Raw genomic sequence first — 54,569 nt, 5'->3', positions numbered from 1 at the left:
TGCGCTACGCATGGCTCCGCGCGCCGCCCTCCTACCGCAAGTCCCTTACCCGGACAGATCGAACAGGCTTGACTTACAAATCCCCATATGAGGGTGGGCGAAGCGAAAGCGTGCCCACGCGTCGGTTGCCGTATCGGGCAGGTGGTGGGCACGGCGCAAGGGCGCCTTTGCCCACCCTACGAAACCGGATACGCGGAGAGAACTCCTCACCCGTCTCGCACAAGGGGAGAGGGGAAGATCACACCGGCTGCGACATCCAACCGAACAAGCGCCGCATCAATCCCGGCCGCCGCGGCAGCTCCGGCGGTTCGTCCGCGGCCAGCACGCGTTTGAAGAAGTAATCCAGGAACACCATGTCGTTCGGCTCGGTGACGGTGAATTGCTCCTCGCCGAAGAACACGCTGTAACTGTAGAAGAAGGGACCCATGAGCGGGATCGTCGCCGTGCCTGCATAGTCCTTGGAGATCACGAACTCCGACGGCTCCAGCCCGTGCTCACGCATCGCCTGCTCGACCAGCGGCAGCTTGCGCATGAACTGGGCTTCAAAGCCGCCGACGGTGGATTGCAGGATGATCGACACGGTGGGTGTCCGTTTGCTTGATGCTGTCGCTCTCATTTGGGTCGGTTGACCCTTGAGGCGGGTTCAAGATGCCTGGCCCGCGTCTTTCGCGAACATGCTGGACCTCACACGCAAAAAAGCCGGCGTTGCCGCCGGCTTTTTCGTCTTTTTCGATCCGCCAATTCTCTTCGCGGCGAAGCCCCGCTTAATGCGCGGCTTCCAGCGCGGCCTGTTCGGCTCTTGCGATCGTGCCCTTGACCGCGGACTGCACCTTCTCGAAGGCCCGGACCTCGATCTGGCGGACGCGCTCGCGCGACACGCCGAACTCGGCAGCGAGGTCTTCCAGCGTCATCGGCTCATCGGCGAGGCGGCGGGCCTCGAAGATGCGGCGTTCGCGCGGGTTGAGCACGCCCATGGCGCCGTTCAGCGCGTCTCGGCGGTGATCATATTCCTCGTGCTCCGCCATCAGGGCTTCCTGGTTGGGCGTATTGTCGACCAGCCAGTCCTGCCATTCGCCGGCTTCGCCGTCGTCGCGGATCGGCGCGTTGAGCGAGGCATCGCCGCCGAGGCGGCGGTTCATGTCGATCACGTCCTGATCGGTGACGCCGAGGCGCTTGGCAATGATCTTCACCTGGTCGGGGCGCAGATCGCCTTCGTCCAGCGCGTTGATCTTGCTCTTCGCCTTGCGCAGGTTGAAGAACAGCTTCTTCTGGTTCGCGGTGGTGCCCATCTTCACGAGCGACCAGGAACGCAGGATGTACTCTTGAATCGACGCCTTGATCCACCACATCGCGTAGGTGGCAAGACGGAAGCCCTTTTCGGGCTCGAAGCGCTTGACCGCCTGCATCAGGCCGACATTGCCTTCCGAGACGACCTCGGAGATCGGCAAGCCGTAGCCGCGATAGCCCATGGCGATCTTGGCCACGAGCCGGAGATGGCTGGTGACGAGTTGGTGCGCCGCGTCGCGATCGTCATGCTCGCGCCAACGCTTGGCGAGCATGTATTCCTGCTGGGGTTCCAGCATCGGGAACTTGCGGATCTCGGCGAGGTAACGGGAAAGGCCGGATTCTCCATTGAGGACCGGCAAAGCAGCGGTACGGGCCATACTGAAGCCCTCCAAAGGTTCAGGCCCCCGATAGCGGCGGGCCAGGCAGACGACCGCTGTGTTAAAGCCGGCCGTAGCTGCGATGTTCCGCGTTGGTCATTTCCAACGCAGGCGCAATATACCCCATGGGGGGTCAAAAAGGGAAGGATTGCTGACGTCACGTCCCCGTGTGGCAGCTATAATCTTTTGTAATGTAACGCTTTTCTTAAAATGGCTGCGTCATTGCGCCGCTTTCAGCGCACCCTGAAGGAGAAGCAAATCCTCCGGCAAGGGCGCCTCCCAGTGGAGTAATTCTCCGGTCCTTGGGTGCTCCAATACCAGCAAATAGGCATGCAAGGCCTGCCGCCCCAGCGCGGCCAATGCTGCCTGCGATTCCGGGCCAAGCTGGTTCGCCTTGGTCTTGAAATGCGGGCCATAGACCGCATCGCCCATCAGGGGATGACCGATATGGGCGAGGTGGACGCGGATCTGGTGGGTGCGCCCGGTCTCAAGCTCGCAGGCGAGCAGCGTCGCAATCGGCTTGCCGTCGCGCGCCGCGAAGCTCTCCAGGATCTCCCAATGCGTCACCGCCTCGCGGCCGCCCTGGCGCACCGCCATCTTCTCGCGCGCATGCGGATGGCGGTCGATCGGCGCATCGATTGTGCCGCGATGCCGGCCGGGCACGCCCCAGGCGAAGGCCATGTAGCCGCGCCGCATCTCGCCGGTGCGGCCGTGGTCGGCGAATTGCGCGGTCAGCGAGGCGTGGGCGAGGTCGTTCTTGGCGACCACCATCAGCCCCGTGGTATCCTTGTCGAGCCGGTGCACGATGCCGGGCCGGCGCACCCCGCCGATGCCGGAGAGCGAGGTGCCGCAATGGGCGATCAGCGCATTCACCAGCGTACCGGTCTCGTGGCCGGCGGCGGGATGCACCACCAGCCCCTTCGGCTTGTTGAGAACGACGATGTCGTCGTCCTCGAACACGATGTCGAGGGCGATATCCTCCCCCTTCGGCTCCGGCGGCGCCGCCTCCGGCACGTCGATTGTGATCGTATCGCCGGATGCGACGTGATAAGCGGGGTCGCGGACCGCGGAGGCCTTCAGGTGTACTGCGCCCGCCAGGATCAGGGCTTTCAGCCTCGATCGCGACAGCTCCGGCAGGCGCGCCGCCAGCACGCGGTCGAGCCGGGCCGAGCCCTCGTCACCGGCGACGACAACCTCCAACCTTTGCGCAGAGCCTGAGCTTTCCATGACGACGTCTGATACCGCTGTTCCCGAACCGACCCCCGAACAGGCCGCGCTGTTCGCGCGGGTGCGGCGGATGATGCTGATCGCGGGGTTGACCACGGCGCTGGCGATCTGCGCCGTGCTGATCGCGGTGGGCTACCGCCTTTTCAAGTCGGAGGGAAGGGCACCTGAGCCCGCCGGCGACGTCACCGCCACCCTGCCCAAGGGCGCCAAAATCGTCTCGACCGGCGTCGCGGGCGACCGCCTCGTGGTCACGCTGGATCTCGGCGGGGTCATCGAGATCCGCACCTTCGACGCGCACAGCCTGAAGCCGGCGGGAAAGCTGAAATTCGCCAATGAGCCGTAAAAGGCCCGCCTGGGTCCTTGCGGCGGACAAATTTCGAGGCTATTGGCTAGCCCTCACGCTCCCTTCGTCTAGCGGTTAGGACGCGGCCCTCTCAAGGCTGAAACAGGGGTTCGATTCCCCTAGGGAGCGCCATTCGCACGATATTCCGCGATATATTGCGATGGGAGTCACGATCGGGCGTGCCAGCCCGTCGATCGACTGATCTTGCCAGCTATGGCGGGTAAGAGTCTTGCCGCTGGCGGGGTGCCAGCCATTCGTCGCCGTACACGATCTGCTCATTCCCGCTCCATCATGTCGGCGATCGCCTTGATGCGGCTTCTGGCATATTTCGGCAGGCCGGCGCTCAGCGAATCGCCGCTGTTGAAGGAGCTCTTGCCCATGAGCAGTTGCGCGGGCACGAGGTTTCGCAGAATGGGAGTATTGCTGTATTCCCTTTGCTTGTTCAGCACGTCGGCCCTGACAACAATCAGGATGTAGACCGTTGCGATGGCGGCTTCCCGCTCGGTCGGATGCTGTTGCAGTACTGCAAGCAGCTTGCCGAACTGGATGACCTGGTTGACCCAAAAGATGTTCTGCTCGAGCCCGCTGGTGACTGTGGAGTCGAGTCCCGTCAGGCTCGGCAGCTCGGCAAGGTGCGGCTGCCTGATCAGCATGATCTCACTCTGGAACTCGATGAAATCCGGAATGGGCTTTTTTCTCTCCTCGCGCAGCTTGTTGGCGAGCTGAATGCCCGCCGGAATTTTCCCTTCGAACATGTAACGGGACTGCGCGCAGATCGCCTTCGCGTCCTCGCACCAGCGGCGCTCCGGCGTACGGTTGTGCGCGGCGTCGGCGTCCTTGTTGGGAACAGCATCGGCCGCCGTGATCGGCCGGTGCTTGACTGCCGGATCGATCTGCTCGAGGAACGCAATATTCGCATACCGCGACAGATCCAATGCCGCTGCCGGTCTTGGAAGTCGAAACCGCGCCTCCGCCTGGTAGACCGAGAGCTTCAGCTTCGTTTGTTGGTTGAGCGTGGGCTCAACGAAGCTCGGGAAGAGCGAGAGGAAGCGCCGCTGAACCGGACGTGAGCGGGCCCAATCTTCGAAGGGAATGAGCCCGGTCGAGGAATCGGCAAGCTTGTCGTTGCGTTGGTCGGCGAAGATGACGGTGCGGGTTTTGATCTGTGCGATCGGAACGCTGGCGACTGCGGGTACGTCCTCAAGCTGGAATTCCTGCGCCGCCGCGCCCGTGCAAGCGGCCACCCAGGCGGCGATGAGGACAGCGGCACGGTGGAGTCTCATGGGCGTGCTCAATTCAGCCGCCGCCAGAAATAATCGGGATCGACTCGGGACGGCGGTCGCGGGAGGCGGTCCTCATCATCGGGATATCCGCGCCAGGAGGGATGTTCGTGCGGACCAAGATGCCAGGTCGGGAATGGAAAGGGCGGCCGGTTGTCGCTGTAATGGTGGTTATCGTCGGACCACTGCTGGAATGGCCCGGCGTCTGCACGCGACACGATCCGAAATTGCGTATCATTGGTTCTGCCTGCCGGATCCCTCTTGAAGTACTCGGTGAATGCGCGCCCGGAGCCGGCCGGCGCAGGATTGCCGGTATAGGGATCGATCGACAGAGTAACGAGCCGATGCATGGCTTCGCGCGAAGGGCCGTTCAACGCCGTCCTGGGAGCGTGCAGCTCCCATGCTGCCTGCACGATCGGCTCGAACATCGGCAGCGCCACTTTTGCTCCGGTCTCGCCGCGCCCAAGGGTGCGACGTCCGCCGTCGCCGTTGTCGTAGCCGACCCAGATGGCGACGGTGACGTCATTTGTGAAACCGACGAACCAGGCATCGGCCCAATTATCGGTGGTACCGGTCTTGCCGCCGACATAGGGCGAAAGATGCTTGACCGCGTGCGCGGTTCCGCGCGCGAGCACGCCCTGCAGCATTGTTTTCAACTGGTAAAACGATGCGCGGTCGGCGGAGCCGATCCAGTCCACCGCACGCGGATCGTGCCGGTAGATGGCGCGGCCGTCCTGTTCGATCGTCTCGATCGCATGGGGCTGGGGCCGTGCGCCTTCGTTGGCGATCGCTGCATAAAACGCCGCAAGGTCGATGAGGCGCACAGTTTGGGCGCCGAGCACGAACGGGTAGTAGCGCATGCATTCCTTGTAGAGCTGCGCTTCCATCGCGAGCTCGCAGACCCGGTCGAGGCCCTGCTCGGCGCTGTCGTCGAGGCCGGTCGCGAGCAATTGCGCGGTGGCGAGATTCCGCGAGTTCTCCAGCGCACGCCGCAGCGTAATGGCGCCCGAAGCGCCGCCGTCGTAGTTCCTCGGCGACCAGAAACCGCGCTGGCGCGCGGAGCCCGTCGCACCGATCGGTGCCAGCGTAATGGGTTCGTCCATCACCAGCGTGTTGGGCTGCAATCCCTTCCGTAGGGCGGCGAGGTAAGTCAGCGGTTTCAAGGTGGAGCCGGGTTGCCGCAGACTCTGGACGACTCGGTTGAGCTGGCTTGCGGGATACGAAAAGCCGCCCGCCATCGCGAGAATGCGGCCGGTTTCGTTCCCGAGTACAAGCGCCGCACCCTGCACGGTCGGTCGAATGCGCAGATCGGCACGCGCCGCTTGCTTGCCCTTGGCTTCGCCCACCTGAACATAGACCACGTCGTACGGCTTGAGACCGCGCCGGATCGCGGCGCTCCAGGTGTTCAGTGGCAGGATTCTTCCGTCGGTCAGACCGACGTTGATCGCATCGCCGCGCTTGCCACGCGTATTCTCGAGGACGATCGCCGATTCCCAGTGAACGTCATAGAGAGGTAGCCGGGTCGCCTTCAACGCCACGAGCCAAGCCGGTTCCGTAGTTCTCGGGTCTGCCGCAACCAGACGAACCATATCGGAAATGTTCGCTTCGGGTCCCTCGAATTTGTACCGACCAGTGTTCAGCTCGTACCGCGCGAGGCCCTCCTGCAATGTCGCTTCGACTACGCGCTGCAAGGCCGAGTTGACGGTCGAGCGCACCGTGTAGGAGGAATTGGTGAGAGTATCGAGGCCCGCGGCCGCCTTTGCCTCGCGGGCAATGTGATCGACGAAGTGAAAACCGAAGTCCCGTCGCTTCGGCCGGTACTCGACGAGCCGCGGCAATGCTGCTTGCGCCGCGGCGGCGTCGATCATGGCGTCATCCTGCATGCGGCCCAGGACATAGGCAAGGCGCTCGCGCGCGCGCTCAGGATGTTGGTCGGGGTTGAAGTAGTTCGGTCCCTTGGCGAGCCCGGCGAGCAGCGCGCCCTCGACGGCAGAGAGCGCCTTGGCTGGTTTGCCGAAATAGCTGCGCGCCGCCATCTCGATGCCCCAGGCCCCACGACCGAGATAAATCGAGTTGAGATAGAGCTCGAGGATTTCCGCCTTGGTCAGGGCGCGTTCCATCCGCGAGGCAACGATCATTTCGCGCAGTTTTCTTTCGTAAGTGATGTCGTTTCCCACGAGCAGGTTCTTGGCGACCTGCTGGGTAATGGTCGAGCCGCCCTGCGGCCGGCCCGGGTGCGTGAAGTTGCCGATGAAGGCGCGGACCAGTCCGCGCTCGTCAATGCCGGTGTGTTGGAAGAAGCGCTTGTCCTCGGCGGCGACAAATGCGTTGCGCACCGCTTCCGGGATATCGGCAAGCTTGACCGAGATGCGGCGGTTGTTCGGCACGTAAATCTCAGCAAGGTGCTCGCTCTTGCTGTCGAGGACTACGCTGGTGCCAGGAAGCCTGAGGTGCTTAAGCTGCACGGCGTCGGGCAGATCCTTGACCGCGCTGTTGTAGAAAGCGATGACCTGACCAAGATCGACCGGAGATCCTTCCACTTTTTCGACCTTGCAGAACTGCCTATAGGCGACCTGGAGGTCGGCCAGATTTAGTCCTTTGAGTGCCTTGACCTCGCTGCTCAATGCCTCCTTGTCATCCATGGCAGTGGCAATCAGATCGTCCAGGTTGATGTCCTCGATGTCGAAGGCCTTGCGCATGTGGGCGCAGCCGGCACCCAAAAGCTGCGCCACCTCGGAGCGGTCGCGGACCGCATCGAACTCCGTCTTGACCCCATCCGGACGGGTAGCGACCTGGCTGAAGGCAAGCGCCGTGGCGAAGATCTTGATGAGAATCGAGTCCATGACCTGCCGCGGTCAAAACACCGCTCCGTAAGGTCCCTTCTTGTAGAACAATATCAAACAAGGCTGTTTCGAGGAAAAAGTTCCCGAGGCGCCCCGCGGCTTCCCCGGCCTTCGGCACCCCTCCGACCTGGCCGGGCCGAGGAACCAACGCTGCGGTCAGTGCGTTTTGGAAACACCGAATTGGCAGCGCGCCCATGAACGCCCCTCTTCCAATCGTGCTTGCCGCGGCGCTCCTGAGCGCCGTCATCGCCACGATGCCTGCGGACGCTGGTTCTCGAAAAAAGAACACCCGGGCGCTTGCCGCGGTGTCCCCCGCAGCTGGCGCGGCTCAACCCGCCACGGACAGATTTTTGGCCTGCGACGTCCGGGTGCGGGACTATCTTCGCGAAGGCGGAGCGGCGATACGGGTGACCAAGATCGACGTGGACGATGCGAGACTTCAGTTGAACATTCATCATGAGTACGGAGAGGCGGGAAAGTCGTCTCGAAAATACCTGCGCGGGGACACTGAAGAAGAAATGCGCAAAAATCTGCGTGGAATATTGGATGAGTTCGCTGCGGCTGCGAAGGCCGCAACGGCCGGTCGCGCTTGGTATGTGATCGCTGCTCGCAAGGTCATGCCGGAGCTCCGCGAGGGTTCGGGCGATATCACGAATCCGTGGACGGCCATCGTCCTCGCGGATTTCGAGGGAAAATGCAGGCCCATCACGTTCTATCAGTCCGTCGACCGGAACAAGCTCGATCCTGAACTGAGCAAGAAATTGGAGGAGTGAAGTTTTGCGCTTGAAGTGATTTGCAGTTGTAGCGCCTGCGCATGGACTCCCTGAGAGGGGCGCGGGTGAGGATGGTTCAGATAGCGGCCTTCGAAAACAAGGCGCCCTCTTGCGATGAGGACAAGCGGCGTACAGCTCTCGACGACACTTTCGATAGGCTCTGAACAATCGCAACCGTGCAGTCGAGCTAGCTCGCTCCTATGTATCTATCGACAGGCGCCGGCACGACGGTTGCCGCGACCTTGTTCGCCGCATAGGTGCTGGTGAAACCAACGACGAGGGAGTTGATCGATGAGGTCCCTTCTGCTGCTCACGGCCAGTGGTCCGTTGCTGGTCCTCACGTCCCACGGAACGCTGCACGATCCGAAGTTCATGGGCAGGCTCAAAGCCAAAGGAATCGGCAAGTTTGTCGCCTTCGATGTGCCGCTTGATCTCGCGAAGGAGCGCTATGGCGGGCATTTCCACGCGGTCGAGAGCGATCTGCACGAAACGGACGACTTGAGGGTCCTCGATTTCAATGGCCAGCGGATCTTTCAGCTGTTTCGTTTCGACGAACTCGGTGCCGCAGTATTGCAAGAGCAAGCCTGATGCACGCTTGATCGCCCGGAAGGGAGCGGCCGGTTGCCGTCAGAAATCCATTGGCGGCATGCCCGGCGCATGCGTCTCGTCCTTCTTCGGCTTTTCGGCGACCAGCGCTTCCGTCGTGATCAGGAGCGCGGCGATGGAGGAGGCATCCTGCAACGCGGTGCGCACGACCTTGGCGGGGTCGATCACGCCGGCTTTCACCATGTCCTGATATTCGCCGGTCGCAGCATTGAACCCCCAATTGTAGTTGTCGTTCTCAAGCACCTTGTTGACGACCAGCGAGCCCTCTTCGCCCGCGTTCTCGGCGATCTGGCATGCTGGCATCCGCAGCGCGCGGCGCACGATCTCGACGCCTGCCTTCTGATCGGCATTGGCCGTCCTCATGCCCTTGAGCACCTTCTGCGCTCGCAGCAGGGCGACGCCGCCGCCCGGAAGGATGCCTTCCTCGACCGCTGCGCGCGTTGCATGATGCGCGTCGTCGACGCGGTCCTTGCGCTCCTTGACCTCGACCTCGGTTGCGCCGCCGACGCGGATCACCGCGACCCCGCCGGCAAGCTTCGCCAAACGCTCCTGTAGTTTCTCGCGGTCGTAGTCAGAGGTGGTCTCCTCGATCTGCACCTTGATCTGCGTCACGCGCGCTTCAATGTCATTTTTCGCGCCGGCGCCGTCGACGACGGTCGTGCTCTCCTTATCGATCACGACCTTCTTGGCGCGCCCGAGCATGTCGAGCGTGACATTCTCGAGCTTGATGCCGATATCTTCGGAGATCGCGGTGCCGCCGGTCAGGATCGCAATGTCTTCCAGCATCGCCTTGCGGCGATCGCCAAAACCCGGCGCCTTCACTGCGGCGACCTTCAAGCCGCCACGCAGCTTGTTGACCAGGAGCGTTGCAAGCGCTTCGCCTTCGACATCCTCCGCGACGATCAGAAGCGGCTTGCCCGATTGCGCCACCGCCTCCAGGAGCGGAAGCAGGGACTGCAGTACAGACAGCTTCTTCTCGTGGATCAGCAGATAGACGTCCTCAAGCTCGACGCGCATCTTTTCGGCATTGGTGACGAAATAGGGCGAGATGTAGCCGCGGTCGAATTGCATGCCTTCGACGATTTCCAGTTCGGTGCTGAGGCTCTTTGCCTCTTCCACCGTAATGACGCCCTCATTGCCGACCTTCTTCATGGCGTCGGCGAGGAACTTGCCTATCTCGGCGTCGCCATTTGCCGAGATGGTGGCGACCTGAGCGATCTCCTCGTTAGCCGTCACCTTCCTGGCATGAGACTTCAGGTCATGCACGATCGCGTCCACCGCAAGATCGATGCCGCGTTTAAGGTCCATCGGATTCATGCCTGCGGCGACCGACTTGGCGCCTTCCTTGACAATGGCTTCTGCGAGCACGGTTGCAGTCGTGGTGCCGTCGCCCGCGATATCGCTGGTCCTGGACGCCACCTCGCGCACCATCTGGGCGCCCATGTTCTCGAACCTGTCCTCAAGCTCGATCTCCCTGGCGACGGTGATACCGTCCTTGGTGATACGCGGCGCGCCGAATGATCTTTCGATCACCACATTGCGCCCCTTGGGACCGAGCGTGACCTTGACGGCATTCGCCAGCGTATCAATGCCCCGCAGCATCCGTTCGCGCGCTTCGGTCGCGAATTTCAGGTCCTTGGCAACCATGATGCGAACCTCCCTTCATTCCTCCCCTTAAGTTGAGAAAGCGGTCTCAGGTCGCCTTCAATCAGGAGCCTGCGCCCTTGACCGTCCGTCGGTTACGCAAGTCGACGTGCGCCCACATCGCCTTGCGTTCAGGCCGGGGCGATCTGAAGCGCTTCGGGCCGCCGCTTTCGCGCCGCACGATGGTTGCATGTCGAACGCATGGCTCCGGCCCAGCTCAGCCCTGGTCGAGCGGAGTTCTGGCCGTATTTCAGTGGTGCGCCGCAACGCTCCTGACGGTCTCGGCCAGCACATCGCCTGACGCGCAATGGCTGACGTCACCCAGGCTGATGATGCCGACCATCCGCTTGCTCTTGTTGATCACCGGCAGCCTGCGGACCTGCAGCTTCTCCATGTGATGCATCGCCTTTGCGAGGTCATCGTCCTCCCGGCAGCAATGGATGCCCTCAGTCATCACGTCGCGGGCGGTGGCGCCGCCGGCGTCGAAGCCGTGGCTCGCAAGCCCTTTGCAGACGATATCGCGATCGGTCACCATCCCGACCAGCTTGTCGTCCTCGCCAATCGGAATGCAGCCGATGTCATGTGTCCGCATCAATTTGGCAAGTTCGGTGATAGGGGTGTTGGGGCTGACCCAGTCGACACCCTTGTGCATCACGTCTTTGACTTTCATGGCGAGCCTCCATTCGTGGTCTCAATTTTTGGGTTTCAAGTGCATTGATACAAATGCAGCGGCCCCCCCATTTTCTGAACTGCACAACCGATCGGACGCGAGATCGCAGCGGAAGCATCATTCCGAGCGCAAACGCTGTCGCCGCCACCTCCTGAACAAGTTAACGGCAACTTCGCCGCCGGGGTTCCCGCCCAAGATCGCAAAGGCCATGGGCGGTTCGCAAGATCCTCAGTCGTGCGCGCTAAAGCGCCCGTGCGGTGCGTTGGCCGTCAGGCGCGCAAACTGCGCGTGACCCATATGAAGCAGCGTCTCATGATCGCCGGCTTCCATGTAGATGTCCGGCTGTGCCTCGATGCTGTCGTCGACGATGATATCCAACCCGTAGCATTTGCCGACGGCAGGAACTGCACCGTGTGCACAGTCGCTGAACAGCCGATTGATCTCGGTTTCATCGGCCATGTGGACATTGTCGCCGAGATTTGTCCTCAGGTCCGACAGGCGGAGGTGATGCGATGCGGGCAAGATGGCCAGCATGTATGCGCCGTCGCGCCGCAACACGATACCCTTGGCGAGGCGGTCGCCCGAGATATGGCATGCCTCGGCCGTCCGAGCCGACGTCATGCTGAGTTCATGCGGGATCACCTCGTATTGGATGTTTTCAGCGGCGAGGTATTTCTGGAGCGTGGGAGAAATGGCCATGACATCACCTCCGATGCAGAATGCAAACCATCCACCGTGAGGTCTTCCCAGCAGACTCTCGCCATACGATGGGCGGCTGCCTGACTATAGACCCAACATAGGTCTTCCATCCGCAAGCTGCAATTCGTCGTCGTTGATCAATTCCACGGGGCGATAGCCGGGATACTCGTGCCGACGGCGGTAGAGAGCGCGCGAGCGCCGCAATGCGCTTCTTCTCCTGAATGAGGCTCTGGCTGCTCCTCGTCCGAGCACCTGCGAAGATCACACGAGATAGGAGGCTCACGTCGAGATTATATAGCAATTTCAATTAGTTCTTCATTCGCTGCATTGTTCTGAGTGCGCCAAGTCCACGATATTCCACGGCTTGGACGACGCTTTGAGGCGCAGTCCCGACTGCGAATCAAGCGGCGGGCGGCTCTCATTTCCACTATGATCAAGCCATGACGATCGGGATCACCGGACCCGAACGGAAGGTACCAAGGCAGAGTGCCGTGGTCGGGCTCACTATTGTGGCCGCTGTCATTGGGACTTGCCTGACCCTGCTCTGGCTCGCGAGCGACGTCCTGGTCGACTGGCTGTGGTTCTCCTCGATCGGTTATCTGCAGGTTTTTTGGACAACGATCGGCGCGAAAGCCATCGTCTTTCTTTCGGCCTGGACCGGAACCGCCGTCGTACTTTGGTTGAACGGATGGTTTGCACGGCGCTTTGCCCGACGGCGGTCGACACAACTTGTCGCCGCTTCGCTGTGGAACTTCGCGGGCAACGCGCCGCCAGATTTGCTTGCACTTGTACGCGATCGACTGCCGTGGCCCCCGTTGATCGCAGGCGTGGCAGCTTTGCTCGCTCTGCTCGTCGCCGTTGCGGAAGCAGGCAACTGGGGTGTCTTCCTGCGGTTTTTCTATCAGGTGCCGTATGGCGCCGACGATCCGCTCTACAACAAGGACATCGGCTTCTATCTGTTCTCGCTGCCCGCCTATATCGTCATCAAAAACTGGATGATGCTCGCGCTCGTTCTGAGCGCGCTTTTCGCCGCGGCGATCTACTGGGTGCACGGCGATATCGAATACGACGTTCGTCGCCGACCAATGTCGTCGGCGGTGATTGCCCACGGCTCGGCGCTGCTCGGTCTTCTCTTTGCGGTGCAGGCCTGGTCCTATGGTCTTGATCGCTATCTGCTGCTCTACGGCGATAACGGTGTCGTCGTCGGCGCAAGCTACACCGATGTCCACGTGAGGCTGCCGGCCTTGTGGTTGATGATCGGACTTTCGGTCATCGCGGCGTTCGCCGCGTGGGCAAACTTGCGGGTGCGCACCTACCGGCTTCCTGCCGCCGCGTTCCTGCTTGTCGTGATCGGGTCTTTCGTGCTGTCCGGCGTGATTCCCGTGCTGTTCCGGGAGTTCTTCGTCAAGCCAAGCGAATTGGAGTTGGAAAGGCCCTATATCGAACGCAACATCGCGCTCACCCGGCAGGCCTACAATCTCGATCAGATCGCAGCCAAGCCGTTTGCGGCGGAACAGAAGCTCAGCTTCAAGACGCTCGACGCCAACAAGGCGACAATCGACAATATCAGGCTGTGGGACTGGCTGCCCTTGTCGGACACCTACGCGCAGCTGCAAGAGATCCGCACTTACTACAAATTCCATGATCTTGACGTGGATCGCTACTGGCTCGATGGCTCCTACCAAAGCGTAATGCTCTCGGCTCGCGAATTGCGGCCCTCCTTGCTGCCGCCGAATGCCCAGACATGGGTCAACCGCCACGTGCTGTTTACTCACGGCAATGGCGCGGTGATGAGCCCGGTCACGCGGAAAAGCACCGAGGGGCTACCGCTGCTCTATTTGCGGGATATCCCTCCGGTTGCGGATGGAGGCCCCAAAATTGACGAGCCGCGCCTCTACTACGGCGAACGAAGCGACGACTACGTCATCGTCAAGGGGAGCACGCCGGAGTTCGACTATCCGAAGGGAAAGGACAATGTCTACGTCGCTTACGACGGTACGGGCGGCGTTCCGATAGGAGCGATGTGGTCGAGAGGCCTGTTCGCCTATTACTTCAACGACCCGAACCTGCTGCTCTCGAGCTACATCACGACCGACAGCCGGATCATGATCCGGCGCAATATCGGGGAAAGGGTACGAACGATCGCCCCGTTCCTCAGGCTCGATCACGATCCTTATCTTGTCATCAGCAATGGGCGGATGTTCTGGATGCAGGATGCCTACACGGTGAGTTCCTACTTCCCCTCTGCGCAGCCGGCGCAAGATCGGGATCTCAACTACATTCGCAATTCAGTGAAGGTGATCGTCGATGCCTATAACGGAAATGTCGACTTTTATCTCATGGACACCGGCGATCCGGTTGCCGCGACCTACCGGCGTATCTTTCCGAGCCTGTTCAAGCCATTCTCGACCATGCCGATGGATATGCAGAAGCACATTCGCTATCCGGAGGACCTGTTCCTGATTCAGGCGCAGCTCTATCAGAGCTATCACATGGAGGCCGCCGACGTTTTCTATAACCGCGAGGATCTCTGGCAGTTTCCGCGCCAGCCGGGCGGCGGCGGCGTTGCGACGATGGCCCCATACTACATCATCATGCGACTGCCCGGCGAGCCGCAGGCCGAGTTTTTCCTCATGCTTCCCATGGTGCCAAGCCGCCGCGACAATATGATCGCCTGGCTCGCCGCGCGTTGCGACGCGCCCGACTACGGCAAGCTGATTGTCTACGAGTTTCCCAAGGAGAAGCTCGTCTACGGGCCGTTCCAGATCGAAGCGCGGATCAATCAGAGCACCGATATATCGCAACAGATCACGCTGTGGAATCAGATGGGCTCGCGGGTGATACGCGGTGCGAACCTGCTTGTGATCCCAATCGAGAACTCTATCCTCTATGTCACGCCGCTCTATTTGCGAGCGGAGCACGGACACCTGCCGGAGCTGAAACGCGTGATCGCAGCCTACGGTGAACATGTGGTGATGAAGGAGACGCTCGACGAGGCCTTGTCAGCGCTGTTCATCGAGCCAGGCGCGGTGCGGCCGGTCTCGAACACGAAGGAGGGAATGCCTGCCACACGCCCGTCGGAAAGTCAGGCACGGGAGGCGCTCGACCGCTACAATCAGGCCGTCGAAAGATTGAAGTCCGGCGACTGGAAAGGCTTTGGAACGCAGTTCGACGCAATGCGCGAGCTTCTGGAGGACATGAACCGGCGCTCCACGGGCCATTAGCGCCGCAGCTCCTTTGGGGCTGCCTCCGATCCGGAAATGACGAACGCGACGCCACGATTGGGCTCCGCTCGAAATCATATCGTGATTTCAATAGCGCAAAAGTTCGCAGTTTTGTTCTGGGTGGCGCGCCGTTGTCTTCGATATCAAGCCTATATCCCGCGACATCATACGATGCGGCACCGGTTCGGACAGCGAACAGGTCGCCAGCGACGACGCGCAATTGCATCGCCGGGGTATCGCACCGCCGGGTTTCAAGCGGAGATGCCGCGCGGTGCTGCCGGTTCGAGATCGTTGATCACGTCCTTCGTTGCTGCGGCCGTGATCGGCCGGCTGACGGGAGGCGGCGCCCCCTCCTGCGCCGGCAGGCTGATGACCGCATACAGTCCCTTCGGTCCGTTGGTCAGCACGATGTCTCCGCCGTGGTGGCGGACAATGGTCCGGGCAATGGACAGGCCGAGGCCCACGCCGCCTGTTTCGCGATTTCGCGAATTCTCGATCCGGAAAAATGGCGTGAAAACCTGCTCCCGGGCGCTGTCGGGAATGCCGGGTCCGTCATCCGAGACGATGATTTCGATATTGTCTGCGCGTCTGCCCAAGCTGACGCGCGCCCGCTCGCCATAGCGGATGGCGTTCTCGATGAGGTTGCGGCAGGCGCGGCGGAGTGCGTCTGGCCGGCAGCTGTAGCCGATCTTCTGTCCGTTCGAGAACGAGACGTCGTGACCGAGTTCGGCGAGATCATGGCAGAGACTTTCCACGAGCGCCGAGAGTTCCACGCTGCGCGTATTCTCCGCAGTCGCATCTTCGCGGGCAAATGCGAGGGTCGCCTCTGTCATCGTCTGTATTTCAGAAAGGGTGGAAAGCATCTTCTCGCGGATGTCCTCGTCGCGCACGAATTCCGCGCGCAAACGGAGCGAGGTCAGGGGGGTGCGCAGATCATGACCGATGGCGGCCAGCATTTTGGTACGGTCGTCGACGAAACGATGCAGACGCGCCTGCATGCGATTGAATGCCTCGGCGGTGCGTCGGATATCGTCGGGGCCGGTTTCCGGCAGCGGCACGATCTCCTGGCCACGGCCAAGCGCGTCGGCGGCTACGGCGAGGCGGCGCAAGGGTTGCGCAATGCCGCGTGCGGCAAACACCGCAATAATGGACAACGACAACGCTGAAAGGCCGAGCGCAAGGCTGGATTTGGAGGTCCAGAAGCCGTCTTGTGCGGGCTTGGCAAAGGCAGTGTTCAACCATGTCCCGTTCGCCAATTGAACGGCCAGACCCATGCCAGTGGTGTCGTCGAGATAAAGAAACTTCGCCGGGCGGGAGAGCGGCCAGGCTTCCGATTTCAGGTCGACCCAATGAGACGAGGTGGCGCTGCTGCTGTTGGCTGTGTTTCGGGTGAAGTCCGATCTGACTTCGGGCACGTGACCGGGGAAGGAGACGCGCGGCAATGGCTGCGCGAGGCGCTCCCATGCGTCCTCTCGCCATTCCGCGGCGTCCTTCAGGCCGTCGGTCGATATCCAATATCTCGCCGAACTGGTGTTGCTGGCATTGAGGATGTCGATCTGCAGCGATTGAGGGGTCGCTTCCAGCACCCGGGCCAGCGAGGCACACCGGCTGAGTATCTCGCCCTTGGCCGCCTTCCGGATCGACTGCCCGTGCTCGTCCCAGGAAATGAAGAATGCGATCGCTTGCGACAGCACGAGGGACAGCAGCGTGAAGCAGATGAAACGGGCTGCGAGGCTGCGCGTCCACAAGCTCATCATGGCTGCCCGATCTCGGCGACGAGGCTGTATCCACCACCCCAGTGCGTCTTGATCAACGCGGGTACTTTCGGGTCGGCCTCGATCTTCTTGCGCAAGCGGCTGACCTGATTGTCGATGCTCCGGTCGAACGGATCGGCATCCCGGCCGACGGTCAGGTCAAGGAGCTGATTGCGGCTGAGGACCAGGCCCGGATGGTCGAGAAATGCGCACAAGAGACGGAACTCCGCCGTGCTGAGCGGCACGGCAACGCCGTCGTTTCCCAGCAACTCGCGCCGGTTGACGTCAAAGGTCCACCGGTCGAAACGCACGGTCTTGCTGGCCAGCCTGCCTTTTTGCGGCGGCAGGCTTTGCACGCGCCGAAGCACCGCCTTGATGCGGGCGAGGAGTTCGCGGGGATTGAATGGCTTGGTCAGGTAGTCATCGGCGCCCACTTCCAGACCGACGATGCGGTCGGTCTCCTCCGCCATGGCCGTCAAGAGGATGACGGGAAGCTCCGTGGTGCTGCGCAGATGGCGGCAGAGGGACAATCCATCCTCGCCCGGCATCATGATGTCGAGAACCACCAGGTCCGGAGCACTTCGTTCGAGCAAACGGCGCAGCGCGATCGCGCTCTCCGCGAGGCTGATCCGGTAGCCATGCTGCATCAAGTATTTGCCGACCAGGTCGCGGATGTCACGATGATCGTCCACGACGGCGATGTGTGGTGCCGAGTCCATCCGATTGCTCCGTTCCGCGTCACGATCAATTCCGGCAGCCACCCATCGGAAATGTGCAACGGAATGTATCGGCCGCGTACGATCGACTGAAATCACATCCTTGCGGGATGGCTTCCTGAAAGCAACGTGGCGTCAGATCCGGATCGCAAGTGCCGGCCTGTTCCGGGAGGAACCGCCCTCATCTGCAAGGTTTTCGAGTCTGATCCAAACCTCCTAGCCGCAAGCTGTCGCAGAACTTTGTCCCGGCAGGCCATCTCTGTCGCAAATTGTCGCAAGCTCGCATGCGCTCGGGATCTGATGCGATTTTTCGAAGCCGCGCTGAAATCGGCGTGTTTGAAAACGGCAGATGAGAGGATGGCAGCCAAAGACGGTCGACTTTGTCGCGAACTATGCAATGCAGCATACCCGAGACAGATCGCGACAATTCCCGGTAGCCGCCGGCAAAGTTCTGCGACAACGGGATCCCATCCTGCGCATGTTCAACCGAGCAGGAGCACTGCATGTGCGCGATGGACGCCGTTTCTCGCGGAGCAGATCTGGAAATCTCGTCGGGAAGCTCAGCAGTCGGGAACGATGATGGCGACGCCACAAAGGCATGGCTTCTTCGCAGAGCCGCATTTCGGATAACCTGCCTGCTCGTTCTCGTCTTGCGAAATACGTCGTCTTCGGCCACGCCCGTTGACTTGACGCAAGGTGCGAGTCGCATGGCCATTTCGCGGCTCGTGGCGGATGACGACCGTTTCACGCCTGAGCCGCATCCCCAGGTGCACATGCGGAGTGCCCGCTCGGCGGATGCAGCCCGGAGAGATCGGCTGGCAAGGCGCCGATCGCAGCGGGCACAGTGACATCGCACCTAACGAGCCGACCCCACCCTTTCGATCAGGGCTTTGACGCCAAAGAAGGCAATGACAATGATCGCGCCTTGAGCCGTGATCACGGCCGGCCAAATACGCGAGAATGCGGGGTCCAAATATTTCTGAGGACCGAACGATATGAGTGCCGTCAGGGCGAAAAGGAGCGCAAATGCACTGCCAACGCGGCCGCCATCGCGGCCGAGCTGGAATGCGACTGCGCCAATCGCCAATGACGCGCCCAGGAAGGGCGCAAGAGCGAATGGCGCCACCTCGAGCGGCGGATGCGGTGTGGTGCGCGTGAACAGGGCCAGCAGCATCACGGCGGTGAGTATCAGGAGGACAACGATCGCCGCGTGGACACATGACCGTGACGATTGTGCCATCTCATCTCTCCGTACTTGCTGGTACGCCTTGACGTTTTCGTACCCCTGGGTACGGTTATTGTCAAGCTCGTATTGATTGAGGTGGTGTTCGTGAAGAGGGCGTCCCGCGACCGTCGTCGCGACGAGATCCTGGATGTGGCCGTTCAGGTTCTGTCCGAGCGCGGATATCGCGATGCCAGCATGCTCGAAATCGCCAACCGTGCAGCGGCGTCCAAGGAAACGCTTTACGCCTGGTTCGGTGACAAGCAGGGCTTGCTTGCGGCCTTGATCGAGAGAAACGCGCAACTCGTGCAGGCGGTCCTTGCAGGGCACCTGAAGGGCGAGGCGCCTCCCGAGCGGGTGCTGTTCGAATTCGGTCGCGCCCTGCTCGAGCTGCTGTTGGGGGATAGCGCGGTCGCGATCAACCGCGCCGTGATCGCTGAGGCGAAGTCGGATCCCGCGCTGGCGCGAACGCTGGCCGCCGGCGGGCGCCAGGCGGTGCTGCCAAGCTTCATCCGATTGCTGGAGAGGTATGCCGAACATGAGGAGCTGAAGTTCGACGACGCCGCCCAGGCCGCCGAAGACTTTCTCGGCCTGTTGCTTGGCGACACCCAGATCCGGCGGCTTCACGGCGTGCTGCCGCGCCCTGGCAAGGCGCAAATCGAGGCCCGTGCCGTCCGTGCCACCCGCGCTTTCCTGCTCCTGTACGGGCGTGAACGAATGGACGAGCTGAGTTAGAGCATGATCTGGAAAACTGTTTCGCAACTTTTGATCTGAACGGCGTCCCAGACAAAATCCCAAGCCATTGAAAACCTGCATACTCTGGGCAATCATGTGAGCCTGGAGAGACCGCCCTGCTATCCATGGCTCACAACGGTGGTCCGCAATGGCGCTCGCGTCCGTAACATGGCAATCCTGATCCCCAGCCTCGGCTTCGCGCGCTTCGACAGCCGTGGGGAGCTACGACTCGCCGAACGCCTCAAGGACTTCCTCGAAGAGAACGCCGTCGTCTGGCACAACCTCCCGGTAGGTCCGCTCAACCGGCATCCGGACTTCATCATCGTTCATCCCGCGAACGGCCTGCTGGTGCTCGAGGTGAAGGACTGGCGCCAGGAGACGATCGTTGCGGCGGACAAGACCAAGGTCGAGCTGCTGACAAATCGAGGCGTCGTGCGGGAGAGCAATCCGCTCGAGCAGGCTCGCAAATATACCTTCGACGTCGTGCGTACGCTGGAGCGGGACGGACAATTGTTGTTTCCGCCTGGTCATCGCTTCATGGGCAAAGCCATTGTGCCGTTCGGCTATGGGGCCGTGTTCACCAACATCACCCGCAAGCAGTTCGACCAGACCAATCTGAAGGAAGTGCTGGCCGAACATCTCTGCCTGTTCAAGGATGAGATGACCGAGGGCGCGGATCCCGAGGAATTCCGGTCCCGGTTGTGGCGCATGGTTCATCCGCGTCTCGGAGAGCCGCTGTCGATGCCGCAGTTCGACCGGCTGCGGGCCCTGCTCTTTCCGGAGATACGCATACGGCAGATTGCCCTGCCTCTGGACGAGCCGCCCGCGGCTGATCCTTCGGACCGGACGCTTGCGGTCATGGACCTGCATCAGGAGCAGTTCGCGCGCAGTCTGGGCGAGGGGCATCGGATCATTCGCGGCGTCGCCGCATCGGGCAAGACCCTGATCCTCGCCTTTCGCGCCGAGTATCTGGCACGAGCGGCGGCAAAGCCGGTGCTCATCCTGTGTTACGCCAATGGCATCGCCGGGCGACTCGAAGATGCCATGCAGAGCCGGGGCGTGGAGAACCGCGTTCAGGTCCTCACCTTTCATTCGTGGTGTTACCGGATGCTGCGGACCTATGGGATTCCCGCCCCGTCCGAGCGGGACTATCCGGACTACGCAGCGCGGCTGGCCGCGAGCGTGTCGGAGGTCGTGAAGGCGGTCGATCAAGGCCAAATCCCCATGGAGCAGTACGACGCGGTCCTCGTCGACGAGGCGCACGATTTCGAGCCGCAATGGCTCGCGCTGGCGGCCAAGATGGTGAACCCGCGCACCAAGGCGCTGATGGTCGTCTACGACGATATCCAGGCCATCTACAAAGGACGTGAGCGCCCGGTGTGGAAACAGCTCGGAATTGAAGCGAGCGGCAGAACGACCGTGTTGAAAGTCAACTACCGCAACACCGCCCAAATCGTCGCCTTCGCGAGACGCTTCGCCGCAGACGTCATAGGCGCTCCCGGCGTCACGGCCGACGACGAGCACGCCATCCTGTTGCCCGAAGATGCCGGTCGGCAGGGACTGGAGCCGGCGGTGCGGCGGTGCGTGAGCATCGACGCAGAAGCGCACTGTGTCGCCGAATGGTTTCTCGACCGGAAAAAGGCCGGGTACGAGTGGTCGCAGATGGCGTGTCTCTACCCTGAGCACTGGATCGGCGGGCGCGTCGCGCAGATCCTCGCCAGGCACGACGTGCCGATCGACATGGCCAAGGACAATCGCAACCGAGTTTCGGTCAAGCGGGTGGCCGTGCGATTCCTGAGCATGCACACCGCGAAAGGGCTGGAGTTTCCCTGCGTCGCCATCGCCGGCCTGGGCTTGCTCGGCCGCCACGGCGAGAGCGTCGAGGAATGCGTCCGGCTGACCTATGTCGGGGTTACCCGGGCGACTCACGAGGCGCTTCTGACCTATTCGAGCGAGTCGGCCTTGGTGCAGCGTTTGATCGCCTAGACTTTACGCCGTGGTGCCGTCGATCGAGCGGCGGATCACCCGCTGCACTTCGGCATTCGACAGGAATAGATCGTGGTTGATGATGCCCCAGCCTTCCTGGGAGGCATCGACCACGCGCACACCGAGCCGGGCGATGACGGCCTTCTCGGCGGCGCCGACCCTCGTCATTCCGCCCGCGATTTGTCCCGACAGCGCCAGCGCGCGATCGTTGGTCGCGGCGATCACGGTGATCTTGCCGGCGAGCGGACCGATGCGGTGGATCGCGGACGTGAACACGTCCATGTCGATGTCGGGCGCGGCAAACACGACGGTGCCGATCTTGCTGGTCACCGTGTCGCCGTAGCGCGCATAGAGCTGACGCAGGCTCTCTAACGTCAGCATGGTTCCCATGCTGTGCGCCACGATGTGCACGCGGCCGCCACTTGGTGCCGACACCAGCGCGGAGAGCACCCGTTCGAAATCGTCGCGCGACCACATCGCGCTGTCGCGGTCATAGGCATAGTCGAACAGTCCGGCCTTGGAGGGCCAGGAGAACGCCATGGTCCGGCCGCGGAACTTGATCCCGTCGGAGAGGTGGGCGGCATCCAGCACGGCCGTCTCGAATGTCTGCTTGAAGCCGTGCACATAGATCAGCACGTCACCGCTGCCGGCCTGCGCAGCGAGATCGCCGGCTTCGGCCGACATCGGCTCGACCCGATCGAGGCGCCAATCGCCAAGCCCGACCGAGGTGAGAGACAGACGGCTCTCGTCCGGCGCCACCAGCTTCGCCTGCGCGACCGTCATGCCGGTCGCGCGCTCCGGCCCGAACCAGGGCTTGCTGCGGGCGCCGTTCACGGGCTTGCGCGTGGTGAGGACGACCACTGTAGGGTCGACGGAGAGCGACGAGGCGTCGAAGCGCGCGCCGGTCGCACCGAGGCCAGCGCATCCGCCGAGCGCGAGGGCACTTCCTGCCGAGGCGAGTCCGCCGAGAAAAGCGCGGCGCGAAACAGAATGGCGGGAGTCGCGTTGCAGAAGATGTCGGACGATCACACGGAACCCCAGGGAACTTGCCCCCCGTAACGCCGCCCCGCCTATCCCCTGAATGACAATGGAGGCGAGAAGACGGCGGAGCAGTCGCGCGCCTCCCTCGCATGATCACGGTGTACGCGTTTGCCGTCCGGAACCGGTGGCGGAATTCATGCGCGGCTCAGCCGGATCGAAGCCACTGTTCGGCGGTCAAGGCTTGCAGGTCCGCGAATAGGCCACATTCGGATCCTCGCCGGCCCTCGCGTCGATGTGCTTGCCGTTCCGAAATGTGGCGAGCCGAGGCAACCTCGCGGCGACGGCATGATGTGCAGCCTCCGACGCTCACCGCCGCCCTTCATTGAGCCCCAATTCCTCCCACATCCAACCGAAGCTGTAGCTGGCCATTGCACCGTTGTCGTCGCCGGCCACGGCCGTCCTGTTCTCCAACAACTTGAGCCATTCGATGACGTTGTCTCGTCCATCCTTCGTCTTGACCGCGGCGCGAGGCGTCAATCCTCCGAGTGAGCCAACCGGCTCATCGAGGACGGCCCGGTAGTGCCGGTCCATTTGCGCGTGGATCAGCGCACATTGCTCGTCCTCCGAGAGATCGACCTTATCGACATGGGTGGCGTCACGCGCCGCCATCATTTGCTCGATCGTCTGCGTCTCGACCGAAGGTTCGCCGACGCGCGAACCAAGGAGCCCGGACAGCAGCGCGCAGCCGCGGTCGCAGCGCTCCCGGGAGTTCGCGCTGAGGACAACCGTCCTCTTCTCCAGCTTCACTTCGCCGAGCACGAGCGTACCATCGTCGCGCCAGGTTTCGAGGTTCGCGGACGGCCTGGGCTGTTGGCCGTCATGCGCTGCAGCCGGCTTCTCACTCGTCGTCCAGTTCCAGATGGTCTTGGCGGCCCTGTAAAATTCATCGTGCGCATTCAGGACGGCGCTGATGTCGCTGCTCTTGGTGCCGGCCGCGAATGGGTAGCGCGCGATGCAAAGAGCCAGCTCGTCTCCTTCCGTGTTGCGCAAATCAGGAATTTCCGGCTCTTCAATCCGCCCGATTACGTCGATGAGCCAGAAGGTCGAGAGCAGCGAGGCGGTTGCGCGCGCCGTCTCGGTGGAAGAGAGAGCGGCGATGGCGTCGTCATCTATCTCGTCGCCGAAAGTATCTTTCACAAGCTGTCGCCTCTCGTCCGGGCCGAGCGTTTCGTGTGCATGCAAGGCCTCGAGGAGCTCGTCCGCCGTGTCGCGCTCGAACACCAGCATGCCGCCGCCGATCTGCATTTTCTCGCCGACCTGCACGACGCGCGCAGCGATCCGGTCCCACGGCTTGAGGCTGCGGGTCGCGCTGCGCTCGCTGATCAGGATCGGTTCGCCGCCGCGCCTCAGATCCCGCGCGCGAAACGATGCTCCGGGAACGATGTCGCTCACCTCGTAAAGGCTCATCGTCGAACGCCGCAGCGCGGCCAGGTAGGTGCGAACGGACGCAGTCTCTTTCCAGCCGCGCCGCTTCAGATAGTCGTCGATCGCGTTGTCGCCGTCGTCGAATTCGCGGGTGAGGAAGTCCTCGAAGGCGCAGGCCCACACCGTGCTCATGAACAGCTCTTCGCCCATGATCGCGACGATCTCGTCCATCTCGAGGCCGATTTCGTCGCAGGCGGGCAAGACATGGTCTGCCAGGACGTCGTCGAAGTGATCGACCCAGCGGTCGCGCGTCGACCATTTGATCAGCCCATCGAGCATGTGTTTGCCGGTCATCGTCCCGCTCGCGTCATGAAAGTCATTCGTTGTGACCCGTGGGCAAGTCTATCAGGCACACGCTGCCGGTTCGACGGAGAACTGGACTTGATAGGAGAATTTACCTGATCTTTCGTGGCCGCCTGCGCTGGTCTGGACAGCGCGTGGATGGGTGGAGCGAAGCCCATCATCCGCCTCAGACGCGATGCCTGGTCATCTCTTGCAGGTGACGGGATCCAAGTCCGAAACCTCGATCCCCTGCGTCGCGCACCACTCGCGCAAGGCCCGCGCTGTCGCCTTGTTCTGGTAGTCATGCCAAGCATCGATTGCTTTCCGTCGGGAGAGCAAGCCTTTGAACTTCTGATAGGCGCCGCGTTTGCTGAAGAAATAGCGGACGTGGTCGAGATCATCAGGCAGGAACTCGCGGACAAAGGCAATCACGAGAGGCTTGCCGAGGTCGAGATCTCGTGAGTTCGGGATCCGCAAGTATTTGGTCTCGTCTTCGATATCGTCAGGCAGTTCGTCTTCCTCGAGCTCCTGCAGGTCGTCCTGATCGAACTGGTAGTAGATCTTTCCTGTCTGCCTGCAGACGAAGGTACGGCACACCACCATGCCGTCACTGACGTCGGCGAACTCAAAAGCCTGGAGGATGTCTTTGAATTCTACGGGCATTGGATACCCCGCTAACGAAACGACGCCGCAATGTCTGCGATGGACCTGAAGAATACAATCGGATCGTCCTTCGAGGCAATGAACCCTCGCCGTCCCCAGAACGCCGCGGCTTCGGCGTCGACCGCATGGACGACCAGCGCACGCCCTGGTGTGCCGGCGTCGACGTTTCGGGGGCGGAGATCATCAATTCTCAGCGCCTCTTGGCCGACCGACTGGTTTCCCATGGCGCCGCGCGCTGGAAGAGCTCAACTATTTCCGGAACCAGGACGGTCGGTCCAGACAATGCTGCCATGAACGCCTTGAAGCCGGCCGGACTCATGCGAAGGGGAGCCGTCTCCAGTACTCACAGCTCGGGGCATGGTGAAGCTCCAGGGCATTTAGGATAGAGCTTGTAGCGCGTCTTGCAATACAGTCCGGCCGACATTGTGCCGTCGGGCAAAACACCCCAATCCGCTGTCAACCCCTCCCGTCAAAAATATTCCACTTTACCGAAATTCGGATTTATCGTATGTGTCGGCCATCCCAGCCCACCAAAGGGGCGGTCGTACGTCGTTTCGAACGCGGGCGGGGAGTTGCGGTGGACGCGGGCGGCGTTAAAGGCGGAGCTTGCGCGTGCAGGGCGAGATGAACCTCGTGAGCATGCGTGACCCGCAAAGACGAACGGCGCCCCTGCGTACGGCGAAACCGTGTGGTCCTGGCCGTCGTTGCTACGGTCAAGCCTTTCGCGAAGGTGCGAGCGAGCCCAACCGGGCAGACTGCATCATCCAATTCGCGGGGCGAGGGAGGCCAGAAGGAAAGTTCGGCTCCCGGGAGAGCGCGGCATAGGCCGTCAAACATCGCGCAGGGAAGGCTTGGTTTCGGCTGCCCTGTGTCTCCCCTGTGCATTGCGTGTGCATCTGTTCCGCACGGGGGTCTTTACGGGTGCCAGCCGGCGCCCGGCCTTCCCTGCGCCCTTTCTTTCCGAGAGGGTGAGGAGACAAGCAAAACTCGGGCAAATCATGCCGCGAGAATGTGGGCGCGTGTTCGCGATTTGCCTGCGAATTGACCTCCCTTGCGAGCATGATGCGTCGGCATCGGTGGAGGTGGTCGTTGCTCCCAGAATCTGCCTCAATGCGAATTCAGCGCGGAGGAGTTTTGGTATGAGCGGCTTGGTGATCTCTGGCGGCCGGGTGGTGGATCCCGCCAGCGGAATGGACGGTATCGGCGACGTGGCGGTTGTGGATGGCAGGATCGCCGCCGTCGGCGCCTCGCTCGGCGGTGCCGAGCAGGTGATCGACGCAACCGGGCTCGTGGTCGCGCCGGGCTTCATCGATCTGCATGCGCACGGCCAGTCGCTTCCGGCCGACCGCATGCAGGCCTTCGACGGCGTCACGACCACGCTCGATCTCGAGGCCGGCGTGCTGCCGGTCGCCTCCTGGTATGAACGCCAGGCGCGGAAAGGCCGCGTGCTGAATTACGGCGCCGCCACCAATTGGGCCTTTGCGCGCATCGGCGCGATGACCGGCTCGAATGCGGCGAGCTCGCTGGAGGCGTTCGGCAATGCCATGCGCGACCGCCGCTGGATGGACAATGTCGCGACCGATGCGGAAGTCGCCGGCATTCTCGAACGGCTTTCGCGCGGCCTCGACGAAGGCGGCATCGGCATCGGCATTTTGAACGCCTACGCGCCGGGCGCCGGCGTGCAGGAGCTGACCGCCGTCTGCCAGCTCGCGGCCGCGCAGAACGTGCCGACCTTCACCCATGTCGCCTTCATGTCGCGCATCGACCCCGAGAGTGCGGTGGAAGCCTATATCCGCCTGATCGGCTATGCCGGCGCCACCGGCGCGCACATGCACATCTGCCATTTCAACTCGTCGAGCAAGACCGACGTCGAGCGCTGCCGCGTGCTGATCGCCAAGGCGCAGGCGCAGGGCCTGCCGATCACGGTCGAGGCCTATCCTTACGGCACCGGCTCCACCGTGCTCGCCGCCGCCTTCTTCAGCGACCCCGAATTCGTCGAGCGCAACGGCACCGGATACGATTCCGTGCAGCGTGTCACCGACGGCCATCGCTTCCACGACCGCGAGGAGCTGTTGAAGGCGCAGGCCGAAGAGCCGTCCTCGCTGGTGCTCTGGCACATCCTCGACACCGAGAACAATGCGCATCACCGCGACCTGCTCGACATGTCGGTGCTCTATCCCGGCGGCGCCATCGCCTCCGACGCGATGCCGTGGACGACGTCGGACGGCAAGACCTACACCGGCGATGCCTGGCCGCTGCCTGACGATGCCACCTCGCATCCGCGCTCGGCCGGCTGCTTCACGAAGTTCATCCGCGAATGGGTACGCGAGCGCAAGACGGTGTCGCTGCTCGAAGGCGTGCGCAAATGCGCGCTGATCCCGGCGGAAATCCTCTCGCAGAGCACGCCGGCGATGCGCGCCAAGGGCAGGCTCACCAAGGACGCCGATGCCGACATCGTCGTGTTCGACTACGAGAAGCTGTCGGACCGCGCCACCTTCACGGCGATGAACCGTCCGTCCGAAGGCGTGCGGCATCTCGTGGTCAGCGGCAAGGTGCTGATCAGCAATGGCGTGCTCGATGTCGCCGCGCGGCCGGGAAAACCGGTGCGCCGCCCTGTCGTCGAGCGCTGACCCATGCCGGTCCCCATTCTCCTGGTCACGGGCTTTCTGGGGGCGGGCAAGACCACGGTCGTGAACCATCTGCTGGCGCATGCGGAGGGACGGCGCATTGCCGCCGTCGTCAACGATTTCGGCGCCATCAACATCGACGCCGAGCTGATCGCGGGCGCCAGCGACGGCGTGGTCAGCCTCGCCAATGGCTGCATCTGCTGCTCGCTCGAAGGCGATCTGTTGCGCACGCTCTCGAGCCTGCTGCGGCGCGATCCGAAGCCCGAATACATCGTCATCGAGACCAGCGGCGTTGCCGATCCCGCCGACATCGTTCGCAATCTGATGGACCCGGTGATCCTGCGCGAGGCACCGCTGGAGACGGTGCTCTGCGTGATGGACGCGGCGACACCACCGGCGGACTTGGATAATGCGCTCCAGCGCTCGCAATTGCGCGTCGCCGATATCGTTGCGCTGACCAAGCTGGATCTGGCGGAGGAAGGCGCGGGAATGCGCATGCGCGCGGCCATTCGCGCCCAGCGCGTTCCCGCCGTGGTGGTCGATGCGCCGCACGGTGCAATTCCGACCGCGCTGCTGTTTCCCGCGCATGCCGATCGCGCGCCCGCGCCGCGCGAGCCCGGACCGCGCCGGCCCGCAGAGGAACGCTTCGAGACGCTGAGCTGGACCTCGGACCGGCCGCTCTCGCTGCCGCGCCTGCAACAGGCCATCGGCCGGCTTGCGCCAAAACTCGCGCGCGCGAAGGGCCTGTTCGAAACCGTCGAGCAGCCCGGCCGTCAGATGGTGTTTCAATTCGCCGCCGGCCGCGCCACGCTTGCCCCTGGCGATGCACCGGCGGCAGGCGTGCCGCGGACGCGGATTGTCTTCATCGCCGAGCTCGGCGTGCTCTCGAAGGCGGAGCTCGACGACATCATGGAGGCGTGCGTTGGGGGCGAGTGAGGTGGGCCATCGCGATCGTCCCGCGCCCGTCGCTTCACGCGAATTGCGCGAGGCCGTGTCCGACCGACCAGTTCTCCTTGGGGGCATCGAGCACGTTGATGAACACGTCTTCGGGGCGGATGCCCGGGCTGTCGCCGAGAAGGTCCGCGATCCGGCGATACAGCGCCTTCTTCTGCTCCGCCGTACGCGAGGCGAACACGGTGATCTGGATCAGCAACGCGTCGTCGCTGCGCGCGACGCCGTAGGCATTGCCGCAGCGGAAGTTCGCCAGCTCATGCTCGGTGATGGCCATGAACGCGTCGTCCTCGGGCACGTTCAGCGCCTCGCGCATGGCGCGATAGAGGCCGTCGAGAATTGCCTGCCGATAGGCGTCCGGCTTGCCGGTGCGCATCGAGATGTGGAGGAGAGGCATCGCGCGTCCCTTTGCATGCGGCCTGCCCGGCGCGGCGGATGTGGACGCCGCCGGCTCGGCCGGTTGACGAAACAAGTGACGAAGCGGGCTATCAATCCCGTTCAGTTTTTGACACGATGTCGAGAAAGCATGTTATTGACACCGTGTCAAATATTTTGAGGAGTGGGGTTTGAGGCCGCGCGAATTCGATCACGACGAGGTCCTGCGCATCGCGTTCGAGCAGTTCTGGCGCAAGGGCGTGCGCGGCACTTCGCTGTCCGACATCGCGCGGGATGCCGGCGTCCAGCGCGGCAGCCTCTACAATGCCTTCGGCAGCAAGGAAGCGCTGTTCCTGCAGGCCTATGAACGTTATGCGGGGGATTATCTCGCAGCGCTGCAGAAGGCGCTCGGGACAGGCAGCTTGCGCAAGCGCCTCACGGCGTTCTTCGATCTCACCATCACCAATTTCCGCGCGGGCACGCCCCCGCGCGGCTGTCCAACGACGCGCGGCTTGATGGAGCTCGGCGCCGCCGAAGGCGAGGGGCTTGATGAAGATGCGCGCCAGGCTTTTGCAGGTCTCATCTCGCGCATTACCGCACTGGTTCAGGACACGTTGTCGGCAGGTGCGAAGCACGGCGAGTTCAGCGGAAGCCCTGCGGCCGCAGCGCTGCACATCGTCACAGTGACGCGCGGCCTTGCCGTGCTCGAACGTGCCTTCGGCGACGAGCCGCAATTGCGCAAGGTCGCCGCGCACACGATCGATCTCGTGCTCGGCAGGAAAGGCGGCTAGATGTCAGCACAAGGCCAGCGCGTTGACTGCCCGCGTTGCCGCATCTTCCTTGCCGGCGCCGACGAGCTGGCCAACGATGGATTCAAGCTCGCCCGGCTGGTTGCGGCGCGCGACCGCCAGCAACCGCATCAACTCCGCCTCGTCGTTGGACAGGCGGCGGCAGGACGGCGGCATGAAGCACAGCTCGCACGGCCGGCCGCTGCGCAGGATCCTGACCAGCGCGGCGGCCCGTGCCACCAGCAGCGCACTGTCGGAAATGCCCGGCGCTTCGTCGGCAAAGCGATAGGCCGCTTCCCAGCAATCGGACGCGCCGGTCGTATAGGCCGCCCCGATGAATCGGAACAGCGACAGCGCGACCCGGCAGAAATCATCGTAAGCGTCGATGCAGGGGCGCGCCGCGAGCGCGGCCTGCAGCGGACAGAGCCGCACCTGGCCGGCGTCCGGGATCGCCGCAGAACCGCAAACATCTGGGATCATGAACGATCTCGTCAGTGCAGCGTCGGGCTTCCGACCAGCCAGCTCTTCATCGCCATGGTCCGATCATGGTCGAAGGCGCGCACGTGCCGGTCGGGCAGGATGAGACCCGCCATGCGGAAGATCGTCGCCAGACCCTGCACAGGCGCGAGCGCCCAGTCGGCACCGACCGGCGGCAGCCAGCTCTCGAACCGTTCGCGCGCGATGTCGATGCGGTCCTGTTGTGCCGCGGCAATGGCGTGCAGAATTGCGTGCTCGCTGTCCGACATGCGCGGACAAGTCGGGCAGTGCACCTCGATCGCCGTATGCGCCGTGCAGGCAAAAATCTCGATGATGGCTTCCAGCGAGAGCACGGCATCGCCCACGCGAAAATGGTCGTACACTTGCTGGATGTCGGCGGCGGTCGGAACGGCGCCTCCGCTGCGCGCCTTGGCCCTGAAACCCCAGATGAAGAGTCGTTCCGCCGCGCTGAGGGCGGGAAGGTCGAGAGACCCTCGTGATGTCGATGATTGCATGGAGCCTCTGGCACTTGGCTGCGCTCACGCCAAAGCGGGCGCTGATGTCTGCATCGATCGTTCTGCCAGAGCCCTCTCCAAGTCAACGCGCGGACGGGCGATATCGAGGTGTTCTAGTTTTGAAGAGCTTTACATTCGGATGCGGGGCCGTGACGTAAAAATACGGAAGCGGTGCGCAGCCGCAGGCCTTCGGCGGCCGTTTGGGGGAACCGAATGCTTAAGCCTTTGCTAAGGGGATCGGGATAATCTGGCATATCTGCACCACCAATTTTGCGAGTTCCGATGATTTTCTCCCGCATCAGTTTCAAGCTGGTTCTGATTGTCGGCATCAGCCTCCTCGGCATGATCGCGCTGGCGCCGATTGCGCTGTCGACCCTGCGCGCGCAGATGGTCGCCGATCGCCAGGCCAAGACGCAGCACATGGTGGATATCGGCTACGGCATCCTCGCGCACTATCAGAAGCTCGAGAGCGAGGGAAAACTCCCGCGCGAGCAGGCCCAGGCCGCCGCCATGGCCGAAATCAAGAGCCTGCGTTACGACAAGGTCGAGTATTTCTGGATCAACGACATGGCCCCCAAGATGGTCATGCATCCGATCAAGCCCGAGCTCGACGGCAAGGATCTGTCCGGCATGAAGGACCCCGCCGGCAACGCATTGTTCATGGGCTTCGTCGACGTCGTCAAGAAGCAGGGGGCGGGCTTCTACGGCTACCTCTGGCCGAAGCCCGGCTTCGACCAGCCCGTCGGGAAAATCTCCTATGTGAAGGGCTTTGCGCCCTGGGGCTGGATCATCGGCACCGGCATCTATCTCGACGACGTCGACGCCGTCTTCCGCCAGGCCGCGACGACGTTCGGTTACGTCTGTCTGGCCGTGCTGGTCCTGGTCCTCGGCGCGTCGTTCGTGATCGGTCGCAGCGTGACCCGGCCGCTTGCCAAGATCACCGCGCTGACCGAGCGCCTCGCATCCGGCGACAGCGCCTTCGAGGTGCCCTATACCGACCGCAGCAACGAGGTCGGCGGGCTCGCCAAGGCGCTCGCCGTGTTCAAGGACAACGCATCGGCGGTCGGCCGGATGCATGCCGAGCAGGAAGAGATGAAGCGCAAGGCCGACGAGGAAAAGCGCAAGGCGATGGCCGATCTCGCCGGCAAGTTCGAGGCGAGCGTCCAGGCTGTCGTCCGCGAGGTCTTCAACGAAGCACGTGCGATGCAGCAGGCTGCCCAAGGCATGTCGGAGACCGCGAACAGGGCAAGCGATCGCGCGAGCTTCGTCGCATCCGCCTGCCAGCAGGCCTCGAGCAACGTGCAGACGGTGGCCTCCGCCGCCGGCGAATTGTCGTCCTCGATATCGGAGATCAGCCAGCGCGTCGCGCAGGCCGCGACCGTGGCCGACAAGGCCGCCGCCGACGGACAACGCACCAACGACACCGTGCAGGGGCTGGCTGCGGCCGCGCACAAGATCGGCGAGGTCATCGACCTCATCAACCAGATCGCCTCGCAGACCAATTTGCTCGCGCTCAACGCCACCATCGAGGCGGCGCGGGCCGGCGAAGCCGGCAAGGGCTTTGCGGTGGTCGCGAGCGAAGTGAAGTCGCTGGCGAGCCAGACCGCGAAGGCGACCGACGAGATCGGCGCGCAGATCACCGCGATCCAGGCCGAGACCAATCAGGTCGTCGGCAACATCGAGAGCATCCGCGCCACCATCATGGAGGTCAACGAGATCTCCTCCTCGATCGCCGCCGCCGTCGAGGAGCAGGGCGCGGCCACGCAGGCGATCGCCCACAGCGTGCAGGAGGCGGCCTCCGGCACCGACCAGGTCTCGCAAAACATCTCCGGCGTCACCGATGCGACCGCGGAGACCGGACAGGCCGCCGGCCTCGTGCTGCAATCGAGTGGCCGGCTGACGCAGAAGCTGCAATCGCTCGAGGACGAGGTCAGCACCTTCGTCGCGGGCGTGCGCGCGGCGTAACGAAGAGCGCTGCAACACGGCTGCTTTTTCCGCGTCGCGGCATCGGCCGCGACGCGGATGCTGTTTTCCTTGACATGACCTCTGCCGTGCTCGACGTGTAACGACGTCGCGTGACGGCACGTTCGTGCCCGCGCGAAAAGAAAAGCAGCACGGGGAGACGTCATGAGCCCAGGCCTCAACGAACAGGAATACCTCGCCACCTTGCGCGGCCTGTGGGACAAGGCCTGGCCGAACGGCATGCCGCGTTCGCCGAACTATCTGCACGGCGAAGTTCCCTTGACGGAATATCTGCGCGCCTGGGCGAAGCGCAGCCCCGAGCGGCCTGCGGTGATCTTCTACGGTCACGTCACGACCTACGCGGATCTCGACCGGCAGAGCGACCGTTTTGCCGCGCTGCTCGCGGCCAAGGGCGTCGACAAGGGCGACCGCGTCGCCGTGTTCCTGCCGAACTGCCCGCAATTCCACATCGTGTTCTTCGGCATCCTGAAGCTCGGCGCGATCCATGTCCCGGTCAGCCCGCTGTCGCGCGCGTTCGAGCTGTCCTACGCGCTCAACGACACCCAGGCGGAAGTGATCGTGGCGTTGGACCAACTCATGCCGGTCATCGAGCAGGTCAGGGACGAGGTGCGCCTGCGCGAAATCATCGTCACCAGCTTTGCCGACGTCGTTCCTGCTGCGCCGGCATTTCCGACGCCGGACTCGATCCGCACGCCGCGCGTCGCAGTCGAAGTCGCGACCGATCTGCTGCCCGCACTCGCCGCAATGCCTGCGCCGACGCCGCTGCCGGCGCCCGAGCTCGATGACGTCGCAGCACTCAACTACACCGGCGGCACCACCGGCATGCCCAAGGGCTGCGTCCATACCCATCGCGACATGGTCTATACGGCCGCGGCCAATTACGGCATCTCGGTGCCGTCGGACGAGAGCAGCGTGTTCCTGTCGTTCTTTCCCGAGTTCTGGATCGCGGGCGAGAATTCCGGCCTGATCTTCCCGCTGTTCTCCGGGGGCACGCTGGTTCTGCTGGCGCGATGGGACGCCGTCGGCGCGATGGCGGCGATCGACAAGTACAAGGTCACGATCACCGCGATGCCGGTCGACAGCGCGGTCGAGATGATGGACCATCCACGCTGGAGCGAGTTCGACCTGTCGTCCTTGAAGCAGGTGCGCGTCGTGTCCTTCGTCAAGAAGCTCAATGCCGACTACCGCAAGCGCTGGAAGGATCTCACCGGCACGATCCTGATGGAGGCGGCCTGGGGCATGACGGAGACCCATACCTCCAACACCTTCACGGCCGGCTTCCAGGACGATGACTTCGACCTCGACAACCAGCCGATCTTCGTCGGCCTGCCGGTCCCCGGCGCGGAGTTCAAGATCACCGAGTTCGAGACCGGCGCGCTGCTGCCGCTTGGCGCAGAAGGCGAGATCCGCGTGCGCACGCCGTCGCTGCTCAAAAGCTACTGGAACAAGCCGGAGGCGACCGCGGAGTCGCTCATCGACGGTTGGCTGCGCACCGGCGACATCGGCACCATCGACAAGGACGGCTTCCTGCACTTCCTCGGCCGCCGCAAGGAGATGCTGAAGGTCAAAGGCATGAGCGTGTTTCCGCCGGAGATCGAGGCGCTGCTGGGACAGCATCCGAAGGTGCTTGGCTCGGGCGTGGTCGGGCGCGACGACCCTGACAAGGGCCAGGTGCCAGTGGCCTATATCCAGCTCAAGCCGGAGGCGGTCGGCACCATCTCTGCGGAAGCCCTGCGCGCCTGGTGCGCCGAGCGCATGGCCGTCTACAAGGTGCCGGAGATCCGCATCATTGAAGCCCTGCCGCTGACGGCGACAGGCAAGGTGAAGAAGCAGGACCTCGATCCCAACCGTCCTGCTGCCGTTTGAGTGAGAGATACGATGTCGTTCAAGAAACTCCTGATCGCCAATCGCGGCGAGATCGCTATCCGCATCGCACGTGCTGCGGCTGACGCCGGCATCGCGACGGTTGCGATCCATCCTGCGGACGATGCGCTGTCGCTGCACGTGCGCGTTGCGGATGAGGCGGTCGGAATTCCCGGCCGCGGCGCCCGGGCCTATCTCGATATCGATGCGGTGGTGAAGGCGGCGAAGAGCGCCGGCTGCGATGCCGTGCATCCCGGCTATGGCTTCCTCAGCGAAAATGCCGCGTTCGCCAAGGCCTGCGGCGATGCAGGCATCGTTTTCGTCGGGCCAAAACCGGCCGCGCTGGAGCTGTTCGGCGACAAGGTCGCGGCCCGGCAACTGGCAAAGCGTTGCGGGGTGCCGATCATTGCCGGCACCAGCGGGCCGTCGTCGCTCGACGAGATCACGGCGTTCTTCGCTTCCCTCGGCGGCAATGCGGCAGTCGTGATCAAGGCGATGGCCGGCGGTGGCGGCCGCGGCATGCGCGTGGTGGAGAACACGTCCGATCTTACGGAAGCCTATGCGCGCTGCCAGTCCGAGGCCAAGGCCGCGTTCGGCTTCGACGGTGTCTATGCCGAGCGGCTGATCCGGCAGGCGCGTCATATCGAGGTGCAGATCATCGGCGACCACCACGGTGCGATCTCCCATCTCTGGGAACGCGAATGCACCATCCAGCGCCGCCACCAGAAGCTGATCGAGGTGGCGCCGAGCCCCTCGCTGAGCGATCCCTTGCGCGGCCGCATCATCGAGGCGGCGAAGCAGCTCGCGACGGCTGCCGCTTACGACAATCTCGGCACGTTCGAATTCCTCGTCGACGGCACCGCCGAGGACAGCTTTGCCTTCATCGAGGCCAATCCGCGGCTTCAGGTCGAGCACACCGTCACCGAAGAAGTGCTCGGGCTCGACGTCGTCCGCGCCCAGCTCGCGATTGCTGCGGGCAGCACACTGGCCGCGCTCGGCCTGGTGCAGGGCTCGATCCCGAAGCCGCGCGGCTATGCCATGCAGCTTCGCATCAACATGGAGACGCTGGACGAGACGGGCGCGACGCATCCGACCGGCGGCGTGCTCGCATTGTTCGAGCCGCCCTCGGGCCCCGGCGTCCGCGTCGATAGCTTTGGTTATGCCGGCTACAAGACCAGCGCGGCCTTCGACTCGCTGCTGGCCAAAGTCATCGTGCATACACCGGGCGAAGCCTGGCATGACGTTGTCGCAAAAGCCTCGCGCGCCTTGCGTGAGTTCCGGATCGACGGCGTCGTCACCAACATCGCCTTCCTCCAGGCGGTGCTCGCGCATCCCGATTTCAGGACGAACCGCATCGCGACCGATTTCATCGACCGCAATATTGCCAAGCTCGTGGAAGCCGCCGATGGCGCGGCCAAGCCGCTCTACTTCGCCGCGACCGAGCAGAGCGGCGATCACGGCACCGAAGCGCACGTCGCGCAAGTGGTGCCCGAAGGCACGTTGATGGTCGCAGCGCCCTTGCAAGGCACCATCGTCACCATCCAGGTGAAGGAAGGTGAGATCGTGCGCCCCGGGCAGCAGCTCGCGGTGATCGAGTCCATGAAGATGGAGCATCTCGTCATGGCCGAGCAGGGCGGCCGGGTCATGAAGCTCGCCGCCGGCGACGGCGTCACGCTGATGCATGGCGAAGCCATCATGTATCTCGAGCCGCTCGACGTTGCGGCCGATAGCATGGCCGCGGAAGCCGATGTCGACCTCGATCACATCCGTCCCGATCTTGCCGAGCTGATCGCGCGTCAGGCCAACACGCTGGATGCGAACCGCCCGTCCTCGGTCGAGCGCCGCCGCAACACCAACCAGCGCACCGCGCGCGAGAACGTTGCCCAACTCGTCGATGACGGCTCGTTCATGGAGTACGGAAGCCTTGCGATCGCGGCACAGCGGCGTCGGCGCAAGCTCGACGACCTCATCAAGAACACGCCGGCCGACGGCCTCGTGATGGGCGTCGCGACGGTGAATGCTCGGGAGTTCGGACCCGAAGGCGCGCGCTGCATCGTCGTCGCCTACGACTACACCGTGCTCGCGGGCACCCAGGGCCACATGAACCATAAGAAGATCGACCGCATGCTGACGCTTGCGGAAGACTGGCGCGTGCCGCTGGTGTTTTACGCTGAAGGCGGCGGCGGCCGGCCCGGCGACACCGACCGGCTCGGCATGACCGGCCTCGACGGCCCCTCCTTCGTGCAGTTCGCAAGGCTGTCCGGCCTTGTCCCGGTCGTGGGTGTGGTTTCCGGCTATTGCTTCGCCGGCAACGCCGCGATGCTCGGCTGTTGCGACGTCATCATCGCGACCAAGAACGCCTCGATCGGCATGGGCGGTCCCGCCATGATCGAGGGCGGCGGCCTCGGCGTCTATCATCCGGCGGAGGTCGGCCCTGTGTCGTTCCAGTCGCCGAACGGCGTCATCGACATCCTGGTCGAAGACGAGGAAGAGGCAACCCGCGTCGCGCAGAAGTACCTCTCCTATTTCCAGGGCGCGGTGACGGAATGGCAGGCCGCCGACCAGCGCCTGCTCCGCCGCGCGATCCCTGAGAACCGCCTGCGCGTCTACGACATCCGCAGCGTGATCGACCTCGTCGCCGACAAGGACAGCGTGCTGGAGTTCCGCCGCGATTACGGCCTCGGCATGATCACCGCGCTGATCCGCATCGAGGGCAAGCCGTTCGGCCTGATCGCCAACAATCCGCGCCATCTCGGCGGCGCCATCGATGCCGATGCCGGCGACAAGGCCGCGCGCTTCCTCCAGCTCTGTGATGCCTTCGATCTGCCGATCGTCTCGCTCTGCGACACGCCCGGCTTCATGGTCGGGCCCGAAGCCGAGAAGACCGCGATCGTGCGGCACGTCTCGCGCATGTTCGTCACAGGTGCGAGCCTCACCGTGCCCTTGTTCGGCATCGTGCTGCGCAAGGGCTATGGTCTCGGCGCGCAGTCGATGATCGGCGGCGGCTTCCACGCCTCGTTCTTCACCGCGGCCTGGCCGACCGGCGAGTTCGGCGGCATGGGGCTGGAGGGCTATGTCCGTCTCGGCTTCCGCAAGGAGATGGAGGCGATCGCCGATCCCGAGGAGCGCGAGACCTATTACCGCAACAAGGTCGCCGAACTCTACGCCAACGGGAAAGCCGTCTCGATCGCATCGGTGTTCGAGATCGACAACGTCATCGACTCCGCCGAGACCCGGCGATGGATCATGGCGGGCCTGCGCTCCGTGCCGAAGCCGCCGACGAGGACGGGAAAGAAGCGGCCGTGTATCGATACGTGGTGAGGGCGGTGCAGCAATAGCGGCGTCCGGTTCCCAATTGACATCCCCGCCTGTGGTGCCAGACTTTGCACAATAATACAGGGTGGAGACGTCCGCGATGGCCAGCCTGTCGGCCTCGAACCATGTCGCCCGGGTCTTGTCCGTCGCCAATCATGTGGCCGACGTCGATGCCTCCTCGCGGATTGCCGATTCCTGGCGGCGCTGCCTGATCAGCCACAAGCTCGATCCAGCCCGCCGGGGCCCGCCACAGACGCTGACCGAAGCCGAGATTCGCCACGTCGCCCAGCCCATGGAGGAGACGATCCGGCTCGCAACGTCCGAGCTCGAGGATCTCGCCCGCGTGCTGCGGGAGGCCGGCTATTGCGTCAATCTCGCTGATGCCAACGCGACCATGCTGTTCAGCCGCTTGCCCGGCGAGGCCGACACCGAGATCTTCCTGCGCTGGAAGGTCTATACCGGCTCGAATTTCTCGGAGGCCCATGAGGGCACCAACGGGCTCGGCACCTGCCTTGCGGAACAAAAGCCGATCCTGGTTCATCGCGACGAGCATTTTCGCGAGCAGTGGGGCATCTTCTCCTGTGCCGTGACGCCGCTGTTCGACCCTGCCGGTCGCATTGCAGGCGCCGTCAACATCACATCCTGTCGTGACGATCTCAGCCGCGCCGCGCACCAGCTTGCGCTCGCGGTCACGATGCAGGCGACGCGCCGCATCGAGGGCGCGATCTTTCGCGACCATTTCCGTAACGCCTGGATCGCCACCGTGCCGGGCGAGAGCCGCAGCGGCCTGCTCGCCTATGACGACGATCGCCGCGTCGTCGGCGCGTGCCGGTCCGCGCGCGCACTGCTGGGCCTCACCGACGGCTTGATCGCGTCCGGCATCGACCTGTCGCGCTACATCAAGTTCGATCATCACGCTGCGCACGACGCAGGCGACATCGTCCAGCTGCGCCGCGCCGATGGCAGTCCGTTGGGGCAAGGTCAGATCGCGCCGCCGCAGCGCGCGCGGCCGCTCATCAGGCGCCGCGATCCGCCGGTCGATCGCTTCGATGCGCTGCACCGGCTCGCCGGTCGCGATCCCGGGCTGATCAAAAGCGTTAAGCGGCTCGGAAGCGTTGTTGATCACGACTTGCCGGTGCTGCTGCAGGGCGAGACCGGTGTCGGCAAGGATGTGTTTGCGCGCGCCATTCACGCGGCCAGCAACCGCGCGCGCAACAATTTCGTCGCGCTGAATTGCGCGGCGATGCCCGAGAGCCTGATCGATGCCGAGCTGTTCGGCTACGAGGCCGGCGCCTTCACCGGCGCGCGCCGCGATGGCTCGAAGGGCCTGATCGTGCAGGCCGATGGCGGCACGCTGTTCCTCGACGAGATCGGCGACATGCCGATCGCGCTGCAGACGCGCCTGTTGCGCGTGCTGGAGAACCGCGAGGTCTGGCCGCTCGGCGCGCTCAAGCCTGTGGCCGTCGACATCCGCCTGATCAGCGCCACCCACCGCGATCTCGGCCGCATGGCGGAGGAGGGCGCCTTCCGCGCCGATCTCTATTTTCGTCTGCGCGGCATCGCGATGCGGCTGCCGGCGCTGCGTGAGCGCGCCGACCGGGACGATATCATCCGCCAGATCGCGCGCGAGGAAGCCCCAAGCTGCAGGCTTTCGGACCACGCATGGTCGCAGCTTGCGGCCTACCCGTTCCCCGGCAACATGCGCCAGCTCCGCCACGTGCTGCGGCTCGCCGGCTGCACCGCGGAGAACGGCGTCATCACCGATGCCGATCTCGATCTGCCGCCGTTCGGTGGGCGGACGGAGCCGGATCTCGGCGCGGCCGAGCGCGCCACCATCGTCGAGGCGCTCCGCAAGCACGGCGGCCGCGTGACGGAAGCGGCGCGTGCATTGAAGCTCAGCCGCGCCACGCTGTATCGGAAGATCAAGCTGCTGAAGATCTCATTCTAACGAGTTCGCGGGCTCCTGCCGGAACCCGGACACCGCTCGGCTCTTGATCGGTTCTCGTCGATCAGGCGGCAAACGCGCCGCCGCGCACATACATTCCCGAGAGAGCGAAAGAGGAGAGGATTCGATGGAGGAGATCGAAGTCTTTCTGGCTGTCATCGAGGCCGGCAGCCAGACCGCGGCCGCGCGGCAACTGGGACGGTCGCTCCAGTCCGTCAACCGGCTGCTGACCGCGCTGGAGCGCAGCACCGGTGTCGAACTGGTGCGGCGAACCACCCGGCAATCAGTGGCGACCGAAGCGGGACTGGCGTTCTATCGTCGTGTCAAGCCGGCCTACGCGGAGATCAACGAGGCGCGGCTGGAAGCGGCCAATCGGCGCGTCGAGCCGTCCGGTCTCTTGCGCATTGCCGCACCCGTCCTGTTCGGATCGACGCACGTCGTGCCGGCCATCGCCGCGTTCATGGCGCGTTATCCGCGGATTGAAGCGGATCTGCATGTGTCCGATCGCGCAATCGATGTCGTCGGGGATGGTTTCGACCTCGCCGTGCGGATCAGGGAATTGCCGGACTCGTCGCTGAAGGTCCGCCGGCTCGGCGAGTTGCGTACGGTCGTGTACGGCGCGCCCGGCTATTTCGCGCGCCATGGCCGTCCACGGCATCCCGACGATCTGGCCGATCATCAATGCATCATGCGCGAGACCGGCCGGCGCAACACGGACATGTGGCGGTTCCGGCTTGGTGGCGAGGTGAAGACGGTGCAGGTGAACGGCCGCTTTCGAGCGGATCATGTTACGGCCCTGCATGCCGCCGCCTGTCATGGCGTCGGCGTCGGTTATGGTCCGTTCTGGCAGATCCGCGACCTGATCGATCACGGAGCGCTGGAGATCGTGCTGGAAGATTTCGAGGCGCCCCGGATCCCGGTGCACGCCGTGTTTCCGCCGAGCGCGATACCGCCTGCCAAGACGCGTCTCTTCGTGGATCTGCTGGCGGAGAAGTTGAAGCACGAGCGACTTTGACGTCAACGCCAGTGCCATCGTTCGCGCACAGCAGTGGGGGGAACAGGTCATTCTACCGGATAGCGGGAATGTCTATCCCTCGCGGCGCCGGTTGTCCCAGCAAGTGGTCGATCGCAGCTTGAAGCGGGGGCACATCCGCTTCGCGCGGCGAAGGACCGCATCATGACTCCTGATCGACGTACACTCTTGCATGCGGGCGTCAGCGTCACCGCGACGCTGGCTTCCGCCAGCTTCGCCGGACAGCCTCCAGGCGCTGGCGGCCTGCGGTCACCCAAGGCCCTGCTTGTGGACGATGCGGAATCCTGCGCGGCGGCCGCGCGGGATTTCGGTCACATCATTCACAGGCGGCCGCGGGCCGTCTGCAAGCCGGCGACGAGCGGCGACGTCGCCGACATCCTGCGCTGGGCAAGGCAGCAGGGACTGAAGGTTGCGGCACGCGGGCAGGGCCATGCGACCTATGGCCGGGCCATGGCCGAAGACGGCATCGTATTGGATCTCGGCGCGCTGACGGCGATCCATCGGATCGAGCCGGATCATGTCGTCGTCGACGCCGGAGCGACCTGGCACGCGGTGCTGGCCGCGACCCTGGCCAGGGGGCTCGTCCCGCCGGTCCTGACCAATTACCTTGGCCTCTCCGTTGGCGGCACACTCGCCATCGGAGGAATTGGCGGGTCGTCCTCCCGGCATGGGCTCCAGACCGACCAGGTTCTGGAGCTCGACATCGTCACCGGGGAAGGCATTGAGCTCACCTGCTCGCCGGCCTCGCATGCCGAACTGTTCGATGCCGTTCGAGCCGGGCTTGCGCAATGCGCGATCATCACCAGAGCGACGCTTGCGCTGATGCGCGCACCCGAACGTGTTCGACGCTATCTGCTGTCCTACCCCGATCTCGCTTCGCTGAGCGCCGATCAGCAGCGTGTTCTGGCCGAGCAGCGCTTCGATCAGTTGCAGGGGGCCGTCGTGCCCGACGGTGCCGGCGGCTGGCGCCATCAATTGGAAGCAGGTGTCTTCTACGACGGCGACACGTTGCCCGACGAAAAGGTTCTGTTCGCGGGTCTCTCCGACAAGCGTGAGACCGTCTCCGACATGGCCTTTGGTGACGACGCCAATGCCTTCGCAAAGCTCGAAAAGCTTCTGCGATCGAACGGACAATGGTTCAATCCGCATCCCTGGCTGCTGACCTATTTGCGTGGCAGCAACGCGCTCGAGGTCGCAAGCGAGGTCATTGCCGGGCTGAACAGCGATGACCTCGGTCCGTTCGGGCGGATCACGTACTACCCGATGTTCACGGACGGGTGCCGCGCGCCGCTGCTTCGGTTGCCGGACGAACGCGTCGTGTTCCCGTTCAATCTCATTCGTATCCCTGCGGTGGCGGACAAGGCGAATGCGGACCGGCAGGTCGCGCGCAATCGCGCAATTTACGACCGCATTCGCGGCGCAGGCGGGATGCTCTACCCGGTGAGTGCGCTTGCCATGTCATCACAGGATTGGGCGGATCATTTCGGCCCGAGATGGCCGCTGTTGCGCGAAGCCAGGCGCCGTCATGACCCGGAAGGCATCCTCACGCCCGGATATGATCTGTTCTAGATCAGGAAAAATCGGACCAGCTCAAGTGGCGTGAATCGAGGTCGCCGACCGTCACCGTCTCGCGCATCTCTTGTGGCGTGTGAAAACTGCTGCGCAGGTAGATCAGCGGCCTCGCCGCATCCGCATGCGACACGCCGCGCACCTCGCCGATGAAAATCGAATGCGTCCTGGTCTCGAACTCCTGTGCGAGCACGCAGTCGAATGCGGCGACTGCGTCGGTCAAGACCGGCGCGCCGGTCACGCTGCGCGCCCACTGGCCGAAAGCAAAGCGGTCGTCGCCGTTGACGCCCTTCTGGCCGCTGAAGGTGAGCGCGAGCAGCGCATGATCCTCGTGCAGGAAATTGATCGCGAAGGCCCCTTCCTCGCGGATGCGCGCATGCGCGCTGGCGTTGCGGTTGACGCAGACGATCAGCGAGGGCGGCGAGTCCGACAGCGAGCAGGCCGACGTCACCGTCAATCCCGTGCGCTTGCCGTGTTCGGCGCCGACGGTGACCAGCGCGACGGCACCGGCGCATTGGCGCATCGCCTGCTTGAAATCCTTTGCGTCCACGCTCACGCGGAAATCTCCGAAAATCGCTGCGGGTGCGGCACGATCGCGCCGCACCCGCATTGGGTCAAGCCGCCTTCTTCGCGGAGCCGAGACGCGCAAGGCGCGGCATCACCTCGTTCTTCAGCAGCGACAGCGAGTGGTGCCAGGCTTCCGGCTTGTGCTTGTAGTCGAAGCCGAACACGCAGAGCACGCCGAAGCCGCCGACCTCGTCGTAGATGGTCTCGATCTTTTCGGCGACGGTCGCGGGCGAGCCGACGATCCAGTTCCGCTTGGCGCAATATTCGACCGTGACGTCGCTGTCCGGCACGTCGGGCGCGTGCTTCAGATAATCCTTGAAGCCGAAATGGCCGAGCAGCGGCAGGAAGTACTCGCTCATCATCCGGCCCATCATGTCGCCGGTGGAGAGCTTCCAGGCCTCTTCATCGGTGTCGGCGACGAACACTTCGCGCACCAGACGCCAGTCCGCGCGGTTCGGCTTGCGCCCGGTCTTGGCGGCGCCAATCTCGACCGAATCCCAGTGGCTGCCGACATAGGCCGGGTTGAGGTTGAGGCTCATCGGAATGAAGCCGCGCTCGCCCGCGAGCTTCAGCGTGTCCGAGCTCTTCGAGAGACCAGCGACGCCGATCGGCGGATGCGGCGCCTGCAGCGGCTTGATGTGCGGCTTGAGGAAGTCGAACATCGTGTCCGGCTTGGTCACCGTCCAGAACTTGCCCTTGTAGGTGAAGGGTGCGGGATCAGACCAGAGTTTCAGAATGATCTCCAGCGCCTCGCGGGTCATGTCGCGGTTCTGTCCGCTCATGCCGTCGACGTTGAACATCGCCCAGTCGCTCGGCAGCCCGGATGCGGCGACGCCGAAATTGAGCCGGCCCTCGGAGAGATTGTCGAGCATCGCGACGCGATTGGCGAGCTCGGCCGGGTGGTGATAGGGCAAGAGGAAGCCGCCCGGCCCGATGCGAAGCTTCTTGGTCTGCATCAACGCCTGCGCGATCAGAAGGTCGGGCGTGGGGTTGGGTTCCCAAGGCGCGGTGTGGTGCTCGCCGACCCAGGCCTCCTGATAGCCGAGCTCGTCGAGCCAGCGCATGACCTGCAGGTCCCAGTCGTTCCCTTCCTTCAGGCCGCACTCCGGCGGATGCGAAGGCATCGTGAAATAGCCGATCTCCATGGGTTTCCTCATCTGATGTTGACGCGTCTTGTCGCGCGTTGACGAAGTTGAGTGCGGAGCCATGAGCAAGCGGTGTGCCAGCGCCGCAGCGGCTCGGCTCCCGCGAGAAAAGGCTGGTTTGCGGCGGCAATAGCCGATATCCCGGGGCAGATTTGCCAAGCGTCGTCTCATTGTCGCGAGACGGCGTCTTGACGCTGAGACGAGGACAGTTCGAATGACCGAACCCGCTTATGTCGCGGTGGACTGGGGCACCAGCAGTTTCCGCCTGTGGCTGGTCGATCGTGCCGGCCAGGTGCTGGCCGAACGACGCAGCGATGAAGGCATGCTGGCCGCCGCCAAGACCGGCTTTCCCGCCGTGCTGCAATCGCATCTTGCGGCGATTGAGACGCCGGATCAGCTGCCGGTTCTCGTCTGCGGCATGGCCGGCGCCAAGACCGGCTGGGTCGAAGCCGGCTATGTCGACACGCCGGCGCCGCTCTCGGCCGTGCTGAAACAGGCCGTGCGCGTCCCGGGCGACGCGCGCGACATCCGGATCTTGCCGGGCATCGCACAACGCGACGCCGGCGCGCCGGATGTCATGCGCGGCGAGGAAACCCAGCTGCTCGGTGCGCTCGGCCTCGAGGCTGCCGGCGAGGCGCTGGTCTGCATGCCCGGCACGCATTCGAAGTGGGTGCGCGTCAAAGACGGCATCGTCGAACGTTTCTCCACCTTCATGACCGGCGAGCTCTTCAGCGTGGTCTCGCGCGAGACCATCCTGTCGTTCGCGGTCGCGGGCGCCGACGAGGCCGAGGATGTCGCGAGCTTCAAGGCGGCGGTCAAGGTCGCCTACGCGGCGCCGGCCTTCGCCGCCAATCTGTTGTTCGGCGCGCGGTCGCGCCAGCTTCTGTTCGGCGGCACGCCGGCTGCGGCGCGCGAGACGCTGTCGGGCACCTTGATCGGCGTCGAGCTCGCGGCCGGACTGTCCGGCACCGTGCCGCAAGCGGGCGTCAAGCTGATTGCCTCGGGGCGGCTTGCGATGCTGTACCGGCTGGCGTTCGAGGCACTGTCTGTGACCTCAGGGCCGGTCGATGCCGATGAAGCCGTCCGCCGCGGCCTGTCGATGGCGGCGGCCGCGATCTGGACCAAGTAGAAAGGATTTTTGAGATGACCGTTCCCTTTCCGCCGATGAAGCGGCCGCTGGTCGCGATCCTGCGCGGCGTCAGGCCCGAGGAGACCGAAGCCATCGTCGGCGTGCTGATCGAAGCCGGCATGACCGCGATCGAGATTCCCCTGAACTCGCCGGATCCATTCCGCTCCATCGCGACGGCCGTGAAGCAGGCGCCTTCAAGCGTGCTGATCGGCGCCGGCACGGTCTTGACCACCGCGGATGTCGATCGCCTCAACGACGTCGGCGGCAAGCTTATGGTCTCGCCGAATGTGGACACGCAGGTGCTCGCGCGTGCGCATCAATACGCCATGGTGACGCTGCCCGGCGTGTTCTCGCCGACCGAAGCGCTGCTGGCCGCGCGCTCCGGCGCGTCGGGATTGAAGTTCTTTCCGGCGAGCGTGCTCGGTGCCTCCGGCATTGCCGCGATCAAGGCGGTGTTGCCATCAGGCATGATGATCGCTGCCGTCGGCGGCGTCTCCGACCAGAATTTTGAAGAGTACATCAAGGGCGGCGTGACCGCGTTCGGGCTCGGCTCCAGCCTCTACAAGCCCGGCATGAGCGCCGCCGATGTCGCCGCTCGCGCGAAGGCAACGATCGCGGCTTATGATCGGGCGATTGCGAAAGATTGAGCCGGCAATAAACTAGCCGTGATGCCGTCACCATCGCGCGTTATCCTATCTTGCACACCCAGCGAGATCAGGAGACCGACATGGCGATCAACAACGTGGCCGATCTGTTCGTGGCAACGCTCGAACAGGCCGGCGTCAAGCGCATCTATGGCATTGTCGGCGACAGCCTGAACGCCCTGACCGAGGCGCTGCGCCGCCGCGGCACGATCGAATGGATCCATGTCCGCCACGAGGAGGTCGCCGCCTTCGCCGCCGCCGGCGAAGCGGAGATGACCGGGAGCCTTGCGGTGTGCGCGGGCTCCTGCGGTCCCGGCAATCTGCATCTGATCAACGGCCTGTTCGACGCGCATCGCAGCCGCGTTCCCGTGCTGGCGATCGCCGCGCAGATCCCGACGGCCGAGATCGGCGGCGGCTATTTTCAGGAGACGCATCCGCAGAACCTGTTCCGCGAGTGCAGCCATTATTGCGAGCTGGTCTCCGATCCGAGCCAGCTTCCCTTCGTGCTGGAGAACGCCATCCGCGCAGCGGTCGGCCTGCGCGGCGTCGCCGTCGTCGCCATGCCCGGCGACGTCGCGTTCCGCAGCCCGCCGAAGCGCGCGCTGTCGACGTCGCGCGGCCTCAACGTGCCGGCGCCGAAGGTGATGCCGCAGGCAGATGAGCTGAAGGCACTCGCCGACCTCCTCAACGGTGCCGAGCGCATCACCCTGTTCTGCGGCCGCGGCTGCGCCGGCGCGCATGCACCCTTGATGCAGCTTGCGGAGGCGCTGAAGAGCCCGATCGTGCATGCGCTCGGCGGCAAGGAGCATGTCGAATACGACAACCCTTACGACGTCGGCATGACCGGCTTCATCGGCTTCTCCTCGGGCTATGCGGCCATGCACGCCTGCGACGCACTGGTGATGCTCGGCACCGATTTTCCCTACAAGCAGTTCTTCCCGACGGACTGTCAGATCGCGCAGATCGACATCCGCCCGGAAAATCTCGGGCGGCGCTGCAAGATCGATCTCGGCCTCGTCGGCGACGTCAAGCTCACCATCGAGGCGCTGCTGCCGTTGCTGAAATCAAAGACGCAGCGCAAGCATCTCGACGATGCCGTCGCGCATTACAAGAAGGCGCGCGAGGGCCTGGATTCGCTCGCCAAGGGCACGCCGGGAAGCAAGCCGATCCATCCGCAATATCTGGCAAAAGTCATCAGCGACCATGCGAGCGAGGATGCCGTGTTCACCGCCGATGTCGGCACGCCGACGGTGTGGGCCGCGCGCTATCTCGACATGAACGGCCGCCGCCGGCTGATCGGCTCCCTGGTGCACGGCTCGATGGCCAATGCGATGCCGCAGGCGATCGGCGCGCAGGCGGCGCAGCCCGGCCGGCAGGTGATCTCGCTGTCGGGCGACGGCGGCTTCACCATGCTGATGGGCGATCTGATCACGCTGACGCAAGAGAAGCTGCCGGTGAAGGTGGTCGTCTTTAACAACGGCGTGCTCGGCTTCGTCGCACTGGAGATGAAGGCGGCCGGCTTCGTCGACACCAATGTCGATTTGGAGAACCCTGACTTTGCGGCGATGGCGCGCGCGATGGGCATCTTTGCCAAACGCGTCGAGGATCCCGGCGAGCTTCCCGGTGCTGTCAAGGAGATGCTGGCCCATAACGGCCCGGCGCTGCTCGACGTCGTCACCGCCAAGCAGGAACTGTCGATGCCGCCGACCATCACGGCCGAGCAGGTCAAGGGCTTCAGCCTCTGGGTCTTGCGCGCGGTGATGAACGGCCGCGGCGACGAGGTGCTGGATCTTGCGAAGACGAATTTGCTGCCGCGCTAATTCGGCTGAGGCAGCTCGGCCGACCTCTCCCGAAGGGAGAGGTCGGATCGCATCGAAAGATGCGATCCGGGTGAGGGGTTATGGTCTCGCTGAGTGCTGCGGCCCCTCACCCGGATTGCTGCGCAATCCGACCTCTCCCCGCTGGGGAGAGGTGAAGGTCCGCCAGTGCAGCACAATTCCAACGAGCAGGGCCGGCAGGAAACCGAGCACGATCAGGAAATGCGGCAGCTGCGTCGGTGAGACGAAGGCGATGGCGATGTCCGAGATCAGCCAGAGCGCTGCGAACATCACCGCAAAGTCGATTCGCGGGCAGCGCAAATAGTAGAACACGGCGGTGATGACGATCGCGGGGCCGATCGCAACGGCGATCATGATCGCGGTCAGCTCCTTCGGCGTCAACGCGTCGAGCATCATCGAGGCCAGCAGCCAGAGTGCGGCGAACATGGCGACGATGTCGAGCGGGTGCCGCAATCCAATACCTCTCACAGGGACGCGCTATCGTTGTGGCCGGGACTGCCGCCGTCAAGTCAAAAGGCGCTTATTCCTCGTCACGTCCCGGCGTCGGGCGCAGCATGAAATGACCGAAAGCGGTGGCGATCTGCTTGTTCGCATCGTCCTGCCAGGCGCGCGCCTCGAAGGCGACGATGCGCCGTCCCTGCTTGACGATCGAGACATCGGCGAACGTGTCGAGGGCGCGGCCGGAACGCAAATAGTTGACGGTGAGGCCGATCGGCTTCGGCGGCGCGGCAATGCCGAGCTCGCGCGCGACGCCGATGATCGCGGTGGTCTCGAGGAAGGCGCCCGTCATGCCGCCATGGATCGCGGGCAGGATCGGATTGCCGATGATCACAGGCGAGAACGGCATCGTCAGCGTGCCGTCGCCGTTGACGCGGATGCCGAGGCAGCGCGCAAACGGGCTGCGCGCGAACGGTCCGTCCGGATCCTCCGGCGCCTCCAGCGTCGGGATGCTCCGTGCATCCGTCCTGCGGTCCGCGAGCATGTTGGTGCGGTTGGCGCCGATCATGAAGCAGGCGGTCGCGGTCGCCACCGGATCGTCCTCGGATTCCTGATAGGCGGTGGAGCGCACGAAGGCGATCGAGCGCGTGGTGCGGTTGCAGACCGAATGCGCCTTGATGTCGAGGCCGGGCGTCGCCGGCTTCTGATAATCGATGCGCAAATCGAGCGTCGCGATCGCGCGCGTACCGTCGAGCGCGAGCTGCACCGCCATGCCGCAGCTCTCGTCCAGCATGGCGGTGACGACGCCGCCATGCAGCACGCCGGTCTCGGTGTCGCCGACGAAGACGGGACGGTAGGGCAGGCTGGACCAGGCCTCGGCGGGCGCAAAGCGGTCGAGCTGGAGCCCGCTGATTTGGCCGTAGTCGGAACGCCGGCCCTTGATCGCCTCGGCGAGTTCCTCGAACGGCAGCGTGGTCGATATGGTGCTCATGGGAAGGTTCTAGACCAGTGTCGGGCGCTGCGCAAAACCCCTGAAGGGGCCTCGACAGAGCGGGCCGAAGCGTCGATGGTGGGCGCTTCGTTCGTCGATGACTGCAAGGAGTCCCCCATGGCCGATCCCGAAACGCCCGCCGCCAACCAGGGGCCCGTCACCATTTCGACCTCGAGCTCGGAGCGGGCGCCGATCATCTATTTCGACGGCGCGTCCTGCTTCGGCCATCACAACGGCGCGATCCAGATCGAGCTCGCCGCGAACCTGTTGATGCCGGTCGGCGCCGCCGTCAGGGTCGACGTGGTCCAGACCGCACACCTACGTTGCAGCGTGGCTGCAGCGCTGGCGCTGCGCGAAGCCCTCGACAAGGCGCTGGCGATGTACAAGCAGGGCCAGCAGCAGCCCGCGGCAGAGGAGATTCCGGCGGTGAAGAACTGAGATCGCAATTGACAGCGATTTAGCTTTGCGTCACCTTCCGTGCAGGTTGATACGACCTGCCGGTTGCACCCTCCGTGGAATGGTGAACGTATCGAGCCCTTGATCGGCCCCCTTTGCCCGAGCGACCGGGTCAGCAACGCAACCACCTGACACTCCTGGATCGCTCATGCAGAGGACGAACCGATGCGCGATTTTCGCGATGCCAAGGCTATGGCGCAGACCCTGCGCGAATCCCTGACCACCAAGGCCGTCACCGTCAGTCACAGCGAAAGCCTCGAACTGGTGTCGAGAATGCTGGGCGTTGCCGACTGGAATACGCTGTCGGCAATGCTTCACGCCGAGCGGCGCGAGGCAGCTGCGCCGATTGCAAAGCTCAAGAGCGCGACCGCAATCTATCCCGCGGTCCCGTTGCGCGACTTCGTGCCGTTTCCAGGCGCAACCTTTCCGTTGTTCGTCGGGCGCGAGAACACGATGCTCGCCCTCAACCATGCGTTCGAGGGCACACGTGAGATGGTCTGTGCGATTCAGCGCGACGCGACCGTCGATGAGCCGCAATCTGCCGACGTCTACGAGATCGGTCTGCTCGCTCAATTGGTCGAGCTCGAACGGCTCTCCGACGGCTCTATCAGGGTGCTGACGCGCGGAATCCGCCGCGTCGGGCTCCGCAGCTTCGCGGCGACGAACTGCGGCTACCGGGCCGAGGCTTCCGAATTGCCCGAGAGCCAGTCTGCAGCCGCGCCTGACCTGGTCCGCCGAACCATCCAGCGCTTCGAGGATTACGCGGCGGCCCATGGTCTGCTCATGCCCGATGTCTGGCTGCTTCTCGATCAAACGCGCGACATTGGGCATATCGCGGACACAATTGCGCCGCGGATGAAGCTGTCGGTCAAGGACAAGTACGAACTGCTGGCAATTCTCGATCCTGTGAAGCGGCTGGCGAAGATCGATGCAATGGAGGATCTGTCGTCTCGTCCGCTCAGTCCGGCCTATGTCGCCACGCGCCGCCGGGCCCTTGAACTCGCCGACCGACGCCGCCATCAATTTGCAACGCTGGAACATCTTCTGCTGGCGTTGTCCGAAGACGGTGATGCCGCGCCTGTCCTGCAGACCTGCAACGCCGATCTCGGCACGCTCAGGCAGAACCTGACCGACTATCTCGACAAGGAACTCGCTCACATTGTGGTCGAGACCGGCACCGCCGAGCCGACCGCTGCTTTCCAACGTGTTGACCGCCGTGCCGCGTTGCATGCCCAGCAGGTTGGCAATCCCGGCGTGACGGGTGTCGATGCACTCGTCGCTCTGTTTCCGGAGACGCGAAGTCCTGCGGCGCGCTTGCTCGCTGAGCAGGGCATATCGCGCTGGCGCGTGGACAAGGCCATCGCGCAAGCGAGTGCCAAGGACAAGGGCTAGAGGAGGAGGCGGCAGCTCACGCCTTGGTCACATGCACCTTTGCGGACCTGCCGCCGTTCCACTTGCCGTCCAGCGCGCGCTCGATCTGGGCGGCGAGCTGCAGCAGCAGGCCGTCATTGGCCTGCTTGGCGATGGCCTGGATGCCGAGCGGCAGGCCGTGCTCCTGGGCCGCCATCGGCATCGAGATCGCGGGCATGCCGCAGAGATTGGCGAGCGGCGTGAAGGCGAAGAAGCGCCACAGATTGCCGAACCAGTCCAGCACATCGGGATTGTCGGAGATGGTGAGATATTCCCTGGTGCCGACCTTCGGCGTCGGCAGCGCGGTGATCGGCGTCAGGATCACGTCCCACTGCTCGAAGAAGGCGCCGAAGCCGCGCGACGTCGTGTTGAACACGCCCTGCATCTTCGCCCGCTCGGCGAAGCTGGTGTGCCGGCCGGCTTCCCAGATCCGGATGTTCATGGGCTCGATCAGATCTTCCGGCGGCTTCTCCAGCCCGCGCGCGGCGAGCATGTTCGAGATCACCACCGCGAAGTTCGAGATGTAGCACATCGTCTGCGCTTCGAAGGCGGCGCGGAAATCGAGCTCGGGCAGGGCGTAGTCGACGTGATGGCCGAGGCCTTCGAGGAAGCGGCCGGTTTTCTCCAGCTCGGCTGCGAGCTCCGGCGTTGCCTTGTAGTCGCCCCAGGTGTGAGAGAGCGCGATGCGCAGCTTGCCAGGATCGCGCTTGATCATCTCGCAATATGGCTGCGCCGTGGTCCAGAACGGCATGAACTCGCCGGGTGCCGGCCCGCGGGCATGATCGACGAACGCCGCGGTGTCGCGTACCGAGCGCGACTGGCAGCCCTGGATCGAGACGAGGCCGGTGAGATCGGACATGTGCGGCGCCAGCGAAAAAACGCCGCGCGAAACCTTCAACCCAATATTGCCGTTGACGCCGGCGGGAATGCGGATCGAGCCGCCGCCGTCGGTGGCATGCGCGATCGGCACCACGCCGGCGGCCACCATCGCAGCGCTGCCCGCGGACGAGCCGCAGGTGGTGTAGTCGGTATTCCAGGGATTGCGGGTGACGTAGACGGCGGGATTGTCGGCCGAAGAGCACACGCCGAATTCCGGCGTTGTGGTCCGTCCGATCAAATTGAGCCCCGCCTGGCGGAATTTGCCGGTCAGGAACGTGTCGGCGCTGGCGCGATTGCCGCGCATCAGCAACGAGCCCATTTCCTGCAGCCGGCCCTTCATGGTCGGCCCGAGATCCTTCATCAGGAAGGGCAGGCCGGCGAAGGGACCTGCGAGATTGGCGCCGTCCTTGGCGGGATCGGCGATCACGTCCTCGAACAGCTCGACCACGCCCGACAGCGCCGGATTGACCTTGGCAATGCCCGCCGCGGCCTGGCGCGCCAGCTCCTTCGCCGTCAGCTCGCCCTTGCGGACGCGCCCTGCCAGCGCGACGCCATCGTGCTGCGCCCATTCCGTCCAGCTCATCGGCAAAGTCATGAAGTCCTGATCTCCGTAAAGTGCTGCGCCACCTTTTTCGCAAGGGACCACCTGAATCAACTAAGCCGGCGCGAGGGGCAGGGTTGCGTGGGGCGGAGAGGTGAGGTGAAGGCCGTCTCAATCCGACAGTCGTGCGATCGCTGCAACCGGTCCACCGCCCGCCGGCCCCTGATGCTCGGCGCCGCCTGAGACATAGACGGCCCCGGTGCCCGCGAGACCTGCAATCAGGCCGCCGACCGCGGCGCGGGCGTGGCGGGTCGAGCTGATGTCGGTGTCCTCCAACATGGTGTGGCGAAAGCCGCGCACGCTGCCATCAGGCGAGGCCTCCGCCTTGGCGAAGACGTTGACGAGTTCGCGGCCCTTCGTTGCCTGCGGCGCGACATCAAGTCCGACGCTTTGCAGCGCTGTGATCACCGCGGCGGCGTCGATGGCATCGCTCATCACGGCATGCCCGATTTCGAATTCGCTGACTGATGCCGCCGAATTGCCGAGTACGATGACGACATTGTGCATCAACTCGATTCCGGACGAGGTCGAGGCGACCTTCGAGAACAAGTCGTATCGCCGTAGCACGTCGTCGTCGCGGACATCGGGAGCTATCTCACCGAGCGCGACGGCAACGCCGAGCGCGGAGGCGCCTCGGGAATAGGCCATCGAGGCGTAGGCGCTGGTCGTCGCCGTCTTGTTGCCGCGCGCGCCTGCGGCTTCGACGCGATCGCTGGTGAGCAGCGGACACTTGATCTGCACGAAATGGACGTCGGCGGGATCGGTGATGCCGGCATCCACCATCGCGGTCTTCACCGCCTTCGACGTCTCCGTGATCTGCGCGGAGCGCCCGAGCTCCTCGGGCAGGAAATCGCGGGTGTGCGCCATGCCGATGGCGAGGCGCTTGCCTGCGATGCCCGCCGGCCGCTGCGGGACGTCCTGGCGCGTGAACACCGTGATGTGCGGGCTGAGCACACCCTCGGTGCCGCCCGACATCACGAAGGCGATCCGCTGCTCGACCTCGGGCGCGGTCAGGCCGAGCTGCGGCGCCAGCGCCGTGCAGAGCGCGGCAACGGCGTACTCCCGGGTGAAATCATTGACACCGCCATTGCCCTCGGTCTTGCCCAGGATGGCGAGGATCGATTTGGGATCGATCGCGCCGGAGCCGATCATAGCCGTGAGGCTGGAGACGTCGCCGGGGCCCTCGGTGGCGAGCTTGAAGACGCCGACCGATGTGCTGCGCATGGAATATCCTCGTCGAAAGTTCGCTGGTCCGGCAGGGGCAACCAGCCGTGGAAGTGACGTGCATGTCAAGGTGTCGTGCGATCGATGGGCCACGCGGTATGGCCCCGAGTGCGGCATGCGCGCCGGCGGCCGTCCGTGCCTGTGTCGGCCTCTGTCAATCCATGTGCGCAAAAATATTCCGCTTTACCGAAATTCGGTTTCGGCGTATGTGTCGGCCATCCTGATCCGGCGAAAGGGGCGGTCGTACGTCGTCACGAGCCGCGGATCGGGGAGCGGTGGACGCGGCAGCGTCGTGCACGAATGGCGGGAGCAGGGCGGGATGAACCCCGTGAGGTCCTGATCGCGTGCGGACGAGCGGCGCTGTTGCGTACGGCCAAATCGCGTGGTCCTGGCTGTCGATGCTACAGCCAAGCCTTGCGGAGGTGCGCTGAGCCCAACCGGGCGACGCGCGCTGCCAATTCGCGAGGTGACGGAGGCCAAAGGAAAGGTCGGCTCCCGGGAGAGCGCGCCATACGCCGTCAAACATCGCGCAGGGAAGGCCGGACGTTCTCGGCTTCACCTGTCCATCCGTTGTGCATGGCGTGTGCATTCTCATCGCACGACGGACAGCGGGTGCCAGCCGGCGCCCGGCCTTCCCTGCGCCCTTTCGTTTTCAGGGCGCGATGCGAAGAGCAAAACTCGGGCGAAACAAGCCGCGAGAAGGTGAAGGTGTGTCTGCGCATCACAACCGCCGACATCGTAGGGTGGGCAAAGGTGCCCTTGCGCCGTGCCCACCATGTCTCTCGATCGCGAAAAATGCGTGGGCACGCTTCGCTTTGCCCACCCTACGGCACTGAGGTGCGAGCCCTGCGGCGCAACGCACGCCTCGCGCCTCAGATCCTATGGGGCGGCGGGTGGTCAAGAGGTTAGAATTGGATTGCCAACCACCCAGCCTCGGAGGACCAAGATGATCAAGCTCGATCGCACTGACGCACCCGCCGCTGCAGAGTATGCCACAGTCTATCTGGCT

The 54,569-nt window shown here is 64.0% G+C and carries 43 protein-coding genes and 1 tRNA gene; 21 read left to right on the top strand and 23 right to left on the bottom strand.

The window, feature by feature from the left end:
- Nucleotides 1-238: 238 nt before the first annotated feature.
- From IVA79_RS20170 to IVA79_RS20160, 3 genes are all read right to left on the bottom strand, one after another.
- Nucleotides 239-580 carry a hypothetical protein gene (locus IVA79_RS20170; protein WP_247555902.1) on the bottom strand — a complete coding sequence of 114 codons (342 nt, stop codon included), beginning with the start codon at nucleotides 578-580 and terminating at the stop codon, nucleotides 239-241.
- Between the two features lie 184 nt (nucleotides 581-764).
- Complete coding sequence (rpoH, locus tag IVA79_RS20165; RefSeq protein WP_247555900.1) at nucleotides 765-1,664, bottom strand: RNA polymerase sigma factor RpoH; 900 nt, start codon at nucleotides 1,662-1,664, stop codon at nucleotides 765-767.
- Between the two features lie 219 nt (nucleotides 1,665-1,883).
- The gene (locus IVA79_RS20160; RefSeq protein ID WP_247555898.1) at nucleotides 1,884-2,891 is read right to left on the bottom strand and encodes an RluA family pseudouridine synthase; all 1,008 of its coding nucleotides are present in this window, start codon (nucleotides 2,889-2,891) and stop codon (nucleotides 1,884-1,886) included.
- Here IVA79_RS20160 and IVA79_RS20155 point away from each other — a divergent pair.
- Entirely contained in the window at nucleotides 2,890-3,234 is a 345-nt protein-coding gene (locus IVA79_RS20155; RefSeq protein WP_247555895.1) for a hypothetical protein, read from the top strand. The genes IVA79_RS20160 and IVA79_RS20155 overlap by 2 nt on opposite strands.
- Nucleotides 3,235-3,291: 57 nt before the next feature.
- Nucleotides 3,292-3,366 (top strand) — tRNA-Glu (locus tag IVA79_RS20150).
- A gap of 143 nt (nucleotides 3,367-3,509) precedes the next feature.
- Here the strand turns inward: IVA79_RS20150 and IVA79_RS20145 are convergent.
- Nucleotides 3,510-4,517 carry a hypothetical protein gene (locus IVA79_RS20145; protein ID WP_247555892.1) on the bottom strand — a complete coding sequence of 336 codons (1,008 nt, stop codon included), beginning with the start codon at nucleotides 4,515-4,517 and terminating at the stop codon, nucleotides 3,510-3,512.
- Nucleotides 4,518-4,525: 8 nt separating this feature from the next.
- Nucleotides 4,526-7,357: a transglycosylase domain-containing protein gene (locus tag IVA79_RS20140; protein WP_247555890.1), complete on the bottom strand. Its 2,832-nt coding sequence runs from the start codon at nucleotides 7,355-7,357 to the stop codon at nucleotides 4,526-4,528.
- 194 nt (nucleotides 7,358-7,551) lie between these two features.
- Here IVA79_RS20140 and IVA79_RS20135 point away from each other — a divergent pair, with 194 nt between their 5' ends.
- Together IVA79_RS20135 and IVA79_RS20130 are read left to right on the top strand one after the other, a co-directional pair.
- On the top strand, nucleotides 7,552-8,130 hold the full coding sequence (locus tag IVA79_RS20135; RefSeq protein WP_247555888.1) for a hypothetical protein: 579 nt from the start codon (nucleotides 7,552-7,554) through the stop codon (nucleotides 8,128-8,130).
- A 291-nt stretch (nucleotides 8,131-8,421) separates the two neighbouring features.
- Complete coding sequence (locus IVA79_RS20130) at nucleotides 8,422-8,718, top strand: cytosolic protein (RefSeq protein ID WP_247555886.1); 297 nt, start codon at nucleotides 8,422-8,424, stop codon at nucleotides 8,716-8,718.
- Between the two features lie 39 nt (nucleotides 8,719-8,757).
- On the opposite strand, the gene groL is transcribed toward IVA79_RS20130, so the two are convergent.
- The 3 genes from groL to IVA79_RS20115 form a co-directional block, all read right to left on the bottom strand.
- Nucleotides 8,758-10,383: a chaperonin GroEL gene (gene groL / locus IVA79_RS20125; protein ID WP_247555884.1), complete on the bottom strand. Its 1,626-nt coding sequence runs from the start codon at nucleotides 10,381-10,383 to the stop codon at nucleotides 8,758-8,760.
- 247 nt (nucleotides 10,384-10,630) lie between these two features.
- Nucleotides 10,631-11,050, bottom strand: a complete 420-nt coding sequence (locus tag IVA79_RS20120) for a CBS domain-containing protein (protein ID WP_247555882.1) — start codon at nucleotides 11,048-11,050, stop codon at nucleotides 10,631-10,633.
- A gap of 228 nt (nucleotides 11,051-11,278) precedes the next feature.
- The gene (locus tag IVA79_RS20115) at nucleotides 11,279-11,749 is read right to left on the bottom strand and encodes a YbaK/EbsC family protein (RefSeq protein WP_247555881.1); all 471 of its coding nucleotides are present in this window, start codon (nucleotides 11,747-11,749) and stop codon (nucleotides 11,279-11,281) included.
- Nucleotides 11,750-12,189: 440 nt separating this feature from the next.
- Here IVA79_RS20115 and IVA79_RS20110 point away from each other — a divergent pair, with 440 nt between their 5' ends.
- Nucleotides 12,190-14,973 carry a UPF0182 family protein gene (locus IVA79_RS20110; RefSeq protein ID WP_247555879.1) on the top strand — a complete coding sequence of 928 codons (2,784 nt, stop codon included), beginning with the start codon at nucleotides 12,190-12,192 and terminating at the stop codon, nucleotides 14,971-14,973.
- Nucleotides 14,974-15,224: 251 nt separating this feature from the next.
- Here IVA79_RS20110 and IVA79_RS20105 read toward each other — a convergent pair whose 3' ends face one another.
- The 3 genes from IVA79_RS20105 to IVA79_RS20095 form a co-directional block, all read right to left on the bottom strand.
- Nucleotides 15,225-16,730 (bottom strand): ATP-binding protein, encoded by a 1,506-nt coding sequence (locus IVA79_RS20105; RefSeq protein WP_247555877.1) that lies wholly within the window; start codon nucleotides 16,728-16,730, stop codon nucleotides 15,225-15,227.
- Nucleotides 16,727-17,446 carry a response regulator gene (locus IVA79_RS20100; protein ID WP_247555873.1) on the bottom strand — a complete coding sequence of 240 codons (720 nt, stop codon included), beginning with the start codon at nucleotides 17,444-17,446 and terminating at the stop codon, nucleotides 16,727-16,729. Before IVA79_RS20100 ends, IVA79_RS20105 begins: the two co-directional genes overlap by 4 nt.
- A gap of 853 nt (nucleotides 17,447-18,299) precedes the next feature.
- Complete coding sequence (locus IVA79_RS20095) at nucleotides 18,300-18,683, bottom strand: hypothetical protein (protein ID WP_247555870.1); 384 nt, start codon at nucleotides 18,681-18,683, stop codon at nucleotides 18,300-18,302.
- Here IVA79_RS20095 and IVA79_RS20090 point away from each other — a divergent pair.
- Together IVA79_RS20090 and IVA79_RS20085 are read left to right on the top strand one after the other, a co-directional pair.
- Nucleotides 18,675-19,400: a TetR/AcrR family transcriptional regulator gene (locus tag IVA79_RS20090; RefSeq protein WP_247555867.1), complete on the top strand. Its 726-nt coding sequence runs from the start codon at nucleotides 18,675-18,677 to the stop codon at nucleotides 19,398-19,400. The two genes, IVA79_RS20095 and IVA79_RS20090, sit on opposite strands and share 9 nt — an antisense overlap.
- Nucleotides 19,401-19,568: 168 nt before the next feature.
- Nucleotides 19,569-21,386 carry an NERD domain-containing protein gene (locus tag IVA79_RS20085; protein WP_247555864.1) on the top strand — a complete coding sequence of 606 codons (1,818 nt, stop codon included), beginning with the start codon at nucleotides 19,569-19,571 and terminating at the stop codon, nucleotides 21,384-21,386.
- Nucleotides 21,387-21,389: 3 nt separating this feature from the next.
- Here the strand turns inward: IVA79_RS20085 and IVA79_RS20080 are convergent, their stop codons facing one another.
- The 3 genes from IVA79_RS20080 to IVA79_RS20070 all read right to left on the bottom strand — a co-directional run bounded on the left by IVA79_RS20080 (nucleotide 21,390) and on the right by IVA79_RS20070 (nucleotide 24,797).
- Entirely contained in the window at nucleotides 21,390-22,415 is a 1,026-nt protein-coding gene (locus tag IVA79_RS20080; protein WP_247555862.1) for an alpha/beta fold hydrolase, read from the bottom strand.
- Nucleotides 22,416-22,733: 318 nt separating this feature from the next.
- A complete protein-coding gene (locus IVA79_RS20075; protein WP_247555861.1) occupies nucleotides 22,734-24,146 on the bottom strand; it encodes a hypothetical protein in 1,413 nt (470 codons plus the stop codon).
- A gap of 192 nt (nucleotides 24,147-24,338) precedes the next feature.
- Nucleotides 24,339-24,797 (bottom strand): hypothetical protein, encoded by a 459-nt coding sequence (locus tag IVA79_RS20070; protein ID WP_247555859.1) that lies wholly within the window; start codon nucleotides 24,795-24,797, stop codon nucleotides 24,339-24,341.
- Nucleotides 24,798-25,936: 1,139 nt separating this feature from the next.
- On the opposite strand from IVA79_RS20070, the gene IVA79_RS20065 reads away from it, so the two are divergent.
- Both IVA79_RS20065 and IVA79_RS20060 read left to right on the top strand, forming a co-directional pair.
- Nucleotides 25,937-27,427, top strand: coding sequence for an amidohydrolase family protein (locus IVA79_RS20065; RefSeq protein ID WP_247555857.1), 1,491 nt, complete (start codon nucleotides 25,937-25,939; stop codon nucleotides 27,425-27,427).
- A gap of 3 nt (nucleotides 27,428-27,430) precedes the next feature.
- Nucleotides 27,431-28,360: a GTP-binding protein gene (locus tag IVA79_RS20060; RefSeq protein WP_247555855.1), complete on the top strand. Its 930-nt coding sequence runs from the start codon at nucleotides 27,431-27,433 to the stop codon at nucleotides 28,358-28,360.
- Between the two features lie 34 nt (nucleotides 28,361-28,394).
- Here the strand turns inward: IVA79_RS20060 and IVA79_RS20055 are convergent, their stop codons facing one another.
- Entirely contained in the window at nucleotides 28,395-28,772 is a 378-nt protein-coding gene (locus tag IVA79_RS20055) for a tautomerase family protein (protein ID WP_247555853.1), read from the bottom strand.
- Nucleotides 28,773-28,941: 169 nt separating this feature from the next.
- Between IVA79_RS20055 and IVA79_RS20050 the strand changes: the two genes are divergently transcribed.
- Complete coding sequence (locus tag IVA79_RS20050; protein WP_247555851.1) at nucleotides 28,942-29,541, top strand: TetR/AcrR family transcriptional regulator; 600 nt, start codon at nucleotides 28,942-28,944, stop codon at nucleotides 29,539-29,541.
- 3 nt (nucleotides 29,542-29,544) lie between these two features.
- Here the strand turns inward: IVA79_RS20050 and IVA79_RS20045 are convergent, their stop codons facing one another.
- The gene (locus IVA79_RS20045) at nucleotides 29,545-30,018 is read right to left on the bottom strand and encodes a hypothetical protein (protein WP_247555849.1); all 474 of its coding nucleotides are present in this window, start codon (nucleotides 30,016-30,018) and stop codon (nucleotides 29,545-29,547) included.
- Between the two features lie 11 nt (nucleotides 30,019-30,029).
- On the bottom strand, nucleotides 30,030-30,530 hold the full coding sequence (locus IVA79_RS20040) for a hypothetical protein (protein WP_247555848.1): 501 nt from the start codon (nucleotides 30,528-30,530) through the stop codon (nucleotides 30,030-30,032).
- Between the two features lie 282 nt (nucleotides 30,531-30,812).
- Here IVA79_RS20040 and IVA79_RS20035 point away from each other — a divergent pair, with 282 nt between their 5' ends.
- The 6 genes from IVA79_RS20035 (at nucleotide 30,813) to IVA79_RS20010 (ending at nucleotide 42,238) form a co-directional block, all read left to right on the top strand.
- A complete protein-coding gene (locus IVA79_RS20035; RefSeq protein WP_247555846.1) occupies nucleotides 30,813-32,495 on the top strand; it encodes a cache domain-containing protein in 1,683 nt (560 codons plus the stop codon).
- Between the two features lie 162 nt (nucleotides 32,496-32,657).
- On the top strand, nucleotides 32,658-34,379 hold the full coding sequence (locus IVA79_RS20030) for an AMP-binding protein (protein ID WP_247555844.1): 1,722 nt from the start codon (nucleotides 32,658-32,660) through the stop codon (nucleotides 34,377-34,379).
- 12 nt (nucleotides 34,380-34,391) lie between these two features.
- Complete coding sequence (locus IVA79_RS20025; RefSeq protein WP_247555841.1) at nucleotides 34,392-37,697, top strand: carboxyl transferase domain-containing protein; 3,306 nt, start codon at nucleotides 34,392-34,394, stop codon at nucleotides 37,695-37,697.
- A 94-nt stretch (nucleotides 37,698-37,791) separates the two neighbouring features.
- Entirely contained in the window at nucleotides 37,792-39,639 is a 1,848-nt protein-coding gene (locus IVA79_RS20020; RefSeq protein ID WP_247555839.1) for a sigma-54-dependent Fis family transcriptional regulator, read from the top strand.
- A 124-nt stretch (nucleotides 39,640-39,763) separates the two neighbouring features.
- A complete protein-coding gene (locus IVA79_RS20015; RefSeq protein ID WP_247555837.1) occupies nucleotides 39,764-40,651 on the top strand; it encodes a LysR family transcriptional regulator in 888 nt (295 codons plus the stop codon).
- Between the two features lie 162 nt (nucleotides 40,652-40,813).
- On the top strand, nucleotides 40,814-42,238 hold the full coding sequence (locus tag IVA79_RS20010) for an FAD-binding protein (protein WP_247555835.1): 1,425 nt from the start codon (nucleotides 40,814-40,816) through the stop codon (nucleotides 42,236-42,238).
- Between the two features lies 1 nt (nucleotide 42,239).
- Here the strand turns inward: IVA79_RS20010 and IVA79_RS20005 are convergent, their stop codons facing one another.
- Both IVA79_RS20005 and IVA79_RS20000 read right to left on the bottom strand, forming a co-directional pair.
- Nucleotides 42,240-42,794: a flavin reductase family protein gene (locus IVA79_RS20005; RefSeq protein WP_247555833.1), complete on the bottom strand. Its 555-nt coding sequence runs from the start codon at nucleotides 42,792-42,794 to the stop codon at nucleotides 42,240-42,242.
- Nucleotides 42,795-42,852: 58 nt separating this feature from the next.
- Complete coding sequence (locus IVA79_RS20000) at nucleotides 42,853-43,950, bottom strand: LLM class flavin-dependent oxidoreductase (RefSeq protein ID WP_247555831.1); 1,098 nt, start codon at nucleotides 43,948-43,950, stop codon at nucleotides 42,853-42,855.
- A gap of 214 nt (nucleotides 43,951-44,164) precedes the next feature.
- Between IVA79_RS20000 and IVA79_RS19995 the strand changes: the two genes are divergently transcribed.
- From IVA79_RS19995 to poxB, 3 genes are all read left to right on the top strand, one after another.
- Nucleotides 44,165-45,079: a 2-dehydro-3-deoxygalactonokinase gene (locus tag IVA79_RS19995; RefSeq protein WP_247555829.1), complete on the top strand. Its 915-nt coding sequence runs from the start codon at nucleotides 44,165-44,167 to the stop codon at nucleotides 45,077-45,079.
- A gap of 14 nt (nucleotides 45,080-45,093) precedes the next feature.
- Nucleotides 45,094-45,726, top strand: coding sequence for a 2-dehydro-3-deoxy-6-phosphogalactonate aldolase (locus IVA79_RS19990; RefSeq protein WP_247555827.1), 633 nt, complete (start codon nucleotides 45,094-45,096; stop codon nucleotides 45,724-45,726).
- Between the two features lie 80 nt (nucleotides 45,727-45,806).
- On the top strand, nucleotides 45,807-47,543 hold the full coding sequence (poxB, locus tag IVA79_RS19985) for a ubiquinone-dependent pyruvate dehydrogenase (protein ID WP_247555826.1): 1,737 nt from the start codon (nucleotides 45,807-45,809) through the stop codon (nucleotides 47,541-47,543).
- 78 nt (nucleotides 47,544-47,621) lie between these two features.
- Here the strand turns inward: poxB and IVA79_RS19980 are convergent, their stop codons facing one another.
- Nucleotides 47,622-48,014, bottom strand: a complete 393-nt coding sequence (locus tag IVA79_RS19980) for a hypothetical protein (protein ID WP_247555824.1) — start codon at nucleotides 48,012-48,014, stop codon at nucleotides 47,622-47,624.
- Between the two features lie 67 nt (nucleotides 48,015-48,081).
- On the bottom strand, nucleotides 48,082-48,990 hold the full coding sequence (locus IVA79_RS19975; protein ID WP_247555821.1) for a PaaI family thioesterase: 909 nt from the start codon (nucleotides 48,988-48,990) through the stop codon (nucleotides 48,082-48,084).
- A gap of 117 nt (nucleotides 48,991-49,107) precedes the next feature.
- Here IVA79_RS19975 and IVA79_RS19970 point away from each other — a divergent pair, with 117 nt between their 5' ends.
- Together IVA79_RS19970 and IVA79_RS19965 are read left to right on the top strand one after the other, a co-directional pair.
- Nucleotides 49,108-49,428 (top strand): hypothetical protein, encoded by a 321-nt coding sequence (locus tag IVA79_RS19970; protein WP_247555818.1) that lies wholly within the window; start codon nucleotides 49,108-49,110, stop codon nucleotides 49,426-49,428.
- Between the two features lie 183 nt (nucleotides 49,429-49,611).
- The gene (locus IVA79_RS19965) at nucleotides 49,612-50,838 is read left to right on the top strand and encodes an LON peptidase substrate-binding domain-containing protein (RefSeq protein WP_247555815.1); all 1,227 of its coding nucleotides are present in this window, start codon (nucleotides 49,612-49,614) and stop codon (nucleotides 50,836-50,838) included.
- Between the two features lie 16 nt (nucleotides 50,839-50,854).
- Here the strand turns inward: IVA79_RS19965 and IVA79_RS19960 are convergent, their stop codons facing one another.
- A complete protein-coding gene (locus tag IVA79_RS19960; protein WP_247555813.1) occupies nucleotides 50,855-52,330 on the bottom strand; it encodes an amidase in 1,476 nt (491 codons plus the stop codon).
- 117 nt (nucleotides 52,331-52,447) lie between these two features.
- Nucleotides 52,448-53,560: a ring-opening amidohydrolase gene (locus IVA79_RS19955; RefSeq protein ID WP_247555811.1), complete on the bottom strand. Its 1,113-nt coding sequence runs from the start codon at nucleotides 53,558-53,560 to the stop codon at nucleotides 52,448-52,450.
- Nucleotides 53,561-54,569 lie beyond the last annotated feature (1,009 nt).

This window comes from Bradyrhizobium sp. 138 (assembly GCF_023074075.1).
Lineage (GTDB): Bacteria > Pseudomonadota > Alphaproteobacteria > Rhizobiales > Xanthobacteraceae > Bradyrhizobium.
This window is presented reverse-complemented; position numbering and strand designations above follow the sequence as displayed.

Excerpts from the sequence above, each read along its gene's own strand:
- rpoH (WP_247555900.1), bottom strand. The coding sequence starts at position 1,664 with ATGGCCCGTACCGCTGCTTTGCCGGTCCTCAATGGAGAATCCGGCCTT.
- IVA79_RS20155 (WP_247555895.1), top strand. The coding sequence starts at position 2,890 with ATGACGACGTCTGATACCGCTGTTCCCGAACCGACCCCCGAACAGGCC.
- IVA79_RS20160 (WP_247555898.1), bottom strand. The coding sequence starts at position 2,891 with ATGGAAAGCTCAGGCTCTGCGCAAAGGTTGGAGGTTGTCGTCGCCGGT.
- IVA79_RS20145 (WP_247555892.1), bottom strand. The coding sequence starts at position 4,517 with ATGAGACTCCACCGTGCCGCTGTCCTCATCGCCGCCTGGGTGGCCGCT.
- IVA79_RS20140 (WP_247555890.1), bottom strand. The coding sequence starts at position 7,357 with ATGGACTCGATTCTCATCAAGATCTTCGCCACGGCGCTTGCCTTCAGC.
- IVA79_RS20135 (WP_247555888.1), top strand. The coding sequence starts at position 7,552 with ATGAACGCCCCTCTTCCAATCGTGCTTGCCGCGGCGCTCCTGAGCGCC.
- IVA79_RS20130 (WP_247555886.1), top strand. The coding sequence starts at position 8,422 with ATGAGGTCCCTTCTGCTGCTCACGGCCAGTGGTCCGTTGCTGGTCCTC.
- groL (WP_247555884.1), bottom strand. The coding sequence starts at position 10,383 with ATGGTTGCCAAGGACCTGAAATTCGCGACCGAAGCGCGCGAACGGATG.
- IVA79_RS20120 (WP_247555882.1), bottom strand. The coding sequence starts at position 11,050 with ATGAAAGTCAAAGACGTGATGCACAAGGGTGTCGACTGGGTCAGCCCC.
- IVA79_RS20115 (WP_247555881.1), bottom strand. The coding sequence starts at position 11,749 with ATGGCCATTTCTCCCACGCTCCAGAAATACCTCGCCGCTGAAAACATC.
- IVA79_RS20110 (WP_247555879.1), top strand. The coding sequence starts at position 12,190 with ATGACGATCGGGATCACCGGACCCGAACGGAAGGTACCAAGGCAGAGT.
- IVA79_RS20105 (WP_247555877.1), bottom strand. The coding sequence starts at position 16,730 with ATGATGAGCTTGTGGACGCGCAGCCTCGCAGCCCGTTTCATCTGCTTC.
- IVA79_RS20100 (WP_247555873.1), bottom strand. The coding sequence starts at position 17,446 with ATGGACTCGGCACCACACATCGCCGTCGTGGACGATCATCGTGACATC.
- IVA79_RS20095 (WP_247555870.1), bottom strand. The coding sequence starts at position 18,683 with ATGGCACAATCGTCACGGTCATGTGTCCACGCGGCGATCGTTGTCCTC.
- IVA79_RS20085 (WP_247555864.1), top strand. The coding sequence starts at position 19,569 with ATGGCAATCCTGATCCCCAGCCTCGGCTTCGCGCGCTTCGACAGCCGT.
- IVA79_RS20075 (WP_247555861.1), bottom strand. The coding sequence starts at position 24,146 with ATGACCGGCAAACACATGCTCGATGGGCTGATCAAATGGTCGACGCGC.
- IVA79_RS20070 (WP_247555859.1), bottom strand. The coding sequence starts at position 24,797 with ATGCCCGTAGAATTCAAAGACATCCTCCAGGCTTTTGAGTTCGCCGAC.
- IVA79_RS20065 (WP_247555857.1), top strand. The coding sequence starts at position 25,937 with ATGAGCGGCTTGGTGATCTCTGGCGGCCGGGTGGTGGATCCCGCCAGC.
- IVA79_RS20060 (WP_247555855.1), top strand. The coding sequence starts at position 27,431 with ATGCCGGTCCCCATTCTCCTGGTCACGGGCTTTCTGGGGGCGGGCAAG.
- IVA79_RS20055 (WP_247555853.1), bottom strand. The coding sequence starts at position 28,772 with ATGCCTCTCCTCCACATCTCGATGCGCACCGGCAAGCCGGACGCCTAT.
- IVA79_RS20045 (WP_247555849.1), bottom strand. The coding sequence starts at position 30,018 with ATGATCCCAGATGTTTGCGGTTCTGCGGCGATCCCGGACGCCGGCCAG.
- IVA79_RS20040 (WP_247555848.1), bottom strand. The coding sequence starts at position 30,530 with ATGCAATCATCGACATCACGAGGGTCTCTCGACCTTCCCGCCCTCAGC.
- IVA79_RS20035 (WP_247555846.1), top strand. The coding sequence starts at position 30,813 with ATGATTTTCTCCCGCATCAGTTTCAAGCTGGTTCTGATTGTCGGCATC.
- IVA79_RS20030 (WP_247555844.1), top strand. The coding sequence starts at position 32,658 with ATGAGCCCAGGCCTCAACGAACAGGAATACCTCGCCACCTTGCGCGGC.
- IVA79_RS20025 (WP_247555841.1), top strand. The coding sequence starts at position 34,392 with ATGTCGTTCAAGAAACTCCTGATCGCCAATCGCGGCGAGATCGCTATC.
- IVA79_RS20020 (WP_247555839.1), top strand. The coding sequence starts at position 37,792 with ATGGCCAGCCTGTCGGCCTCGAACCATGTCGCCCGGGTCTTGTCCGTC.
- IVA79_RS20015 (WP_247555837.1), top strand. The coding sequence starts at position 39,764 with ATGGAGGAGATCGAAGTCTTTCTGGCTGTCATCGAGGCCGGCAGCCAG.
- IVA79_RS20010 (WP_247555835.1), top strand. The coding sequence starts at position 40,814 with ATGACTCCTGATCGACGTACACTCTTGCATGCGGGCGTCAGCGTCACC.
- IVA79_RS20000 (WP_247555831.1), bottom strand. The coding sequence starts at position 43,950 with ATGGAGATCGGCTATTTCACGATGCCTTCGCATCCGCCGGAGTGCGGC.
- IVA79_RS19995 (WP_247555829.1), top strand. The coding sequence starts at position 44,165 with ATGACCGAACCCGCTTATGTCGCGGTGGACTGGGGCACCAGCAGTTTC.
- IVA79_RS19990 (WP_247555827.1), top strand. The coding sequence starts at position 45,094 with ATGACCGTTCCCTTTCCGCCGATGAAGCGGCCGCTGGTCGCGATCCTG.
- poxB (WP_247555826.1), top strand. The coding sequence starts at position 45,807 with ATGGCGATCAACAACGTGGCCGATCTGTTCGTGGCAACGCTCGAACAG.
- IVA79_RS19975 (WP_247555821.1), bottom strand. The coding sequence starts at position 48,990 with ATGAGCACCATATCGACCACGCTGCCGTTCGAGGAACTCGCCGAGGCG.
- IVA79_RS19970 (WP_247555818.1), top strand. The coding sequence starts at position 49,108 with ATGGCCGATCCCGAAACGCCCGCCGCCAACCAGGGGCCCGTCACCATT.
- IVA79_RS19965 (WP_247555815.1), top strand. The coding sequence starts at position 49,612 with ATGCGCGATTTTCGCGATGCCAAGGCTATGGCGCAGACCCTGCGCGAA.
- IVA79_RS19960 (WP_247555813.1), bottom strand. The coding sequence starts at position 52,330 with ATGACTTTGCCGATGAGCTGGACGGAATGGGCGCAGCACGATGGCGTC.
- IVA79_RS19955 (WP_247555811.1), bottom strand. The coding sequence starts at position 53,560 with ATGCGCAGCACATCGGTCGGCGTCTTCAAGCTCGCCACCGAGGGCCCC.